This is a genomic window from Actinosynnema sp. NPDC049800, assembly GCF_040656635.1.
GTDB lineage: Bacteria > Actinomycetota > Actinomycetes > Mycobacteriales > Pseudonocardiaceae > Actinosynnema.
Window position 1 is genome coordinate 1 of sequence record NZ_JBFAMT010000068.1, and the last position, 41,936, is coordinate 41,936.

Consider the following 41,936-nt stretch of genomic DNA (forward strand, 5'->3'; position numbering starts at 1 on the left):
GCGGTTGGCTGCGGCTGGCCGCCGTGCCGCCGCACGTGGGGCGGGTGTTCGAGCGGACGGACCAGGATCGGCTGTTTCCCCGCTACCCGGACGCGGCGCGCGCGGCGGAGGCGGTGCTGGCGGCAGAGGACGCGGTGGGCCAGGCGCGGTGGACGGCGTTCCGGGTGCTGCGGGAGGTCGAGGACCGGGCGCGCGGCGAGCGGCGGTCCGCATTGCGGCGGATCGGCCGGTTGGTGCGCAAGGGGCGGTTCGCCGAGGCCCGCACGGCGCTGGCTGCAGCGCCGAACCCCGTGGTGGTCGCGCTGCCGATCGAGGAAGCGCCCGTAGCGCTGGTGGCGGGATCCGCGAGGACCGAGGCCGACGGCGGACCGGCCGCGGTGCTGGTCGTCGGCCCGGAGGCCGGCGAGGACGCGGGCCCGTCGACGGCATCGGACAACGCGGAGGTCGATGCGGCGTTGGCGGCCGCCGAGGACGCCGCGACCCGGCACGACGCGCTGCTCGTCGAGTACGCGGCCCGGTTCGAGGCGGGCCGGGAGGCCGCCGCCGAGGTGCTGCGGGCCGTCAGCGGGGACGCCAGGTTCCGCGAAGCCGTGGCCTGGCAGAACCCCCGTGCCCTCCAGACCGCCGTCGACGCGTTGCACCGGGCGTTGTCCGGCGAACGCTCCGCGTCCCGCAACGTCGACTACCGGCGCTGGGAGCACACCGTCGTCAGCTACCTGCAGCGCTACTGCGCCAAGAACGACACCATCGGGTTCTTCGGGCCGGTCGGGTGGGCGAGGATCGAGGACGGCGCGCCCGCCGCGATCACCGCGAGACCCGGGCCCGACCTGATCGCCTCGCGCACCACCTACCTGGAGAACTGGGCCGTCCAGCAGCTGGCCGAGGCGTTGACCACGGACGCCGTGCGGCCGTGGGCGGTGCCGAGGCGGATGCCCTTCGTGGACGTCGTGGGCGACACCATGCACGTCCCGATGACCGATCCGGTGCGGCTGCCCGCGGCGGACGCGGCCGTGCTCGCCGCCTGCGACGGCCTGCGCCGCGCACCCGAGATCGCGCTCGACCTCGACCTGCCGCTCGACGGGGTGCTCGCCACCCTCGAACGGCTGCGGCAGGCCAAGCGGATCGCGTGGACCCTGGAGGTGCCGCCGGAGGCGTTGGTGCCGGAAACCGCTCTGCGCGAGCAGATCGCGGCCATCGGCGACCCGGAGGTCCGCGCCGGGGCCGAGCGGGCGCTCGACCGGATCGAACGGGGACGCGACGCGGTCGCCGCCGCCGTCGGCGACCCGGACCGGCTGGTGCGCGCCATCGACGGGTTGCACGAGACGTTCACCGCCATCACCGGCACGGCGGCCGTGCGTCGACCGGGCCTCTTCTACGCCGGTCGCACGGTGGTGCACGAGGAGTGCCGGCGCGACCTCGACGTCACCCTCTCCCCCGCGCTGGTGGAAACGCTCTGGACGCCGCTGTCGCTGGTGTTGGAAGCGGCGCGGTGGTTCACCTCCGCGGGCTCCGCGCTGTACGGGCGGGCGTTGCGCGAGGTGTACCGGGAACGGGTCGCGGCCACCGGTTCGGACCGCGTGCGGCTGGCCGACTTCTGGCTGTGGGCCAACGACACGATCTTCCGCCTCGACGAACGGCTGATCGGCAGGCTCGTCCGGGCCCTGCAGGACCGCTGGGCCAAGGCCCTCGGGCAGGCGCCGGCCGGGCGCGAGGCCCACTACCGGGTGAGCGACGTGCGGGACGCCGTGCTCAAGGCGTTCGCCGCGCCCCGGCCGGGGTGGCGCGGCGCGGTCCAGCACAGCCCCGACGTGCTGATCGCCGCACGGGACGAGGACGCGATCCGGGCGGGCGACTACCGGTGGGTGCTCGGCGAGGTGCACCCCGGCGTGAACACCATGCGGTCGGCGTTGTTCGTGTCCCAGCACCCCGACCCGGCCCAGCTGCGCGCGGCGATGCGGCACGACATGGCCGGGCCGCGGATCGTGCTGGCCACGACGCGCGAGGAAGGCGGCACGCCGCAGCGGCTCGCCGACGCCCTCGTCTCGCCCGACGACCTGAAGATCGTGTTCGGGCACGACGCGTGCGGGCCGGGGCTGCGCGACGCGGTGCCGGTCGGCGCGTGCGAGGTGACCGAGAGCGGCGGGCGGCTGGTGGCGCGCAGCCGGGACGGTCGGGTGGACGTCGACCTGGTCGAGCTGCTCAACGAGCAGGTCATGGCGCAGTTGGTGCAGCACTTCCGGCTGCTGCCCGCGGGCGCGCACACGCCCCGGGTCAGCCTGGACCGGTTGGTCGTCGCCCGGGAGGGCTGGCGGCTGCCCGCCGCGAGGTCGGCGTTCGCGTTCGCCCCGGACGAGGCGACCCGCTTCCTGCGGGCGCAGGCCTGGCGACGGGAGCACGGCATGCCGAGGTTCGTGTTCGTGAAGAGCCCGGTGGAGCACAAGCCGTTCTACGTGGATCTGGAGAGCCAGCCGTCGGTCGAGCTGTTCGCGCACGCGGTGCGCGCGCTGGACCGCGAGAAGCCCGACGTCCCGATGGGCGTGGGCGAGATGCTGCCCGGTCCGGACCAGCTGTGGTTGACCGACGCCGCGGGCGCTCGGCACACGGCGGAGTTCCGGGTGGTGGCGGTCGACCGGAGGGGTTGGCCGGAAGGTGTCGGTCTGAGGGGGGAGGGACCGCGGTGAGCGCGGTGACGAGAGAGGACGAGGTGTTCCGGTTCCCGGCCTCGTCGGGGCAGCGCAGGTTGTGGTTGGTCGACCAACTGCTGCCCGCGAGCCCGGTCTACAACATCGGCTGGCGGGTCGGCATCGACGGTCCGCTGGACGCCGAGGCGTTGCGGGTGGCGTTGAACGCGCTGGTCGCCAGGCACGAGGCGTTGCGGACGCGGTTCGCGGCCGAGGACGGCGTGCCGGTGCAGGTGGTTTCGGCGGCGTTGACGGTGCCGCTGGCGCGGCTGTCGGGTGACGTGGACGCGGTGGTGCGCGAGGAGGTCGCCCGACCGTTCGCGCTGCACGGCGGGCCGCTGCTGCGCGCCGGTCTGGTGGAGGTCTCGCCCGACGAGCACGTGCTGGTCCTCGTGCTGCACCACGCGATCGCCGACGGCTGGTCGTGCGCGGTGCTGTTCGACGAGCTGGCCGGGCTGTACGCGGCCGAGGTCGCCGGCGTGCCGCACGACCTGCCGGAGCTGCCCGTGCAGTACCCGGACTACGCGGTGTGGCAACGGGAGCAGGCAGACGGCGGCGCGTTCGCCGCCGACGAGGAGTTCTGGCGCGAGGCGCTGCACGGCGTGCCGACCGTGCTCTCGTTGCCGACCGACAAGGCGCGGCCGGCGACGCCCACCGGGCGCGGCGCGGAGCTGCGGGCGGAGCTGACCGTGCCGGACGGGTCGTTCGCCCGGCTGCTCGCGGTGTTCCAGTGCGTGCTGCACCGGGTGACCGGGCAGGCGGACTTCCTGGTGGCCACGCCGGTCGCGGCGCGCACCAGGCCGGAGACCGAGGGCTTGGTCGGCTTCGTGGCCAACACCCTGCCGCTGCGGGCGCGGTTCACGCCGGAGACCACGTTCGGCGAGGTGGTCGGCGCGGCCGAGGACGCGACCGTGGCCGCGCTCGCCCACCAGGACCTGCCGTTCGAACGGCTCGTGGACATCGCCGCGCCGCAGCGGACGCTCGCGCACGCGCCGCTGGTGCAGGTGATGTTCGCGGTCGAGCCCGTGCCGCCCGCGCGTGACGCCGGCCCGATCACGATCAGGCCCGAGGCGGTCGCGAACGGCGGCGCGAAGTTCGACCTGTCGTTGACCGTCGAACGGGCCGGTGACCGGTGGTTCGCGCGCTGGCAGTACGACTCCGCGCTGTTCACGCCCGAGACGGTCGCCGCGCTGCACTCGGTGTTCGCCGCCGCCGTGCACGCCTCCCCCGCCGACCGGGTCGCCGAGCTGTGGCTCGGTGACGACGCGCCGCAGGAACCCGCCGTCGAGGTGCCCGCGGAGACCGCCGCCGACCTGGTGTTCGCCGCGCTGGCCGAGCACCCGGACGCGGTCGCGATCGAGGGCGCGTTCACGTGCGGCGAGCTGGACCGGGCGGCGAACCGCCTGGCGCACGTGCTGGTGGCCGCCGGTGTGCGGCCGGACCAGCCGGTGGCGCTGTGCCTCGACCGGGGCGCGCCGATGGTGGTCGGCCTCCTCGCCGCGTGGCGGGCGGGCGCGGGCTACCTGCCGCTGGACCCGTCGTGGCCGCCGGCCCGGCTGACCGCGATGGCCGCCGGGTCCGACGTGCCGGTGCTCGTCACGGACGGCGCGTCGCGCGCGGTCACCGGACCCCTGACCGGGCCGTGGACCGAGGTCGACCTGGACACCGCCGAGCTCGACGCACGACCGGACACGCCGCCACCCGCGGCGCGGCAGCACCCCGGCACGCTGGCCTACGTCATCCACACCTCCGGGTCCACCGGCAAGCCGAAGGGCGTGCGGTGCACCCAGGGCGGGCTGGCCGCGTTGCTGCGCGCCATGGGCGAGTTGATGCGGCTGACACCGGCCGACCGGCTCGCCTCGATCACCACGCCCGCGTTCGACGTGTCCACGGTGGAGATGCTCGCCCCGCTCATCAGCGGCGCGACGCTCGTGGTGGTCCCGGCCGACGACGTGGCCGACGGAGGGCTGCTGCGCGCGCGCATCGAGGAGACGAGGGCGACGGTCGTGCAGGGTGGTCCGGCGAGTTGGCGGATGATCGTCGCGGCCGGCGGTGTGCCCGCGCGCGTGCGGCTGCGGATCAGCGGCGGCGAGGCGATGACCCGCGACCTGGCCGACGACCTGCAGACCGACGGCGCGACCCTGATCGACGGTTACGGGCCCACCGAGACCACGGTGTACTCGGCCGCCGGTGTGGTCTCGCACGCGCCCGACCCCGTGCGGCTCGGGCCGGCGGTGAAGGGCACGTCGCTGCACGTGCTGGACCCGTTGCTGCGCCCGGTGCCGCCGGGCGTGATCGGCGAGCTGCACATCGGCGGCGCGGGCGTGGCCCGCGGCTACCACGGGCTGCCCGGCCTGACGGCGGAGAAGTTCCTACCCGACCCGTTCGGACCGCCCGGCGGGCGCCTCTACGCCTCCGGCGACCTGGTCCGCCGCCACGCCGACGGGAAGCTCGAGTTCCTCGGCCGCGCCGACCGGCAGCTCAAGGTGCGCGGCTACCGGATCGAGCCCGGTGAGATCGAGGCCGTGCTCCGCGCGCACCCGGACGTGGCGCAGGCCGTCGTCGTCGCCTGGTCCGCGCACGCCGCCGACGTGCGGCTGGTGGCGTACGCGGTGCCCGCCGACCCGGACGTCGGCGAGGAGGAGCTGCGCCGGCGGGTGCGCCCGCACCTGGCCGTGAGCCTGCCCGACTACATGCTCCCGGCGGCGGTCGTCGTGCTGCCGGAGCTGCCGCGCACCGGCACCGGCAAGATCGACCGCGACGCGCTGCCCGATCCGGTGTGGACGACCGACGACGTCGACCGGGTCGAGCCGCGTGACGAGGACGAACGGCGGCTGGCGCTGATCTGGCGCGAGGTGCTGAGCATGCCCGCGGACGCGCCGCTCGGCGTGCACGACAACTTCTTCGCCCTGGGCGGCCACTCGTTGACCGCGACCCAGATGCTGGCCCGGGTCCGGGTCGCGCTGGACGTGGACCTGCCGCTGGCGACGCTGTTCGCCGCGCCGACCATCGCCGAGCTGTGCGCGAACCTCGGTCGCGGCACGGGTCCGGTGGCCCGGGGGCCGGTGCCGCTGCTGGACCAGCTCGACGAGCTGTCCGACGAGGAGATCGACCGCCTGCTCGGCACGCTGGTCGACGAGGACGACGCATGAGCCGCGACGCGGTGGTGGTCGGCGCCGGGCTGGCCGGCTCGTTGACGGCCGTCTACCTGGCCCGACGGGGGTTCGGCGTGCGGGTGCTCGAACGGCGGGGCGACCCGCGGGCGCCGGGCGTGCGGGAGGAAGGCCGGTCGATCAACCTCGGCCTGTCCCAGCGCGGCATCGTGGCGCTGCGGGAAGTCGGCCTGCTGGAGCGGTTGGCGCCGCTGACCGTGCCCATGCGCGGCCGGGCGGTGCACCTGCCCGACGGCACGCTGCGCTTCCAGCCCTACGGCCTGGCCGAGGACCAGATCCTGCACTCCGTGCTGCGGCACGACCTGAACGTGGCGCTGGTGGACGAGGCCGAACGGCTCGGCGTCGGGTTCTCCTGGGGCTGCCGGGTGAGCGCCGTCGACCGCGCCAAGCCCGCCGTCACCACCGACGACGGGACCGTGCACACGGCGGACCTGATCATCGGCGCGGACGGGGCGTTCTCCGCCGTGCGCACCCACCTCGGCCGCGGCCTGCGGGTGGACCTGCACCAGGAGTTCCTGGAGTGGGGCTACAAGGAGCTGCTGATCCCGGTCGGGGACGACGGCGAGCCGCGCACCGAACTGCGGGCGTTGCACGTGTGGCCGGGTGACGACGGTCTGATCGTGGCGCACCCGAACGCGGACGGCTCGCTCACCGCGACGGTGTTCCTGCCGTTCGACGGCGAGCAGGGGTTCGCCGGGCTGACCGAACCCGAACGGGTGCGGTCGTTCTTCGCCCGCCGGTTCCCCGACACGCTCGTGCTCATCCCGGACGTGGTCGAGCAGTTCCTGGCGCACCCGCCCGCGAGCCTGGTCACCGTGCGCACCTCGCCCTGGCACGTCACCACCGACGAGGGACGCGGGGTGGTGTTGATCGGCGACGCCGCGCACGCCGTGTACCCGTTCTTCGGCCAGGGCATGAACGCGGCGTTCGAGGACTGCTCGGTGCTCGACCGGTGCCTGGCCGCGCACCCGCACGACCTGCCGCGGGCGTTGGCGGAGTTCGAGCGCTCACGTCGACCGCACACCGACGTGCTGGCGGAGCTGTCCAAGCGCAACTTCGTGGAGCTGCGGGACAAGCTGCGCTCACCGCTGTTCACCGCGCGCAAGAAGGTGGACCTCGCGTTGCACCGGATGTTCCCGAACGCGTGGGTGCCGCTCTACACCCTGATCTCGCACACCACGGTCCCCTACGGCGAGGCGTTGGCGCGGGCGCGGCGGCAGGACCGCGTGCTCGGCGGCGTCACGGCCGCGGTGACCGGTGCGGCGCTGGCGGCCCTGACCCGCCGGTCCCGGAACAAAGGCAGGTGGAGTTGATGCTGATCCATCCGACCCACCAGGCCCACCCCCTGGTCGAGCCGGCGGACTTCGCCGCGCCTCGGCTGCCCGACGCGGTCGCGGCGCACGAACCGGCGCTGCGGACGGTGTTCGAGTGGGCCGGTGAATACCTGTGCGGACCGCACCCGGACCTGGGGCGGAGGGGCGCGGTGTGCCCGTTCACCGACACGTCCCTGCAACGCGGGCTGTTCTACCTGTCCGTGCACACCGGCGTGCCGGAGCAGCCGGACGAGCTGGCCGCGTTGCTGCTGCACTACCGCGACTGGTTCGCCGAGCTGGAGCCGACGAAGGGTCCGGGCGCGCAGTTCAAGACCATCGTGGTGCTGTTCCCGGATCTGACCGAGTTCGGCGTGGTCGACCGGGCCCAGGAACTGCTGAAACCGGAGTACACCCGCGGCGGGCTGATGCTGGGCGAGTTCCACCCCGGCCCGCCGCAGAAGGCAGGTCTGTGGAACCCGGTCTTCCGGCCGCTGCACAGCCCCGTGCCGCTGCTGGCGATCCGGCACATGGTGCCCACCGACTTCCCGTTCCTGCGGGACGACGACACGACCGTGGCCGCCTACCTGGAGCGCTTCGGCGACCGCGTGCCCACGCACCTGCGTGACCACGTCCGCGCGGCGGCGGACCGGCTGACCAGGTCGGGGAGCACGTCATGACCGATCTGCGGGACACCGGCGCGGCGGCTGCGGCGTCGGCGCGCAAGCGGGAGCTGTTGGCACAACGGCTGCGGGCACGGGCCGCCGCGCCCACCGCCTACCCGTTGTCGTTCGGGCAGCAACGCCTGTGGTTCCTGGACAAGTTCTCCCCCGGCAGCGCCGTGTACAACGTGCCCCTCGCGCTGCGGCTGCGCGGCACGCTCGACCAGGTCGCGTTGCAGCGCGCGTTGGACACCCTGGTCACCCGGCACGTGTCGCTGCGCACCACGTTCCCCGACTCGGGCGGCGAGCCGGTGCAGCTGGTCGCGCCCACCGGCACGGCCACCCTCACCACCCACGACCTCCCCGACGGGGACCGTGACGCGGAGGCACAGCGGTTCGCCGACGAACGCGCCGGCATCGGGTTCGACCTGCACCGGGGCCCGCTGTTCGCGACGAGCCTGGGCCGGTTCGCCGACGACGACCACGTGCTGGTGCTCAACCTGCACCACATCATCGCCGACGCGTGGTCGCTGTCGGTGCTGCTCGGCGAGCTGGGTCAGGCCTACGACGCGGCGCTCGGCGGCCGCGACCCCGACCTGCCCGCGCTGACGCTGCACTACCCGGACTTCGCGGTCTGGCAGCGGGACCGGGTGACCGAGCTCGCCGCCGGGCACCTCGACTTCTGGACGCGCCACCTCGCGGGCGCGCCGGAGCTGCTGACCCTGCCGACCGACCGGCCACGGCCGCCGGTGGTCACCCACCGGGGCGCGCTGCGGTACGGCCACGTCCCGATCCGACCGCTGGAGGAGCTGGCCCGCGCGCACGGCGTCACCGTGTTCATGGTGCTGCTGGCCGCGTTCGCGGCCCGGCTCGGCCGGTTGGCCGGTCAGGACGACGTGGTGGTCGGCACCCCGGTCGCCGGGCGTTCCCACCCGGACCTGGAGGGCCTGATCGGGTTCTTCGTCAACACGCTCGCGCTGCGCACGCGGGTGGGCGGCGATCCGACGTTCACCGAGCTGCTGGCCCGGACCCGGCAGGTCGCCGCGGACGGTCTCGCGCACGCCGACCTGCCGTTCGAACGGCTGGTGGAGCACCTGAGCCCGCGGCGGAGCACCGGGCACGCGCCGGTCTACCAGGCCCAGCTGATCTTCACCAACACCCCGCCGCTGGACGTCGAGCTGACCGGGCTGGACGTCACGCCACTGGTGCCCGACCCGAAGGTGGCGAAGTTCGACCTCACGCTCGCCGCCGACCCGCAGGGCGACACGCTCGCCCTGGGCGTCGAGTACAACACCGACCTGTTCGACGCCTCGACCGTCGCCGAGTTCACCGATCGGCTGATCGCGCTGCTCACCGCCGCCGCCGAGCACCCGGAGAAGCGGATCAGCGAGCTGGACGGGCTGACCGGCGTGCGGCGGTGGGAGGTGCTGGAGGGCCTCAACGCCACCGACCTGCCGCTGCCGCCCGCGCGGACCGCGTTGGACCTTGTCACGGGGCACGGCACGGCGGTGTCCGGAGTGGACTCACGGCTGACGTACGCGGAACTGGACACCCGGGCCGAGCGGATCGCCGCCCTCCTCCGGGCACACGGCGTGGGCCTCGGGTCTGCGGTGGCGCTGTGCCTGCCGCGCACCCCGGACCTCGTAGCCGCCGTCCTGGGCGTGTGGAAGGCGGGCGCCGCGTACGTGCCGCTGGACCCGGGCTGGCCCGTCGACCGGTTGACGGCGATGCTGGCCGACTCGGGCGCGGCCGTGCTGGTCTCAGAGCACGAGCTGCTGTTCGGCGGCACGGTCTTGGGCCTCGCCGACGCGGACCGCTTCGAGCCGGCGCCCCAGCCGTGCCCCGCCTCCGGCGAGGACCTGGCGTACATCATCTACACGTCCGGTTCGACGGGCACGCCCAAGGGCGTCGAGGTGCCGCACCGGGCGGTGGTGAACCTGCTGGTGTCGTTCCAGCACCTCTTCACCCTCACCCACACGGACCGGCTGGCCGCCGTGACCACGCTGTCGTTCGACATCTCGGTGCTGGAACTGCTGCTGCCGCTGACCGCGGGCGCGGAGGTGCTGGTCGTGCCCGCCGACGTGAGCGCGGACGGTGCGGCGTTGCGGGACCTGCTGGTCGACCGCGAGGTCACCGCGCTGCAGGCGACCCCGGCGACGTGGCGGCTGCTGCACGCGGCCGGTGGCGTGCCCGCCGGGGTGGCGACCCGGATCTGCGGCGGCGAGGCGCTGCCGCGCGACCTGGCCGACGACCTGCTGACCGACGACGCGGTGCTGTGGAACGCGTACGGGCCGACCGAGACCACGGTCTGGTCGTCCGCGGGACTGGTCGAACCCTCGCCCGCGCCGGTGGTGCTGGGTCCGCCGATCGGCAACACCCGGCTGTACGTGCTGGGTCCGGGGTTGGAACCGGTGCCGCCGGGCGTGGTCGGCGAGCTGCACATCGGCGGCGCGGGGGTGGCGCGCGGCTACCACGACCGGCCGGAGCTGACCGCGAGCCGGTTCGTGCCGGACCCGTTCGCCGAGGAGCCCGGACGGCGGCTGTACGCGACGGGCGACCTGGTGCGGCAGCGGTCGGACGGCACGCTGGAGTTCCTGGGTCGGTCCGACCACCAGGTGAAGGTGCGCGGGTTCCGGATCGAGCTCGGCGAGGTCGAGGCCGCGTTGCTGGCGTCCGTCGAGGTGCGCGAGGCGGTCGTGCTGGCCGCCGACGAACGGCTCGTCGCCTACGTGGTGCCCGCGGACGTGCCCCGGGAGGGGTTGTGGTCGCGGCTGCGGGCCGGGTTGGCGCAACGGCTGCCGGACTACATGCTGCCCGCCACCGCGGTGGTGCTGGACGCGTTCCCGTTGACGCCCAACGGCAAGACCGACCGCAAGGCGCTGCCCGCGCCGGTGTGGGACGTCGACGGCGAACGGGTGCCGCCGCGCGACGCGGTGGAGGAAGTGCTGGCGGGCATCTGGGCCGAGGTGCTGGGCGTGCCGGGAGTGGGCGTGCACGACGACTTCTTCGCCTTGGGCGGCCACTCGCTGCTGGCGGCGAAGGCGCTGGCCAGGGTGCAGGCCGCGTTCGCCGTGACGGTGCCGATCGGCCGGATGTTCGCCGCGCCGACCGTCGCCGGTGTCGCCGTCGCGCTCGCCGCCCTGGACGACCCGGCCCGGGTCGCCGCGGTCGCCGAGCTGCGCCTGCAACTGGCCGGGATGTCGGCCGAGGAGGTCGAGTCGATGCTCGGTGAGGCTCGATGAGCGCGCGGGCCGGTGTGCGCCGGTTCGCCGTGGTGTGGGCCGGGCAGCTGGTGTCGGTGATCGGCTCCGCGCTGACCGCGTTCGTGCTCGGCGTGTGGGTCTACCTGGGCACGGGGTCGGTGACGACGTTCGTGCTGATCCAGTTCTGCGCGGTGGTGCCGGGCATCCTGCTCGCGCCGTACGCGGGCGCGCTGGCCGACCGCCACGACCGCAGGAAGATCATGCTGGTCGCGGACTCCGGCGCGGGCGTGGTGACGGCGCTGCTGCTGGTGGCCGTGGCGACGGACTCGCTGGCGGTGTGGCAGGTCTACGTGGCCACGGCGCTGACCGCGACGTTGAACTCGTTCCACATCATCGCCTACACGGCCCTGGTGCCCGCGTTGGTGCCCAAGGAGCACCTGGGGCGGATCAACGGGCTGATGCAGATCACGCAGGGCGTGCAGATCGCCGCGCCGCTGGTCGCCGGTGCGCTGCTCGGCGTGGTGGGGCTGCGGGGTGTGCTGCTGATCGACCTGGTGTCGATGGTGTTCGCGGTCGGCGCGTTGCTGCTGGTCCGGCTGCCCGACGAGGCCGTGCGGCCGGCCGGCGCCGGGGAGCCGGGGCGCGAGGGCATCGGCGCGGGCTTGAGGTGGCTGCGCGGCGCGCCCGGGTTGTTCGCCTTGTTCGCGGTGTTCGGGGTGTGGAACTTCCTGTTCGCCATCGCGGGCGGGTTGGTGCAACCGCTGATCCTGTCGTTCTCCGGTCCCGCGACGCTCGGCGTGCTGATGGCCGCGGGCGGCAGCGGGTTGTTCGTCGGCGGCCTGGTGATGGGCGTGTGGGGCGGCCCGGCCCGCCGGGTGCACGGCATCTGCCTCGGGATCGCGCTGGGCGGGGTGTTCCTGGTGCTGCACTCGCTGGCGCCGTCGCCGTGGCTGATCGGGATCGCCGCGCCCGCGTTCCTGTTCACCCTCCCGTTGATCAACACGTGTTGCGTGACGTTGTTGCAGACCAAGGTCGACCCGGCGGTGCTGGGCCGGGTGCTGGCCGTGGTGCGGGTGGTCGGCACCGCCGCGATGCCCGTCGCGTTCCTCCTGATCGGCCCGCTGACCGACGGCGTGGCCGAGCCCTTGATGGCGGCCGACGGCCCGCTCGCCGGTGGTGTCGGCGCGCTCATCGGCACCGGCGAGGGCCGCGGCATCGCCCTGATCTTCCTGGTCGTCGGCGTGCTGATGCTCGCCTTGGCGACCTTCGCCTGGACGCGGCCGCGCCTGCGGACCGTGGACGACCTGCCCGACGCGGTGGCCGACGAGACGCCGTCACCTGAAAGGACACTGGGATGACCGAGCTCTCCGACCACCGCGAACGCCTGCTGGCCAAGCTGCTCGCCGAACGCGGCCTGGCCGCCGCGCCCCGCCAGGCGGTGCCACGCCGCCCCGACGGCGCGGTCGTGCCGCTGTCGGGCAACCAGCGCGGCCTCTGGCTGACCGGGCGGCTGGGCCTGGACGCGGGCGCGTACGTCATGTTCGCCGCGCTCCGGGTCGCCGGCGAGGTGGACGAGGACCGGCTGCGCGCGGCCGTGCGGACCGTCATGGGACGGCACGAGGCGTTGCGCACCCGGATCGTGGACGTCGACGGCGTGCCCGAGCAGCAGGTGGTGGACGACGTGCCCGCCGACGTCGCGTTCTCGTCGGTCGACGGCGAGGACGAGCTGGACGCCTTCCTCGTGTCCGAAGTGGACACGCCGTTCGACCTGGCCGTCGCGCCGTTGCTGCGGGTGCGGGTGGTGCGGGTCGGTCCGGGCGACACGGCGGTCGTGTTCAGCGCGCACCACATCGTGTGCGACGACCTCTCCCTCGGCGTGGTCGCGGGCGAGGTCGGCGACGTCTACGCGGGCGTGACGCCCGAGCCCGTCGGGGCGCAGTTCCCCGACTACGTGCACTGGCAGGCCGACCGGCTCGCCGACGGCGAGCGGCAGCGGCAGCTGGACCACTGGCACGACCGCCTGTCCGGCGCGCCGGCCGTGCTCGACCTGGCGCTGGACCGGCCGCGGACGCCGAACCGCACCACCGCCGGCGGCAGCCACCGGTTCACCGTGCCCGCCGCGCTGGCGGGGAAGCTGGCCGAGGTGACCCGCGCGCACGGCTGCACCACGTTCGCCGGCCTGCTGGCCGCGTTCGGCGTGCTGCTGGCCCGCCGGTCGGGCGCGGACGACCTGGTGATCGGCTCGCCGACCACGCACCGGCCGTTCCCCGAGTTGGAGCGCTCGGTCGGCATGTTCGTCACCACCACCGCGCTGCGGCTGGACCTGTCCGGCGACCCGACCGTGGCCGACCTGCTCGGCCGGGCCCGCGCCACCGCGATCGACGCGCTCGACCACGCCGAGGTGAGCTTCGACGAGGTCGCCGCCCAGGTCGCGCCGCGCCGCGACCTCGCGCACCACCCGTTGTTCCAGGTGATGCTGGTGCTCAACCGGGGCGACGCCACCGGCTCGTGGGCCGGGATGGACGCCGCGGAGCTGCCGGTCGACCGCGAGACCAGCCGGTTCGACCTCACGCTGCACGTGCGGGAGACCGACGGCGACTGGGCCGCGAACCTCGACTACAGCACGGACGTGTTCGACGCGGACACCGTGGCCCGGCTGGCCGACCACCTGCTCGCGGTGCTCGCCGCGCTGGTGGCCGACCCGTCCGCCCGGCTGTCCGCGGTGGACACGACCACGGAGGCCGACCGCCTCGCCGCGGGCCGGCTCAACGGCGAGCCGCAGGACGCCCTGGACCCGGCGCTGTCGCTGCGCCACGCCACCGTGCTCACCCGGATCGCGGAGCAGGTCGCCGCGCACCCCGACCTCACCGCGGTGCTCGACCTGGCCGACGGCACGGAGGTGACGTTCGCGCAGCTCGACCGGCGGGCCAACCGGGTCGCCCACGTGCTGACCGGGTGGGGCGTCGGTCCCGAGACGCCGGTCGGCCTGGCGTTGAAGGCCGGGCCGGACGCGCTGGTGGCGCTGCTGGCCGTGCTCAAGGCCGGTGGCGCGTACGTGCCGCTCGACCCAGCGCACCCGCCCGCGCGGCTCGCCGGGCTGCTGGCCGACTGCGGCGCGCCCGTGGTGATCACCGCGCCGGGCTCCCGGGACCGGTTCGGCGAGTTCCACGGCGCGTTGCTGGACACCACCGACGACGCGTTCACCGGCGAGGCCGACGCGCCGCCGGCCGCGGACGTGCCCGACGACGGGTTGGCGTACATCGTCTACACGTCCGGGTCGACCGGTGTGCCCAAGGGCGTGCAGGTGCAGCACGACACGCTCGCGAACCTGACCGGCGCGTTCGTCGACCTGCACGGGTTCGCGCCCGGTCAGCGGATCCTGATGATCCCGCCGTTGAGCTTCGACGCGTCGGTGGGCGACGTGTTCCCGGCGTGGTGCGCGGGCGCGGCGGTCGTCGTGCACCCCGAACCGGCCGCGATCGGCGGCGCGGACCTGCTCAAGCTGTGCGCCGAGCACGCCATCACCGCCGTCGACTCACCGGCGGCGCTGTTCAAGCGCTGGGTGTCGGACCTGGCGGGCCTCGACGTCGACCCCGGTCCGCTGGCCGTGATGATGATCGGCGGCGAAGCGGTGCCGACGGCGACCGTCGCCGAGTGGGCAGCGCTGACCGGCGGGAAGGTCGCGCTGGTCAACCACTACGGCCCGACCGAGACCACGGTCTGCGCCACGGCCCACCGCACGGTCGACGCGTCGGAGGTCGACCCGCGGGCCGCCACGGTGCCGATCGGGCGACCGCTGCCCGGCGTGCGGGCGTACGTGCTCGACCCGGACCTGCGCACGGCTCCCGTCGGCGTGCCCGGCCAGTTGCACATCGGCGGCCTCGCACCCGCGCGCGGCTACCGCAACGACCCGGAGCGCACGGCGTCGGTGTACCTGCCCGACCCGACCGTCCTGGGCGGTCGGATGTACGCCACCGGCGACCTCGTGCGGCTGCTGCCCGATGGCACGCTGGAGTTCCTCGGCCGGGTGGACGACCAGGTCAAGCTGCGCGGTCACCGCATCGAGCCGGGCGAGGTGCGCTCCGCGCTGCTGGCGCACCCGGCGGTCGCCGAGGCCGCGGTGGCGGTGCGCGGCGACACCCTCGTCGCCTACGTCGTGCCCCGAGCGGAGGCGCCCGCGTTGGACGAGCTGCGGGCGTTCTGCGCCGGACGGCTGCCGGACGCGATGCTGCCCGGCGCGGTCGTGGTGCTGGACGGGCTGCCGCTCACCCGGCACGGCAAGGTCGACGTGGCGGCGCTGCCCGACCCCGACCCGGCGGCCCGGCTGACGCCGTACGAGCCGCCGCGCACCCCGGTCGAGCGGACGTTGGCCGAGGTCTGGTCGGAGGTGCTGGACGTGCCGCTGGTCGGTCGCCGGGACAGCTTCTTCGGCCTGGGCGGGCACTCCCTGATCGCCGCCGCCGTGCTCGCCAAGGTCCGCTCGCTGCTGGGCGTCACGGTGCCGTTGCGCGCCTTGTTCGCCACCGCCGACCTCGCCGAGCTGGCCGAGGTGGTGGAGCAGGCCGCCGCGTCGGACCACACGTTCGCCAAGCGCTACAAGTCCGGCCTGCCCTCCGTGCCGGAGATGCGGGTCGACGCGACCCCACCGGACGACATCGAGGTGCGGCACCCGGTGCGGACGGGGCCCGCGCAACGGGTGCTGCTGACCGGCGCCACCGGGTTCCTCGGCGCGCACCTGCTGGCCGAGCTGCTGGCCCGCACGGACGCCGAGGTGCACTGCCTGGTCCGGGCGGAGACGCCGGCCGTCGCCCTCGCGCGCGTCCGCGCCAACCTGCGTCGCGCGCACCTCGACGTGCCCGAGGAGCGGTTGGCCCGGGTGGTGCCGGTGGTCGGCGACATGTCGCAGCCGCTGCTGGGCCTGGCGGAGAAGGACTTCGACGCGCTGGCCGAGAGCATGGACGCGATCTACCACAACGGCGCGGTGATGAACTTCGTCCTCACCTACCAGTGGATGATGCCGCCGCACGTGGGCAGCACGGTGGACGTGCTGCGGCTGGCGACCCGGTACTCGACCAAGCCGCTGCACCTGATGTCGACGCTCGGCGTGTTCCTCGGCGCGAACTACGACAAGCAGCTGATCACCGAGGCCGACCGGCCGGAGGACCCGACCGGGCTGGACACCGGCTACCACACCACCAAGTGGGTGGCCGACATGATGGGCGTGCTCGCGCGGGACCGGGGCGTGCCGGTGTCGATCCACCGCATCGCCGCGATCGTGGGCGACGTGCGCACCGGCACGGCGAAGACCGAGTCGTACCTGAGCAGGCAGATCGCGACCTGCGCGCACGCGGGCGCGGTGCCGCGGACGCCGGACGTGATCGACATGCTGCCGGTCGACCGGCTCGCGGGCGCGATCGCGGGCATCTCGACCCGGCCGGCGCCGCACGGGCAGGACTTCCACTACTACCGGGCCGACGGGTTCACCTACGCCGACCTGGGCGAGGTGCTCACCGCGAAGGGCTACCCGACCCGCCTGCTGGAGTACGCCGACTGGCGGTCGTTGATGCTGGAGAGCCCGGACAGCGCGTTCGGCCCGCTGGCGTTCGGCCTGACCACCACGCACCGGGCGCACCCGGTGTTCGACTGCTCGACCACGTGGGCCGCCGCGGCGTCGTGCGGGGTCCAGTTCCCGCCCGCCGACGCGGAGATGATCGCCCGGCACGTGGACTTCCTCGCCGCCGCGGGCGTGCTGCCGGAAAGGGGCTGACCATGCCACTGCACCTGGGACCGGACGACGGTCCGCCGTCGTTCCACGACCTGCTCGCCACCGCGGGCTACCGGGCCGTCGCGGCGGGGCTGCGGCTCGGCGTGTTCGACGCGCTGGCCGACGGCCCCCGGCCGGTGGGTGCGCTGGCCTCCGCGCTCGGCGCCGACCCGCGCGGCACCGGGCTGCTGGCCGAGGCGCTGGTGTCGTTCGGGTACCTGACCCGCGGGCCCGACGGGTACGCCAACACCGCCGAGACCACGAAGTGGTTGGCGGGCGGCGGTTACTCCGAAGTGGACAAGTTCTGGTCGGTGGTGCTGTTCGAGTCGTGGGAGGGCTTGGAGGAGTCGGTGCGCACCGGCAAGCCCTCGATCGACTTCTACGCGTGGCTCGCCGAACGGCCGGAGGTGCTGCGCCGGTTCCAGGGCATGCTCTCCGGGCACGCCGACGCGATCGCGCCCGAGGTGGCCTCGATCGTGCCGGTCGGATCGACGGTGCTGGACGTCGGCGGCGGGCACGCCAAGCACGCGATCCGGCTGTGCTCGACGCACCCCTCGCTGCACGCGACGGTCGTCGACCTGCCCGACGCCTTGGCGGTAGGTGCGGCGGCGGTCACCGACGCGGGCCTGTCCCGGCGGATCACCTTGCGCGCCGGCGACTACGACACGCTCGACCTCGGCGAGGGCTACGACACCGCGCTGCTGTTCAACGTCGTCCACGGCCGACCGGCGGCGGCGAACGAGGAGCTGCTGGCGCGGGTCGCGGCGGCTCTCCGGCCCGGCGGCGCGGTCGTGCTGCTGGAGCACGACGAGCACTCCCCCGACCTCGCGTCCGACGCCTTCGCCCGCGTCTTCAGCCTCAACCTGTTCCACGGCCAGGGCGGTCAGGTCTACGGCACGGAGGAGATCACCGCCTGGCTCACCGCAGCAGGCTTCGGCGCCCCCGTCGCCCATCCCCTGACCACCTCACCCGGCCAGTCCCTCCTGGTGGCCCACAAACCCTGACCCGCGTGCCCTGCGGCTCAGGACGCGGGTCGACACCACGCCGAGCACGACGACCCACCCGGCGAGCAGCAGGGACGTCGTGCGCGGCGTGACCAGGTCGAGCAAGAGCCCCGCGGCGGCGGCGCCCACCGGCGTCGCCGCCCAGATCAGCAGGCCGAACGTGGCGCCGACGCGGCCGAGCAGGTGGTCGGGCGTGACCTCCAACTGGTAGCTGAGCGCGGCCACGCCGAAGCACGGCATCGACACCGTGAACAGGGCCAGCACGACACCCACCGCGACCAACCCGTCGGCGAACGCCAACGCCACCCAGAGCACGCCTTGCAGCCACACCACCGCGAGCAGCAGCCGGAACAACCCCATGCGCGCCTTGAGCTTCGGCGCGATCACCGCGCCCACGACCCCGCCGACGCCCAGGGCCGCGAACAACCCGCCGATCGCGGCCGGTGACGCGTCCCGCGCCGCCACGATCGCGACCAGCGCGACACCGGAGATCGCCACCTGCAACCCGGCCGCGGTCGTTGCGATCGAGCGCAGCGCCCGGTGGCCCCACAGCCACCGCACGCCCTCGCCGATCTCGGCGCGCAAGCCGTCGCGCGACCGCGCGGGTTCGCCCCGGAAGTCGGCCCTCACCAGGGAAAGGCACAGCGCCGACACCAGGAACGACACCGCGTCCACCAGGAACGGCAGCCCGCGGAACACCTGCAGCAACGCGCCGCCGACCGGCCCGGCGAGCACGCCCGTGGCCGCCTGCGCGGTCTCCGCAGCGGACACGGCGCCGGTCAGCTGGTCCTTGCCGACCACGTTGGGCAGCACGGCGTTCTCGGCGGCGGAGAAGAACACGTGCAGCACGCCACCGACGAACCCGGTGACGAACAGGTGCGCCGGGGTCAACGCGGACAACGCCAGCGCCACCGGCACGGTCGCCATGTTCACCGCACGGCCGAGGTCGCACAGCACCATCGTGCGCCGCCGGTCCCAGCGGTCCACCAGCGCGCCCGCGGGCAGTCCCAGCACCAGGTACGGCAGCGCGCGCACGGCCGCCAACGCCCCGGCCGCCGCCGCGGAGCCGGTCAGCGCGAGCGCCAGCAACGGGTACGCGAGCTGCGACACGCCGTTGCCGAACGACGACAACGCCTGCCCCGCCCACACCAGCCGGAAGTCGCGGACCCGCCACACGCTCACGAGAACCGCTCCCACGCCGACTGCCTGCTCATCCCGAGCGCGGCGCCGATCCGCGCCCACGTGACGCTCCGGCCGCGCAGTTCGGCGACCCGGTCCCTGAGCCCGGTCTCGACCTGGCTCGCGGTGGCCGCGATGCGCGGCAGGTGGGCCAGCAGCTCGTCGTCGGACATCACCGACCACTCCGGGACCGTCACGTCGGCCATCCCGTCGTCGGCCTCCAGGATCGCCACGCACGCCGACACGCACCCGTCGCAGATGTAGACGCCCGGCCCGCTGATGATCTTGCGCACGTCGGCGGCGGCCTTGCCGCAGAACGAACAGCCCGGCGGGTACGTCATCGGCCCTCCAGAGTTGTCAGGCATTGCCTGACAACTCTAGCCGTGATCACCGAATGCCATCGAACCGGCCTCGAACCTCCCGATTCGTCCCGTTCTGGGGGAGGATGCGCTCCTCCCGATCCGGGCTCGACGCAGAAACGCAGGTGATCACCGTGGATTCCGCCCTGACGAGCGTCGGCCTCCCGATCGCGCTGGCCGTGGTCATGTTCGGGCTCGGGCTGTCGCTGACGGTCGCCGACTTCGCCCGGATCGCGCGCGAGCCCCGCGCGGTGGCGGTCGCGCTGGCCACCCAGCTGGTCCTGCTGCCCCTGGTGTGCTTCGGGCTGGTGGTCGCCCTGGACCTCGACCCCGTGCTCGCGGTCGGCATGATGCTGCTGGCCGCGTCGCCCGGCGGCACCACGGCGAACCTGTTCAGCCACCTGTTCCGCGGCGACGTCGCGCTCAACATCACGCTGACGGCGGTGAACTCGGTGCTCGCCGTGGCCACGCTGCCGGTGGTGGTGAACCTGGCCCTCGACCACTTCGAGCCCGCCGCCGAGGGCGCGGTGGGGCTGGAGTTCGGCAAGGTCGCGCAGGTGTTCGCGATCGTGCTGGTGCCGGTGGTGCTCGGCATGGCGGTGCGCCGCCGGTCGGCCGCGTTCGCCGACCGCGCGGACAAGCCGGTGCGGATCTTCTCGGGCGTGGTGCTGGTGGCCGTGATCGTGGGCACGATCGTCGCCGAGCGGGAGAACGTCGGCGGGTACCTGGCCGACATCGGGCTGGTCACCGCGCTGTTCTGCGCGTGCAGCCTGGCCGCGGGCTACCTGTTCCCCCGGTTGGCGCGGGTCGGCAAGCGGCAGGCGATCGCGTCGGCGTTCGAGGTGGGCGTGCACAACAGCACGCTGGCGATCACGGTCGCGATCACCGTGCTGGGCAGCGAGCGGCTGGCGGTGCCGGCCGCCGTCTACGGCGTGGTGATGTTCCCGCTCGCCGCCGCGGCCGGGTTCCTGCTGTCCCGCACGAGGACCGAGCGCGACGCCGTGCTCGACTGAACGCCGAGCGCCGGTACGCCGGACGGACCAGGCCTGAGCCGATTTATCGGGGTGACCGATAGTCCGCTCGGATGAGACCGCACGCCGGCCCGACAAAGCAGTGCGTAACCGGCAACCCGCATGCCACCCTTCCGTGCTCACCCAAAAGTGTCACGAAGGGGCGAATCGGACCATGCGATTACTACGCCGCGCACAACTTTCACCGCGTTCGAGACGCGTGACCGCCGTGGCCGCCGCGACCATCGTGGTCGCCGCCACCACGGCGGCACTCCCGCCGACGGCCTCCGCCGCCGTGCCGACCGGCTTCACCGACACCCTCGCCATCGGTGGCCTCACCACGCCCACCGCCGTCTCGTTCGCACCGGACGGGCGGGTGTTCATCGCCGAGAAGAGCGGCCTGATCAAGGTCTTCGACTCGCTCGCCGACACCACCGCGACCGTGTTCGCCGACCTCCGACCGCAGACGCAGGACTTCTGGGACCGCGGCCTGCTCGGCCTGGCGGTGGACCCGCAGTTCCCGACCCGCCCGTACGTCTACGTCGCCTACACCTACGACGCCGCGCCCGGCGGCACGCACCCGCGCTGGGGCGACCAGTGCCCCACCCCGCCCGGCGCCACCGACCAGGGCTGCGTCGTGACCGGCCGGGTCTCCAAGCTCACCGCGGGCGCCGGCGGCACGATGACCGCCGAGCAGCCGCTGGTCACCGACTGGTGCCAGCAGTACCCGAGCCACTCCATCGGCACGGTCGCCTTCGGCCCCGACGGCGGCCTGTACGTCGGCGGCGGTGACGGCGCGAGCTTCAACTTCACCGACTACGGCCAGGTCGGCAACCCGTGCGCCGACCCGCCGTCGCCCGCGGGCACGAACCTCACCGCGCCGACCGCGCGCGGCGGCGCCCTGCGCGCCCAGTCGATCCGCCGCCCGGCGGGCGAGCCGGTGAGCCTCGACGGCACGATCGTCCGCATCGACCCCGACACGGGCGCGGGCCTGGCCGGCAACCCGTTCGCGGGCAACGCCGACGCCAACGCCAAGCGCGTCATCGCCCACGGCCTGCGCAACCAGTTCCGCTTCGCGTTCCGGCCCGGCACCGAGGAGCTCTGGGTGGGCGACGTCGGCTGGAACACCTGGGAGGAGGTCAACCGGATCGCCGACGTGAACGACGCGACGGCGGAGAACTTCGGCTGGCCGTGCTACGAGGGTTCCGGGCGCCAAGGCGGGTACGACGGCGCGAACCTGACCCTCTGCGAGTCGTTGTACACGGGCGCGGGCCAGACCACGCCCTACTACGCCTACAACCACTCGGCGAAGGTCGTCGCGACGGACCCGTGCCCCACGGGCGGGTCGTCGATCTCCGGCATCGCGTTCGAGTCCGGCAGCAACTACCCGCCCGCCTACGACGGCGCGCTGTTCTTCGCCGACAGCTCGCGCGGCTGCATCTGGGCAATGCAGACCACCGCGGGCCAGCCGGACCCGGCCAAGCTGGTGCCGTTCGTGACCGGGGTGAACGTGCCGGTGCAGATCACCACCGGCCCCGGCGGCGACCTGTTCTACCTCGCGCTGGGCGCGGGCCAGCTGCGCCGGGTCTCCTACCCGACCGGCAACCGCGCGCCGACCGCCGTCGCCACGGCCACCCCGCAGTCCGGGGCCGCGCCGCTGGCCGTGCAGTTCAGCGGGACCGGCTCGACCGACCCGGACCCCGGTGACACCCTCACCTACGCCTGGGACCTCGACGGCGACGGCCAGCACGACGACTCGACCTCCGCCACCCCGACGCGCACCTACACCACCCAGGGCACGGTCACGGTGGGGCTCAGGGTGACCGACCAGTCCGGCGCGTCGGGCACCACCTCGGTCACCGTCACGGTCGGCACACCGGTCGCGGAGGACCCCGTGCCGGTGATCGACACCCCGACCGCGCCGCTGAACTGGTCGGTGGGTCAGCAGGTGCCGTTCACCGGCCACGCGACCGACCCGCAGGACGGCGCGCTGCCCGCGTCCGCGTTGAGCTGGAAGCTGAGCATCCAGCACTGCGCGACCAGCGGCTCGTGCCACGAGCACGTGGTGCAGAACTGGACGGGCGTGGCGTCGGGCTCGTTCATCGCGCCCGACCACGAGTACCCGTCGTACCTGGACCTCACGCTGACCGCCACGGACTCGTCGGGGCGCACCAAGAGCACCACGACGAAGCTCGACCCGCGGACGGTGGCGCTGACGTTCACGTCGAACCCGAGCGGTTTGCAGCTCAGCGTCGGCGGCACGGCGCAGACCACGCCGTTCACCCGCACGGTGATCGTCGGGTCGAACAACTCGATCAGCGCGCCGAGCCCGCAAGGCGGCGCGCTGGTGTTCCGCTACCGGTACAGCAACTGGTCCGACGGCGGGGCGCAGACGCACAACGTGACCGCGCCCGCGACCGCGACGACGTACCAGGCGAACTACACGCTCTGCCTGTGCTGACATGGCCGACCGGCCGCGGACGGGCGTCCGCGGCCGGTCGTCGTCGGGTCAGGCGATGGTCGCCGGGAACCGGTCCCACACGCGGTGCGTGCCGAGCAGTTCCTGGACCTGCCCGAACACGGCCTCCGGGGTGTCCCCGGCCACGACGCCGAGGTCGTCGGCGCCGCACCCGGCCTCCAGCAGCGCCGCCTGGCCCGTGCCCCACGCGCCGATCGCCTTCGCGTGCCGGTAGCACTCCTGGACCATCAGCACCACGCGCGGGTCGACGGTGGCGGCGGGGGCGCCGGCCTTGTCGTCACGGGCGGGGATCGCGTCCGGGGCGGGCGGTGGCGCGGCGGCCAACAGCACCGCGTCGAACTCGACCGAGCGGGCGGTCAGGAACGTCCGCTGCGCCACCAGCCCGTCCGCCAGCTGCCCGCCGCGAGCGGCGATGACCAACGGCACCATGCCGCCCGCGCTGATCGACTGGCGCAGGGCGTTCAGGCCGTCGAGGCTCGCCGGGTCGTCGGCGTCCACCACGATGCCGATCATCCGGCCCTCCGTCGGCCACACCTGCCCGATCTGGGACACCGCCGGGCTGGGCGCGACCTCGGCCGCGGGCTCGGTCGCCGCCGGCGCGGGCAGCCCGAGACCGGCGGCCACCAGGGCGCACAGCTCGGCGTCCACGTTGGCGAGCACGCGCAGCTCGCGTTCCTTGATCGCCTGCTCGTAGCACTTGCCCAGCTCGAACGTGAACGCCCGCACCAGGTGCTCCTTCTCCACCGGGCTCAGGCTCCGGTAGAACAGCCGGGGCTGGGTGAAGTGGTCGGCGAACGACGCGGGCGCGCGGCGCTCCTTGACCCCCTCGGCCACCGGGGCCGGGAACTCGACGTACGCGCCGGTCTCCAGACCCGCCATGAACGGGCAGCCGCCGTCGAGGGTGTTCGGCTTGTACGGCGCCACGCCGCTGTGCACGGCGTGCTGGTGGAAGCCGTCGCGCAGCATGTCGTTGACCGGGGCGTGCGGGCGGTTGATCGGGATCTGGTTGAAGTTCGGCCCGCCGAGCCTGCTGAGCTGCGTGTCGATGTAGGAGAACAGGCGGGCGTGCAGCAGCGGGTCGTCGGTCACGTCGATGCCCGGCGGCAGGTGGCCGAGGTGGAAGGCGACCTGCTCGGTCTCGGCGAAGAAGTTGGTGGTGTTGCGGTTGAGCGTGAGCATGCCGATCGCATGGACCGGCGCCAGCTCCTCCGGCACGATCTTGGTCGAGTCGAGCAGGTCGATGCCCTCGAAGGTCTGCTCGGGGGTGTCCGGGAAGACCTGGATGCCCAGCTCCCACTGCGGGAACGCGCCGGACTCGATCGCGTCGAACAGGTCCCGCCGGTGGAAGTCGGGGTCGACGCCCGCGATCAACTGCGCCTCCTCCCACAGCAGGGAGTGCACGCCGAGCTTCGGCTTCCAGTGGAACTTGGCCAGCGACGTCGTGCCCTCGGCGTTGACCAGCCGGAACGTGTGGACGCCGAAGCCCTCCATCATCCGGAACGACCGCGGCACGGCCCGGTCGGACATCTGCCACATCACGTGGTGGGTGGCCTCGGTGTGGGTGGAGACGAAGTCCCAGAACGTGTCGTGCGCGCTCTGCGCCTGCGGGATCTCCCGGTCCGGGTGTGGCTTGGCGGCGTGGATGATGTCCGGGAACTTGATGCCGTCCTGGATGAAGAACACCGGGATGTTGTTGCCGACCAGGTCGAAGGTTCCCTCGGCGGTGTAGAACTTCGTGGCGAAGCCCCGGGTGTCACGCACGGTGTCGGCGGAACCGCGTGAACCCACGACCGTGGAGAACCGGGTGAACACCGGGGTGGTCACGCCTTCGGCCAGGAAACCGGCCTTGCACACGTTCGTGGCATTTCCGTAGCCCACGAACACGCCGTGGACGCCCGCGCCTCGCGCGTGGACCACCCGTTCCGGGATGCGTTCGTGGTCGAAGTGGGTGATCTTCTCGCGCAGGTGGTGGTCCTGCAGCAGTGTCGGTCCGCGCGCGCCCGCCTTGAGCGAGTGGTCGGTGTCGTACAGGCGAGCGCCCGTCGACGTGGTCAGGTACTCGCCCTGCTGCTCCCTGGTGTCCGCCGCGGCGCCGGTCTCCGCGCCGGTCGCGGTCCGCGTCTGGGGTGAGGCCTGGTCCGGTTTGCGCGGCAGCGGCCCCTGCGGCTCGTCCGGCGGGTCCAGCGGCGGCGGCGCGCTGCCCGGTGTGCCGGGGACGGGCGGCGTGACCAGGTCGGCGACCTTCTCCACGGCCCGGTCGAGCGCTTCCTTCACGACCTTGGCGGGCTTGAACGCGTCCACGTGCTCCTCCTCGTCGGCAGTCTCAAGCCGACTACCCGGGGTGGAGCGAACTACACGCGGCGTCCGCCGGTCGTTCAGAGGGAGATGAGGCCCGCTTTGGTGGGCCGGAAACCGCAGCTGTCGAAGTAGAACGGCTCGAGGTGGTCGTCGAAGTCGACGTGCAGCCACTCGCAGCCGGCGGCTCGCGCGCCGTCCACGGCCGTCGCGACGAGTTGTCGTCCGACGCCCTGACGGCGCGCGGTCGCGGTGACGAGGGTGTCGAGGACGAAGGCGTGGATCGCGCCGTCCCAGGCGACGTTGACGAAACCGACGAGGGCGTCGTCGCGGCGTGCGGTGACCCAGCCCAGGCTGTGCCGGGTGACCTGGCCCCACCAGTCGTCGTCCAGGGTGCGGTGGTCGAACCCTTCCGCGTGCAGTGCGTTGACCTCGGGGTTCTCGAACCGGCCGCGCCACTGGTAGTCGATCATCCGCGAAGCGTACGGAAGCAGGAGGTGGTGAGAGCTTTCGCAGCACGAAGGACGGACTTCGCGCGCCCCCGCCCACGACGGGTAATCGGTCGACGGATCGGCCCGGCGGGCCGCACCATGGGCGCACCATGACCGGTTCCCTGTTCGCGCCTCCCCTGGTGGTGCCCACCATCGGTCCGCTCGCCCGCGCGGCGGCCGATCGTGGGCTGGCCGTCGTGTCCTCGGTGTCGGTCGTTCCGGCGGGACCGGTGCACTACTACGGCGGGCCGTTGTTCGCCGACCGCGTCGCCGCGCGGCTGGGCCTCGGTCTGCTCGAACCGGCCGACGACTGGCTCCCCGGGCTGCCGCGGGAGCTGGTCGGCCGGCGGATCCGTGCGACGACCCTGGCCGAGGCCCGCGCCCGGTCCGGTCGGGCGTTCGTGAAGCCGCCGTCGAGCAAGAGCTTCCCGGCACGCGTGTACGAGCACGGTGGCGAGTTGCCCGCGGACCTGCCGGACGACACGGCCGTGCTGGTGAGCGAGGTGGTCGGGTTCGCCGCCGAGTTCCGGCTGTTTCTGCTGGACGGGAAGGTGCGCACGGGTTCTCGGTACGCGACTTGGGGCCGCTTGGACCCGGCGCCGCTCGACTCCTGCTCGGCGGCGGCCCGGGTGCGCGCGTTCGCGGCGGCGTTGCCCGGGTTGCCCGGCGCGGTCGTGGTGGACGTCGGGCTGACCGGTCCACCGGACGACCCCCGTGCGGCGGTGGTCGTGGTGGAGGCGAACATGGCGTGGTTCAGCCAGATCTACATGTCCGATCCGGCGCGGGCGCTCGACGTGGTGCTGCGCGCCGCAGGGCCGATCGGTGACGTGGCGGCGTCCGACCACCCGTTCGTGCGGCGGCATCCGACCGTGGTCTGACCTGGCACCCCGGACCCCGGGCCGATCCGCTCCGAGCCCTTCGTTGAGATCGTCTACCCCATGACCTCCCCCTTCCCCGGCCGGTGGCCGGGAGCCGTCGCGATGACCCTCGGTCCGGTGCTGCTGCTCGTGGGCACGCTGCTGCGGTGGCCGTTCCACTACTTCTTCCCCCAGCAGTTGGCCGCCGTGGCCGAGCAGCCGGGCCGGATGACCGCGGCGCACACCTTGGTGCTCGCCGGGACCGTGCTGCTCGCACCCGCGGTGATCGCCCTGGCGCACCGGATCGGGCGAGCGCGTCCCGTGTTGGCGGCGTGGGGTGCCGGGCTGGTCCTCGTGGGCCTGTTCGAACGCACGTTCCACGCGGGCATCGACCAAGCCGCGCACGGTCTGGTCCGACGGCAGGGCGCGGCCGTCGCGACCGACCTCGTCGGCCAGTCCTACCAGGACCTGCACCTGTTCAGCTTCCTGTCGTTCACCATCCTGCTCGGCTGGCCGGTGCTGGCCTTCGCCGCCTACCGCGGCGGCGTCTTCGGCCCGGTCCGCGCCACCGCCCTGGCCGCGACGTGCCTGCTGCCGTTGGGCGTGCTGAAGGGCACCGAGATCACGTCGGTGATCGCGGTCGTGGGCCTGTGCGCCGCGTTGCTGCCACTGGGCATCCGCCAGGCGCTCGACGGCCCCAGCCCAACCCGCAAGTCGCTCCTGCTGACCCTCGCCGCCGTTCCGACCCTCGGCGCCCTGGCCTACGTGAGCACCCTGGGCTGACTACCGGACCCCATCGCCCGACCACCGACCCCGCCGGGTCAGGTGACGGGCAGGGCGAAACGCCGGACACCCCTCGGGGTGCGGACCGCCAAGGCCTCGGCCAGCGTGGAGCACGGCGTGATCTCCTGGTCCAGGCCGCTGATCTCGAACGGTCGCAGGACGTGGCGGTGGCTGGCGACCACGCGCAGCGGCACGCCCGCCGCCTTGGCCGCCAGGTGGCCGCGGTGGAGCTCGTTCAAGCCCGCGGCGGCGAAGAAGTCCACTTCGGTGAGATCCACGACGACCGGTGCGGGCGGGGTCGCCAGGGCCAGGCTGATCGCGATCTCGTGTTTCAGCCCGCAGACGGTCATCGCGTCGACCTCGCCGGCGACGCGGACCACGACGGCATAGCCGTGGACTTGGCGGTCCACCCTGAACGAGTGGCTGGAAGGTTCGGTTATCACGGCCCGCAGCCTCCTCGGAGGTCGAAGAAGGCAGTGGCAGCTGACTCGATCCGCTGCGTCGTCCGACCGTACTCGCATCCACCCGAATCCGCAGCTCAACGGCACACCCACGGCCACCGCCGCGCCCCGGAGAAGTGCAGGCGGCCCACCGGGAGGGCCCGGTTTCGGACCACCTCGGGAACCCCTCGAACGGGTGACCACCGACGGGTCAGCGCACGGCGGCGGTGATCTTGGCGAACAGCGGGGCAGGCCACCACTTCGGGCGCACCGGAACCCGACGGACGTCGGCGAACCCGGCGAACGACCCGCGGTCGAACCGGGCGAAGCGGAAGTCGTACAGCAGCAGCACGCCGCCGGGCCGCAGCACGCGCCCCAACTCGGCCACCGCCCGACGCTGGTCCGGCCACTCGTGCAGGCTCAACGTCGACACGACCACGTCCACGCTGTCGTCCGGGTGCGGCAGCGACGCCACATCGGCGACCTGGAACGTGATGCGCGACGACGTAGCGCGCGCACGGGCGATGTCCACCATGTCAGCGGACAGGTCGACACCGCCCAGCACCAGGTCCGCCCGCCTGGCCGCCACGGCGTGCAGGAGACGTCCGGGACCGGTGCCGACGTCGAGCACCACCGCGGCGGGCGGGGCGAGCGCGGCCACGTCGGAGGCGACCAGCCGGTACAGGCCGCCCAGCAGGCGGGTCGCCCGCCGCTCGTAGGACGCACTGCGCTTCCGGTCGAAGTAGCTGGTCTGCGGGTGGTCGGACACGTGGGCTCCCGAAACGCGACAGTCGGCGGTGGTTGACAACACCACCGACTGTGCAACTTCATGTCGACATGAAGTCAAGCGAGGAGCTGTCGATCGGCACGCTGGCCGACCGGTTCGGGCTGGCGACGCACGTGCTGCGGCACTGGGAGGACGTGGGCCTGCTCGCGCCGCGCCGCCAGGCGAGCGGTCGGCGGCGGTACGGGCCAGCGGACGAGGCGCGGATCGCGATGATCCTGCTCGCCAAGGACGCCGGCCTCGGCCTGGACCAGATCAGGCTGCTGTTCGCCGCCACCGCCGACCGCTCGGCCCGCCGCGCGCTCTACCGCGAGCACCACGACCGGCTGGCCGAGCGGATCGCCTCGCTCCAGGCGTCGCTGTCGGTGCTGGAACACGCGATGGGGTGCGACGCCGAGGACATCACCACGTGCCCCGACTTCCAGGCCGAGGTCGCCGCCCGCATCCCCGACTGACCCGGTCCGTCACCGACGAGGCCGAACCGCGGGCCGCCCGCAGCCACGTCAGTCGGTGGTCAGGCCCTCGAAGTACTCCTTCTGGGACGGGTAGTAGTCGTCGAAGGCGGGCAGCGGCGCGCCGGCGCGGGAGGCCACCAGCATGTCCAGGTAGTACTCCCACCCCGGGCCGACCTCGCCGATGCCCTCCTCGGTCGACAGGTGGTGCACGAGGCTCAGCTCGGTCACACCGTCCACTTCGGACAGCAGCAGCTCCATCCGCCACGTGCCGGCCTCGTCCACCATCGACATCGCCAACCGCCGGGGCGGGTCGCACGCGTCGATGCGGACCTCCATCCACGGCTCCTGCTCCTCGAACACCATCTGGACCTTCACCGCGCGCCCCGGAGCGGCCTCGCCCTCCCACGGGCCGAACCACCGGGCCGTGCGCTCGGGCTCGGTCAGGCTCGCCCACACGTCGTCGGCGAGCGCGCGGAACGTGCGGGTGAGCACCAGGTCGCTGCCCGCGTCGGTGCGGAACAGCCGACCGGTGGGGGTGGGGGTCATGCGGTGTTCTCCTTCGATTCGTCGGCAGGGGATCCATCGGGGGACGACCGGTCGGCGAGCGGCCCGTCCACGCCGGGTCGGCCGGTGCGGCGTTCCCGCCGGGTGCGGTAGACCTCGGTCTCCAGCGCGTCGAGACGGTGCGCCCAACCAGAGGTCCGGTCGGGCACGCCGAAGTCGGCCAGCCAGCGCGCGAGCGGCGTCAGCCGGGAGGCGTCCAGCACGTAGAACCGCTGTCGGCCCACCAGCTCGTCGCGCACCAGCCCGCTCTCCCGCAGCACCCGCAGGTGCCTGCTCACCGCCGGGCGGCTGATCGCGAACCGCTCGGCGATCTGCCCGGCCGACAGCCGTGCGTCGACGCGCAGCATCTCCAGGATCTCCCGCCGCACGGGGTCGGCGATCGCACCCGCCACGTCGTCCACCGCTAAAGCGTAACCACTGGGTTACACGTTAGGCAATGCCCTCCAGGAACGCGATCAACGCCCGCCGGTACGGCTCGACCGTGGTCAGGTCGGCGTGCTCGTCCGGCCCGTGCTGCCCGTCGCCGCCGACCCCGAAGATCACCGCCTCGATGCCGCGCTGGAAGTAGAACCGGGAGTCGGCCGCGCCGTGCTTGCGCAGCAGGTCGCCCGAGTACCCCTGGGCACGGGCGGCGCGTTGCAGCGCCAGCAGGTCCGGCCCGTCCGGGTCGGCCCGGTGCGGCGGCTCGACGTGGTCGACCGCGGCCGTGACGCCGGGCGGGCACAACGAGGTGAGGTGCGCGGCGACCTCCTCGCGCGAGCGGCCGGTGAAGTCGACGTCCTCGGGCGGGAAGCGGACGTCCAGCCACGCGGTCGCGTCCGCGGGCACCTGGTTGAGCGCCTGGTTCCCGGACGAGATCCGGGCGACGTTCACCGTCGTCCGCCACTCCTCCTCCCCCGCCACCGGGTACGCGGCGAGCACGCCGTCCACCGCGCGCATCACCTTCAGCAACGCGTTGTCACCGAGCCACTGGTAAGCGCTGTGCGCCGCACGTCCCACCGCGTGCAGCCGCGCGGTGACGAGGCCCTTCGACTCGGCCACGACGCGCAGCGCGCTGTGCTCCCCGATCACCACGAACGACCCCGTGACGCCCTGCTCCAGCTGGTGCAGCGTGCCGTTGCGCCCACCGACCTCCTCGTCGGTCACGAGCTGGAGCCCGATCGGGTAAGGCAGCCGCCGGGCCACGTCCCGGAACACCGACGCCAGCACCAGCGCGGACAGCTTCATGTCCTGCGCGCCCCGGCCGATGAGCCGGTCGCCGTCCCGACGCGGCCGGAACTGCTCGTCCGCGCCCGGCACCACGTCCAGGTGGGCGTTGAAGATCACCCGGAAGTGTGGCCGGCGTTCACCCGAGTAGACGAGCGCACTGGGCTTGCCACCCGCCTCGAACCGCTCGACGGTGAAACCGGGCCCGACCGCGTCCAGCACGAAGTCCAACGCCCGGCGCAGGTCGTCGGGGCGGTCGGCGGTCGAGCGGATGCCGAGCAGCTGCTCGGTCAGCGGTAGCAGGTCCATCCCGCCATCGTGCCCCGACTACCGCGGCGGCACGGGTCACGGCGCGTCCGGGATCGCCTGCTCCGCACCCTCCACAGCGGACGGACAACGCGGTCGGGCGCGCAGCTCGACGATCGCCACCACCAGGGCCAGCGACACCGCCACCGTCGCACCGCCGATCGCGACCGACACCGCGACCGGGAAGTCCCGCCCGGACGAGGTCAGCACCAGGTAGAACACGCCGGTCAACGCCGCGGTGCCGATCGCGGCGCCGATGCGCTGCCCCGTCTGCAACGCCCCACCGGCCGCACCCGCCATCGACACCGGCACGTGCCGCAACGTCAGCGTCGTGTTCGGCGAGATCACCCACCCGCCGCCGATGCCCGCCACCAGCAACGCCGGCGTGACCGCCCACCCGGCCACGTGCGGCGGCGCGAACCGCAGCACCACGGCCGTCACCGCGAGACCGGCCACCACCAGGGTCAACCCGGTGACGGTCAGCTTGCGCCCCCACTTCTCCACCAACCGCCCGCCGACCACCGCGGACGCCGCCGACCCGACCGCGAACGGCGTCACGGCCAGCCCCGACTGCAACGGCGTGTAGCCGAGCCCGGTCTGGAAGTACAGCGCGAACACGAGCCAGATGCCGGCGAACCCGATGAAGTAGACCATCCCGAGCAACGCGCCCGTGCCGTAACCGGGCGTGCCGGTGAACAGGGCGATGTCGAGCATCGGGCCGCCGCCACGCGCGGCGACCTGCCGTTCCCACCGCACGAACAGCACCAGCAACGCCGCCCCGAGCCCGAACAGCCACCACAGCCGCGCCAGCCCGCCCGCCTCGGCCAGCACCAGCGGCAGCATCACGGCCAGCACCCCCGTGCCGAGCAGGGCCGCGCCGACCAGGTCGAGGTGGCCGCGCGGCCCACCGCGGGCGGGCGGCAGCAGCCGTGCCGCGAGCACCAGCGCGACCAGGCCGATCGGCACGTTGACGTAGAAGATCCACCGCCAGCCCTCGTCCTCGCCGGCCACGGCCAGGATGACGCCGCCGACCACCGGCCCGACGGCCGTGGAGACGCCGACCGTGGAGCCGAAGAACCCGAACGCCCGGCCGCGTTCCGCGCCCCGGAACAGCTGCTGGATCAACGCCGAGTTCTGCGGCGCCAGCGCGCCCGCCGAGATGCCCTGGGCGAGCCGTGCCACGACCAGCACCTCCGTGGTCGGCGCGAGCCCGGCCAACGCGCTGAACAGCACGAAGCCGCCCAACGCGGCCAGGAACATGGCCCGCCGCCCGATCGCGTCACCCAGGCGTCCGGCGGGCACGAGGGTCAGGCCGAACGCCAGCGCGTAGCCCGAGACGACCCACTGCACGCCCGCCGGCGTGGTGCCGAGGCCGTGCTGGATGGACGGCAGGGCGACGGACACGATGCTCACGTCGAGCAGGCTCATGAACCCGGCGACGAGCGTGACCGTGAGCGCCTTCCACCGCCGCGGGTCCGGCTCGTACGCCCTGGTCATCACTCATTCCTACCTCCCGGCACGATCACCCGCACGCCACCACGTGTGGCCCGGTCCGGAGTGGATACCCCCTGGGCATGGACGTGGAGCCGAACCGACTGTCGGACGTGGACCTGCGCCGGTTCGTGCTGGACCGGCTGGACGAGGACGCCGAGCGGCTGGCGCGCGAGGAGCTGCCGCTGCTCGACGAGGCCGAGCGCCGGGGGCGGCTGGCGATCCTGCGGTCCGACGACGGCCGCGAGCTGCTCATCGTGCCCGGCGAGGCGCGCACCGCCGACGAGCGCGTGCCGGTGCCGTTCGAGGAGAAGGCGCGGTGGCTGCGCGAGGAGGTCGAGGGCGGGTCCGACCGGTCGGTGCTCCTGCTGCTCGCGGGCGCCTACGACACGCACCACGGGTGGCAGGAGGAGTGGCGGACGTGACCGGACGCGGTCACCCGGACGACGACCTGCCGCCACCGGCGCCGCCGCGCAGCGCGTTGACCCTGCGGTTGTGGCTGGCCGGGTTCGGCGTCGTGTTCAACGGCGTGGCGGCCGTGCTGTGCGTGCGCGCCGGCCTGACGTGGCTGGCGGTGCTGCTCGCGGTGATCGTGGTGGGGCTGATCGTCGACTTCGGCTGGGTGGTGCACCGCAAGCGGCGCGGCGACCCGGGCTGACGTCGGCTCAGCGGGACATGGCCGGTCGGGACGCGCGCGGCGCGGGCACGTCGTGATGGCGGCTGATGTTGTGCTCCAGCAGGGCCTGCGACTCGGCGACGTCGATCGAGTCGTCCGGCAGCACGCCGTCGCGCTCCTTGAGCCCCACCATCGCGTCCTCGATGGCCGCGTGCGCGGCGAACAGGCACGGCGTGCTGTAGATCGCCACGTCGACGCCCAGGTCGGACAGCTCGCCGAGCGACAGCTTCGGCGACCGGCCGCCCGCGATCTGGTTGAACAGCAGCGCCTTGCCGCCCACCGCCCGCCGGACGCGGCGGATCACGTCGACCGACGGCATGCCCTCGACCAGGACCACCTCGGCGTCCGTCCCGGCGAACGCGGCGGCCCGGCGCAGCATCTCGTCCTCGTCGGTGGCGTCGGTCCGCGCCACCACGACCAGGTCGGTCCTGGTCCGCAGCACGAGGTCCAGCTTCTCCAGGTACTGCTCCAGCGGCAGCACCCGCTTGCCCTCGACGTGCCCGCACCGGCGTGGCCGCTGCTGGTCCTCCAGGATCACGCCGGACGCGCCGACCTGCTCCAGGGCGCGGACCACCTGGCAGGCGACCTCGGGATCGGTGTACCCGTCGTCGATGTCGACCAGCAGGTGCTTGTCCGGCAGCGCCAGGCGCAGCCGCTGCACGAACCCGACCACGTCCGGCCAGGCGATGAAGCCGACGTCGGGCAGGCCGTAGTGCGAGGCGGAGAAGCCGAAGCCGGAGACGAACAGCCCGTCGTAGTGCCGGGCCGCGATCGTGGCCGACAGCATGTCGAACACGCCGATCAGCGGCGTCGTCCCGGGAGCCGCGACGGCCTCGCGCAGTGCCTTGCCGTAAGCCATGCGACGAACCGTAGGCGGCCTCGCCGAACCTGGTCGAGATATCGGAAGGATGAGATCCACTCAGCCGCGGGTCCGCCCCTGCGCGCGGCTCGCCGCCAGGCCCCGGTAGCGGTGGGCGACCCCGCCGGGGAACAGGTACTCGGCCAGGACGTTGCCGGTGCGGCGGGACGGCAGGCCCATGTCGTGCATGAGCTCGTCGGCGGTGTGGATGTCGTAGGGGCCGAAGTCGTAGCCGCCGGTGCCCGGGAGCACCCGTTCGTGCCAGGCCAGGCGGGCGTCGACGGCCTCGTTCATGCCCCGCTCGTCCGGGGTGACGTGCAGCGTGCCCAGGAAGTGGCGGGCCAACCAGTGCGCGGTGAGCTCCACGCCCATGATGTTGTTGAAGACCTGCCGGAACCCGACGAACCCCAGCCGGTCGACGCCCGGCGGCACGATGCCCCGGTACAGCCGCAGCCGCCCGGCGTCGTCGTGCACCCGTAGGTCGAGGAACGGGAAGACCCGGCGGTGGCCGGTGGCGAACACGACGACGTCCGCCGCGACCTCGCGGCCGGTCGCCAGGCGCAGGCCCTGGTCGGTGTACGCCTCGACCGCGCCGACCTCGGCCGTGAGGCGACCTCGGCGGACGGCCCGCACGTAACCGCGCGGCATGACGCCCGCGTGGGCCAGGTGGTAGGGCAGCGGTCGGGTCGGTCGCAGCCGCTCCGGCAGGCGGGTGAACCCGGCGGAGATCAGCATGTCGCGGGTGATGAGCCGCCACAGGACCCGCTTGACCCGGTCGTCGAGGCGGTCGATCGGGCGGACGCAGGCCGGGTCGTGGTAGCGGGGCAGGAGCGCCTCGCCGAGCCGGGTGAACAGGATCCACCGGTAGCCGACCGTGCCGAGCAGGAGCCGTTCGGGGATCATCCAGTTGACCTTGCGCTGCACGAGCGTGGCCGAGGTCGCCTCGCGTGCCGCGCGGGTGGCCAGGTCCAACGCGGACTTGCCGCCGCCCACGACGACCACGCGCCTGCCGGTGAACGTCCCGGACCGCACGTCGTTGGCGTGCAGCACGGTCCCGGGGAACGACTCGCGCCCGGGCAGGTCGGGCACGTGGACGTGGTCGTGCGCTCCGCTGGCGACGACGACGTGGTCGAACGTCTCGCGACCGACCGGCGCGCCCTCGTCCCCGACCGGGCGGTGCTCGACCAGCCAACCGGAGGCCCCGACCGGCCCCGGCCCGTCGACCGGCCGGATCGAGGTCACCTCGGTGCCCGGTCGGAGGTGGTCGAGCACGCCGAACGTCCTCGCGTAGTCCTCCAGGTAGCGCTGGCTGTCCACGGAACTGGCGAAGCTCAGCCGGTTGGGCAGGTCCGCGAACTCGAAGAGGCGGAGCGCCGACTGGTTGGACAGGCCGTCGTAGCTGCCGCCCGGCGACCAGATCCCCCCGACCCGCTCGTACTTGTCGAAGACGGTGACGTCGAAGCCGTGCTCCAGCAACACCTTGGCCGTGACGATGCCCGCGGGCCCCGCTCCGACGACACACGCCCTCATCGCCGCCACTCCCCCGCGATCGGCACACCCGGCCCGTCCATCATCCCGACCGGGGCGGCGTCAGGACAGTGCGGCGATCACGTCGTCGGCCGTGACCGGCAGGGAGAACATCGGGAAGTCGAAGCGCAACGCGTTGTCGTGCTCCTCCTGGGACGTGGCGGCCACGCAGTCGGTCAACGTGATGACCTTGTACCCGTTCTCGTAGCCGGTGCGCATGGTCGACTCGACGCAGCAGTTCGTCAGGAACCCGCCCAGCACGATGGTCGTGATGCCCTTGCTGCGCAGGATGAAGTCGAGGTTCGTGCTGGCGAACGTGTCGAGCCCGCGCTTGCCCTCGATCACGATGTCGCCGTCGCGGGGCGCGAGGTCGTCCACGATCGCCGCGCCCCAGCTGCCCTTGACGAACGCCTTGCCGTCCACCACGCCCTTGAGGATGCCGTACGGGTGGGAGGAGATCTCGTGGTAGCCCTCGGCAAACGTGATGGGCGCGTGCATCACCGTCACCCCGGCCGCCCGTGCCGCCTCCACCAGGGCCACGGTCTTGGGCAGCATCTCGGTCCTGCCCATCACCTCACTGACCGCACCGTTGAGCACACCACCCTCGCTGGTGAAGTCGTTCTGGTACTCGATCAGCACCAACGCGGTCGTCTTCGGGTCCAGCACCAGCTCGGTCATCGCAGGCTCCACTCCTCGGCGGCGGTCGCGGACCTGATTCAACGGCCCCGACCCCCCGCCCGCAATGCGACGTCCGGGTTCACTCCCCTCGTGAACCGAACACATCGTGCCGAACCTCGCGTCCAGCAGTCGCCCCGACGCGCCACCACCGGAGCCCTCCGACCCGCATGGCGACACCAGACCCTCCCGCACGACGGCCGTACGCCGCCAAGGCGGACGCTGGACCTGTTAGCAGTGTTCGAGCCCTCGTCACAGCCGCTGAGGAAAGGCTGGTCAGTCGCTCGGGCGGGACAACCGCAGCATCGCCTGGCAGGCGTGCTTGAGCTCCTCGGAGCGGTCGAACAACTCCAGCAGGGTCGCGTCCCCTGCCAACGTGTCGAGGAACCGACCTAGCAACGTCTCCACGGCGGACGGGAGTTTCACCGTCTCCGCCACGCCTCTAAGCGTGATCTGCGCCGCGTACACCGAAGCGGACAGGTCCCGAGGCTCGGAGCCGTCCGGGTTGGCAGCGAACTGGTGGTCCAGGACGCGGTAGGTGCGGATCTCCACCACAAGCCGCCCCAGTAGGAACCACGCCAGCTCGTCCCGGTTTGCCTGCTGCTCAACCCGCCGCTGGAGGTCGTCAAGTGCCCCGGTGTACGCCCTGATCGCCAGGTCCTTGCCGTGTGGATCCGGAGGAGGCGGGTCCACCAGCTGGTGGCCGGTGGCCAGAACGGGGACGAATTCCTCCCACGTCAGCCCGATGCCGGCCAGCGCTTCGACCAGCTCGTCCCGAGCCGTTCGACCTTCCTTGGACAATGGCAGCAACGACAACCGATTGCCCATGTTCCAGCCGATGATGAAGTACCAAGGGCTGTTTGCCGACCCGGTCAACGGCTGAGTTGACGAGGGCGGCGAAGGCGGTAGGTGGATATTCAGGTTCCCGCTGATGTAGCCCGCTTGGACGAGGGCACCGAGTACCTCGCCGCTAGCCATGTTGTGCAACTGTCCTGTCATGGAGCTCCCACCACTGTACGGGCATGCGAAGAGGCGACGACCTCGCATCATCGAGGCAGCAGAACGCTATGGCGTTCCTGCGGATCCACGTCCGCACTTTTCGGTGTTTACTGATTCGTGATCTGCACCCACTTCGAGTTATGGACGCGGTGCTGCGGCATCCAGAGCAGCGACCGGACCCGCGCTCTTTATGGGACCAATCCCAGAGATGGCGTGGGCGTGGCCAGTCGGTCACGATTCGCACCTTCACACCAGGAGGCTGGTCATGGGCGACCAGACGCTCACCACGATCCCGGCGGAGGTGGATATCGCGTAGACCGGCCCCGTCGCCCCGATTCAGCCCAGGTCGGTGAGGAATTCGGTCAACACGGCGGCGAACTGTTCCGACGCCTCCAAGTGCGGCGCGTGCCCGATGGCCGGCAGGATGCGCACCTGCCCGCGCCAGAGCGTCGGCATCGGGACCGAATTGAGGTAGTCGAGGTTGACGAGCTGCTCGTCCTCGCCGTGCAGGACTGCCAGGGGTTGCGTGAGCCCGGCGACGATCGCCACCTCGTCCGCGAACCGGCCCGCGCCCAGGCTCGCCAGCAGACCGGCACGGGCGGAGCCGTCGGTGGCCAGGATGTCGGCGACGAGTTCGGCGACCGGGTACGCAGAGCCTGGGGCGAGGAAGCTGGCCGCGTAGGCGCGCGCGGCCTCGTCGTCCACCTCGGCGCTGAAGCCGATGTTCACGGCCGGGTTGAGGAGGAAGGCCTCCGCGAGTTGGGCAGGTGAGCTGACGGGCGGTGTGCCGAAGATCAGGAACCCGGCCGCGTGCGGCAGGCGCGGGGCTGCCTCGATCGCGATGTGCCCGCCGAGGCTCCAGCCGACGACGACAGCGTCCTCTGTGTCGGTGGCCGCCATGAAGCCGACCAGGTTGTCGGCGTAGCCCGGCAGCGAGTAAGCCTCCTCTGCCGCAGGGGGCGGCGAGCCGCCGTGTCCGGGCAGGTCCGGCGCCAGGCATCGGAACCGCTCGCCGAAGGGGCCGTCCACCAGCGCGCGCCAGGTGCGAGCGGCGGACGAGTTGCCGTGCACGAGGACGATGGGCCGCCCGGAACCGGGCGACTCGAGGTAGGCCAGTTCCTGCCCGTCGACGGTGATGCTCTTCTCGGCCAACGGACGAAGTCCCCTCACTCGGGCGGTGTTCGGCACCGACAGCGTCTCACCTCTACCGAGGTGAACTGAAGACCGTCGCCTGGTATGGGTCCCGCTAACCGTGGCGTCGGACGTTGCCGGCACGACGGGGTCGCGGGTTCGTCGGGTCGTCCGTCGACCGGATGCGGCGGCCGTGCTGTCGAGTCGCGGTGCACCGCAACGCGGTCAGGAATACGTCGCGACATCGCCTTGCGGCGACGTGAATGCCACGGGGTGGGCTGGGGTCGGGACCGCGCGTTCGCACGGGCGCGCGTGCCGCCGACGGCGGGGAGCGGCCGGCACCGCGATGATGGCGGGATGAGCTCAGCGGTGAACGCAGCGCTGCCGGAGTTGGACGTCGTGATGCCCGTCGCACCCAAGGACGCTTCCGACGCGGCGTTGGCGTTGCGGTCGTTGCTGCGGCACTGCCGCAACCCGATCCGCGCGGTGCACGTCGTGTCGGCGTCGCCACCGCAGTTCGTCGACCAGCGCGTGCGGTGGCTCGACGAATCGCTGGTCGAGCCGAGCCTGGCGGAGGTCGAGGCGGTGTTGCGCGCCACGGGCTCGCCGCACGGCAACGCGACGTGGTACTTCCAGCAGCTGCTCAAGCTCGGCTGCTTCGCGCTGCCCGGCGTCACCGCCGACCACGTGCTGGTCACCGACGCGGACCTGGCGTTCGTCGCGGACGTGACGTTCGTCGACCCGTTCGGCCGGGCGCTGATGCCGTGGGGTTACCCGCTGCGCTGGGGCTCGGGTCAAGGCGCGTCCGGCGCGGTCCGGCACTCGGCCCTGCGCGCGGCCTCGCGGGTGGTGCCCGGGTGGTGCGCGGTCGACCGCTTCAGCGGGATGCACCACCACATGGTGCTGGAGCGCCGGGTGGCGGCCGAGTTGGTGCGGCTGGTCGAACGGGCGCACGGTGTGCCGTTCTGGCGCGCGTTCCTGGTCGCCCGTGACCGGTCCCGGTGGACCGGGGCTTCGGAGTACGTGTTGTACCGGCACTTCGCGTCGCGGTCGTTCCCGGAGCGGGTCGTCATGCGGCACCTGTCCAGCGCCGAGGTCATCCAAAGCGCCGGCGCCGGTGGTTTCACCCTGGCCGACGTGCTGGCCGCACCGCGTCCCGGTGACGTGCGCGCCGTGGGTTGCCACCGGTTCCTCGACTACGCCGACCGCATCGCCACGATGGACTACCTCTCCGACCCGCTGCGCCGCGAACTACCCGTGAACGCACCGTTGGCCCTGCGGCTGAGGCGGGGGGAGGTCACCGTCACGCCGACGACCACCCCGTTGTCGTTCCAGGACATCCCGTAGACGTGCAACGCCGACCCGGAGGGCGGCGGTGCGCACGGACGGAGCTGGGCGGCACTTCGCCGTCCACGTACCCCGGCGTCGTCACCCGGCAGGGCAGCGCCCCAGGCACGGGTTTGACCTAGGCTTCAGGCCATGGCCGAGATCAAGTACTCGACTCCGCAGGAAGCCTTCGAACTGCTGCTGTCCGGTAACCAGCGCTTCGTCGCCGGCACGCCGGAGCACCCGAATCAGGACGCGGCCCGTCGCGCCGAGGTCGCACCCGCTCAGCGCCCGTTCGCCGTGCTGTTCGGGTGTTCCGACTCCCGGCTGGCCGCCGAGATCGTCTTCGACCGCGGCCTGGGCGACCTGTTCGTGGTGCGCACCGCGGGCCACGTGGTCGGCGCGGAGGTGCTGGGCAGCGTCGAGTACGGGGTCGGCGTGCTGGGCAGCCCGCTGGTGGTGGTCCTCGGGCACGACGCGTGCGGCGCGGTCGCTGCCGCGTGCGCCGCGCTCGACGAGGGCGCGGTCCCGGACGGGTACATCCGCGACGTGGTCGAGCGCGTCACCCCCAGCGTCATCGCGGCGCGGGCCGCCGGACGCCTGCAGGCCGACGAGATCCTCGCCGAGCACGTCAGCCGCACTGTGGACCTGCTGCTCGACCGCTCCCGGCTGCTCGCCGAGCGGGTGGACTCCGGTCAGGCCGCGGTGGTCGGCCTGTGCTACCGCCTGGCCGACGGCAACACCCGACTCGTCGCGGCCCGCGGCCTCGACGTCCCCGTCCCCACGAACTGAGCACCCCGGCAGGAGCGCTGAACGACACCGGTGCAGGTCACTCGAGGGGCCGGGGCCCGGCAGCGCGGCGAAGCCGGTTGGCGATCGCCAAGCCCAGCCCCTCCTCCACCGGCAAGGACGCGACGATGAGATCACACCCCTGCTGATCGAGCTCGCGCAGGAACCCGTACAGCCCTCGCGCGTAGTCGGACGTCGAACCGGGGACCGCCACCACGGCGTGCGCCGTCACCAGGGCGCCGGCGAACGCGGGAGGAAGAAGTACGCCCACCCTGTGCCCCAGTTCCTGCGCGAGCTCCGCTTCGGCGACGATCTTCTCGGGCTCGACGAGGACGACCCGCGCCCGCGGCGCGTAGTGCGACGGGTGCTGCCCCGGCACCCGGACGCGGCTCGTCGAATGGACCGCGAGCGAGCACCCCAGCACCGCTTCGAGGTCCTCGCGCGTCACCCCGCCAGGCCGGAGGACGCTCGGGACGTCGCCCGTGGCGTCGACGATGGTCGACTCGACGCCGACCTCGCACGGGCCACCGTCGAGCACGAAGTCCACGGCATCACCGAGCTCCGCGCGAACGTGGTCCGCCGTCGTGGGGCTCACCGAACCGAAGCGGTTGGCCGACGGAGCCGCCACACCACCCCCGAAGGCCCGCAGCAGCGCGAGCGCGACGGGGTGTGCGGGCACCCGCACGGCCACCGTCTCCAGGCCACCGGTCGCTTCGAGCGGCACCCGGCGACCGCGCCGCAGGACCAACGTCAGCGGCCCCGGCCAGAAGCGCTCGGCCAGCAGACGCGCCGTCGCGGGGACGTCCTCGACCCAGTCACCCAACTGGTCCGCATCGCCGAGGTGCACGATCAGCGGGTGGTCGGGCGGACGCCCCTTGACCTGGAAGACGCGCGCGACCGCGGCGGGATCCTCGGCATCGGCGCCCAGGCCGTAGACGGTCTCGGTCGGGAGGGCCACCAGACCCCCCGCTCGCAGCACACCGGCCGCCTTCTCGAGATCACTGCTCGTTGCCAACGGACTCGCAATCCTCTCCACCACCCGCGACAACGTACTGGGGGCATCGACGTCGCGGCCGACCAGGTGGGCTGAGAACACCCTGGACAACGACCTGGGACCAGTCGCGCTGCTCGACGAGGTCGCCCACGAGGCCGTGGCGGCGCCGCACACCGGTGCGACTACCTGGTCCACGCGGTGATCAGGCCGTACGGCACGCACGACCTGATCACTTTTCGTCCCACGTCCGCCGGCTCGGCACGGTCCTGTTCGCCGTGCACCTGATCGGGTCCGCGCAGGCGCTACCGGCCTCTACCGCAACGTGCGGATGGCCTGGCCCGGGGGGGGCGGGCGCGGGGCCGGACGCCCCCCCGGGGCGGGCGGGGCAACGAGGCGGGGGTGGGCGGGGGGTCCGGGAGCCCCCACGCCCCCGGTGTCCGCGAGGGGGGGGACGGGGACCCCCC

Annotated in this window: 33 protein-coding genes; 17 read left to right on the forward strand and 16 right to left on the reverse strand. The window is 73.1% G+C overall.

What is annotated here, in order from left to right:
• The 8 genes from AB0I91_RS39650 to AB0I91_RS39685 form a co-directional block, all read left to right on the forward strand.
• Nucleotides 1-2,681, forward strand: a 2,681-nt coding sequence (locus AB0I91_RS39650) for a lantibiotic dehydratase (RefSeq protein WP_499641482.1), incomplete at its 5' end; no start/stop codon positions are given.
• 5 nt (nucleotides 2,682-2,686) lie between these two features.
• Complete coding sequence (locus AB0I91_RS39655; protein WP_499641484.1) at nucleotides 2,687-5,833, forward strand: amino acid adenylation domain-containing protein; 3,147 nt, start codon at nucleotides 2,687-2,689, stop codon at nucleotides 5,831-5,833.
• Nucleotides 5,830-7,167 (forward strand): FAD-dependent oxidoreductase, encoded by a 1,338-nt coding sequence (locus tag AB0I91_RS39660; RefSeq protein WP_498779053.1) that lies wholly within the window; start codon nucleotides 5,830-5,832, stop codon nucleotides 7,165-7,167. Before AB0I91_RS39655 ends, AB0I91_RS39660 begins: the two co-directional genes overlap by 4 nt.
• Complete coding sequence (locus AB0I91_RS39665; protein ID WP_499641486.1) at nucleotides 7,167-7,844, forward strand: DUF6875 domain-containing protein; 678 nt, start codon at nucleotides 7,167-7,169, stop codon at nucleotides 7,842-7,844. The genes AB0I91_RS39660 and AB0I91_RS39665 overlap by 1 nt, the downstream gene beginning before the upstream one ends.
• Nucleotides 7,841-11,068: an amino acid adenylation domain-containing protein gene (locus tag AB0I91_RS39670; protein WP_499641488.1), complete on the forward strand. Its 3,228-nt coding sequence runs from the start codon at nucleotides 7,841-7,843 to the stop codon at nucleotides 11,066-11,068. The genes AB0I91_RS39665 and AB0I91_RS39670 overlap by 4 nt, the downstream gene beginning before the upstream one ends.
• The gene (locus AB0I91_RS39675) at nucleotides 11,065-12,387 is read left to right on the forward strand and encodes an MFS transporter (protein WP_499641490.1); all 1,323 of its coding nucleotides are present in this window, start codon (nucleotides 11,065-11,067) and stop codon (nucleotides 12,385-12,387) included. Before AB0I91_RS39670 ends, AB0I91_RS39675 begins: the two co-directional genes overlap by 4 nt.
• Nucleotides 12,384-16,796: a non-ribosomal peptide synthetase family protein gene (locus tag AB0I91_RS39680; RefSeq protein WP_499641492.1), complete on the forward strand. Its 4,413-nt coding sequence runs from the start codon at nucleotides 12,384-12,386 to the stop codon at nucleotides 16,794-16,796. The genes AB0I91_RS39675 and AB0I91_RS39680 overlap by 4 nt, the downstream gene beginning before the upstream one ends.
• A 2-nt stretch (nucleotides 16,797-16,798) precedes the next feature.
• Nucleotides 16,799-17,797, forward strand: coding sequence for a class I SAM-dependent methyltransferase (locus tag AB0I91_RS39685; protein WP_499641494.1), 999 nt, complete (start codon nucleotides 16,799-16,801; stop codon nucleotides 17,795-17,797).
• Here AB0I91_RS39685 and AB0I91_RS39690 read toward each other — a convergent pair.
• Nucleotides 17,759-18,994 carry an MFS transporter gene (locus AB0I91_RS39690; RefSeq protein ID WP_499641496.1) on the reverse strand — a complete coding sequence of 412 codons (1,236 nt, stop codon included), beginning with the start codon at nucleotides 18,992-18,994 and terminating at the stop codon, nucleotides 17,759-17,761. The genes AB0I91_RS39685 and AB0I91_RS39690 overlap by 39 nt on opposite strands.
• Nucleotides 18,976-19,317: a ClpX C4-type zinc finger protein gene (locus tag AB0I91_RS39695; RefSeq protein WP_499641498.1), complete on the reverse strand. Its 342-nt coding sequence runs from the start codon at nucleotides 19,315-19,317 to the stop codon at nucleotides 18,976-18,978. Before AB0I91_RS39695 ends, AB0I91_RS39690 begins: the two co-directional genes overlap by 19 nt.
• A 152-nt stretch (nucleotides 19,318-19,469) precedes the next feature.
• Between AB0I91_RS39695 and AB0I91_RS39700 the strand changes: the two genes are divergently transcribed.
• Nucleotides 19,470-20,348: a bile acid:sodium symporter family protein gene (locus AB0I91_RS39700; protein WP_499641500.1), complete on the forward strand. Its 879-nt coding sequence runs from the start codon at nucleotides 19,470-19,472 to the stop codon at nucleotides 20,346-20,348.
• Nucleotides 20,349-20,520: 172 nt separating this feature from the next.
• Nucleotides 20,521-22,806: a PQQ-dependent sugar dehydrogenase gene (locus tag AB0I91_RS39705; RefSeq protein WP_499641502.1), complete on the forward strand. Its 2,286-nt coding sequence runs from the start codon at nucleotides 20,521-20,523 to the stop codon at nucleotides 22,804-22,806.
• Nucleotides 22,807-22,854: 48 nt separating this feature from the next.
• Here AB0I91_RS39705 and AB0I91_RS39710 read toward each other — a convergent pair whose 3' ends face one another.
• Together AB0I91_RS39710 and AB0I91_RS39715 are read right to left on the reverse strand one after the other, a co-directional pair.
• On the reverse strand, nucleotides 22,855-25,125 hold the full coding sequence (locus tag AB0I91_RS39710) for a catalase (protein ID WP_499641504.1): 2,271 nt from the start codon (nucleotides 25,123-25,125) through the stop codon (nucleotides 22,855-22,857).
• A gap of 74 nt (nucleotides 25,126-25,199) precedes the next feature.
• The gene (locus AB0I91_RS39715; RefSeq protein ID WP_499617651.1) at nucleotides 25,200-25,592 is read right to left on the reverse strand and encodes a GNAT family N-acetyltransferase; all 393 of its coding nucleotides are present in this window, start codon (nucleotides 25,590-25,592) and stop codon (nucleotides 25,200-25,202) included.
• A 128-nt stretch (nucleotides 25,593-25,720) separates the two neighbouring features.
• Between AB0I91_RS39715 and AB0I91_RS39720 the strand changes: the two genes are divergently transcribed.
• Both AB0I91_RS39720 and AB0I91_RS39725 read left to right on the forward strand, forming a co-directional pair.
• The gene (locus AB0I91_RS39720) at nucleotides 25,721-26,488 is read left to right on the forward strand and encodes an ATP-grasp domain-containing protein (RefSeq protein ID WP_499641506.1); all 768 of its coding nucleotides are present in this window, start codon (nucleotides 25,721-25,723) and stop codon (nucleotides 26,486-26,488) included.
• 60 nt (nucleotides 26,489-26,548) lie between these two features.
• Complete coding sequence (locus AB0I91_RS39725; protein WP_499641508.1) at nucleotides 26,549-27,250, forward strand: hypothetical protein; 702 nt, start codon at nucleotides 26,549-26,551, stop codon at nucleotides 27,248-27,250.
• Between the two features lie 38 nt (nucleotides 27,251-27,288).
• Here AB0I91_RS39725 and AB0I91_RS39730 read toward each other — a convergent pair whose 3' ends face one another.
• Nucleotides 27,289-27,660 carry an STAS domain-containing protein gene (locus tag AB0I91_RS39730; RefSeq protein WP_499641510.1) on the reverse strand — a complete coding sequence of 124 codons (372 nt, stop codon included), beginning with the start codon at nucleotides 27,658-27,660 and terminating at the stop codon, nucleotides 27,289-27,291.
• Between the two features lie 241 nt (nucleotides 27,661-27,901).
• Nucleotides 27,902-28,459 (reverse strand): class I SAM-dependent methyltransferase, encoded by a 558-nt coding sequence (locus AB0I91_RS39735; RefSeq protein ID WP_498779082.1) that lies wholly within the window; start codon nucleotides 28,457-28,459, stop codon nucleotides 27,902-27,904.
• 68 nt (nucleotides 28,460-28,527) lie between these two features.
• Here AB0I91_RS39735 and AB0I91_RS39740 point away from each other — a divergent pair, with 68 nt between their 5' ends.
• The gene (locus AB0I91_RS39740; protein ID WP_498779084.1) at nucleotides 28,528-28,929 is read left to right on the forward strand and encodes a MerR family transcriptional regulator; all 402 of its coding nucleotides are present in this window, start codon (nucleotides 28,528-28,530) and stop codon (nucleotides 28,927-28,929) included.
• Between the two features lie 48 nt (nucleotides 28,930-28,977).
• Here AB0I91_RS39740 and AB0I91_RS39745 read toward each other — a convergent pair whose 3' ends face one another.
• The 4 genes from AB0I91_RS39745 to AB0I91_RS39760 are packed head-to-tail and all read right to left on the reverse strand — an operon-like array spanning nucleotide 28,978 to nucleotide 32,502.
• Nucleotides 28,978-29,475 carry an SRPBCC family protein gene (locus AB0I91_RS39745; protein WP_498779086.1) on the reverse strand — a complete coding sequence of 166 codons (498 nt, stop codon included), beginning with the start codon at nucleotides 29,473-29,475 and terminating at the stop codon, nucleotides 28,978-28,980.
• On the reverse strand, nucleotides 29,472-29,894 hold the full coding sequence (locus AB0I91_RS39750; protein ID WP_499617654.1) for a metalloregulator ArsR/SmtB family transcription factor: 423 nt from the start codon (nucleotides 29,892-29,894) through the stop codon (nucleotides 29,472-29,474). Before AB0I91_RS39750 ends, AB0I91_RS39745 begins: the two co-directional genes overlap by 4 nt.
• 28 nt (nucleotides 29,895-29,922) lie before the next feature.
• Nucleotides 29,923-31,008 (reverse strand): M20 family metallopeptidase, encoded by a 1,086-nt coding sequence (locus tag AB0I91_RS39755; RefSeq protein ID WP_498779090.1) that lies wholly within the window; start codon nucleotides 31,006-31,008, stop codon nucleotides 29,923-29,925.
• Nucleotides 31,009-31,044: 36 nt separating this feature from the next.
• Nucleotides 31,045-32,502 carry an MFS transporter gene (locus AB0I91_RS39760; protein WP_499641512.1) on the reverse strand — a complete coding sequence of 486 codons (1,458 nt, stop codon included), beginning with the start codon at nucleotides 32,500-32,502 and terminating at the stop codon, nucleotides 31,045-31,047.
• Between the two features lie 77 nt (nucleotides 32,503-32,579).
• Here AB0I91_RS39760 and AB0I91_RS39765 point away from each other — a divergent pair, with 77 nt between their 5' ends.
• Both AB0I91_RS39765 and AB0I91_RS39770 read left to right on the forward strand, forming a co-directional pair.
• A complete protein-coding gene (locus AB0I91_RS39765; RefSeq protein WP_498779094.1) occupies nucleotides 32,580-32,921 on the forward strand; it encodes a hypothetical protein in 342 nt (113 codons plus the stop codon).
• On the forward strand, nucleotides 32,918-33,154 hold the full coding sequence (locus AB0I91_RS39770) for a DUF6343 family protein (protein ID WP_230568422.1): 237 nt from the start codon (nucleotides 32,918-32,920) through the stop codon (nucleotides 33,152-33,154). Before AB0I91_RS39765 ends, AB0I91_RS39770 begins: the two co-directional genes overlap by 4 nt.
• A gap of 7 nt (nucleotides 33,155-33,161) precedes the next feature.
• Here the strand turns inward: AB0I91_RS39770 and AB0I91_RS39775 are convergent, their stop codons facing one another.
• The 5 genes from AB0I91_RS39775 to AB0I91_RS39795 form a co-directional block, all read right to left on the reverse strand.
• Nucleotides 33,162-34,031: an isocitrate lyase/PEP mutase family protein gene (locus AB0I91_RS39775; protein ID WP_498779098.1), complete on the reverse strand. Its 870-nt coding sequence runs from the start codon at nucleotides 34,029-34,031 to the stop codon at nucleotides 33,162-33,164.
• A gap of 60 nt (nucleotides 34,032-34,091) precedes the next feature.
• Nucleotides 34,092-35,561 (reverse strand): flavin-containing monooxygenase, encoded by a 1,470-nt coding sequence (locus AB0I91_RS39780; protein ID WP_499641515.1) that lies wholly within the window; start codon nucleotides 35,559-35,561, stop codon nucleotides 34,092-34,094.
• A 60-nt stretch (nucleotides 35,562-35,621) separates the two neighbouring features.
• A complete protein-coding gene (locus AB0I91_RS39785) occupies nucleotides 35,622-36,236 on the reverse strand; it encodes a cysteine hydrolase family protein (protein ID WP_498779103.1) in 615 nt (204 codons plus the stop codon).
• Between the two features lie 273 nt (nucleotides 36,237-36,509).
• Nucleotides 36,510-37,109: a hypothetical protein gene (locus AB0I91_RS39790; protein WP_499617660.1), complete on the reverse strand. Its 600-nt coding sequence runs from the start codon at nucleotides 37,107-37,109 to the stop codon at nucleotides 36,510-36,512.
• Nucleotides 37,110-37,568: 459 nt separating this feature from the next.
• Nucleotides 37,569-38,384, reverse strand: coding sequence for an alpha/beta fold hydrolase (locus tag AB0I91_RS39795; protein WP_499641516.1), 816 nt, complete (start codon nucleotides 38,382-38,384; stop codon nucleotides 37,569-37,571).
• A 336-nt stretch (nucleotides 38,385-38,720) separates the two neighbouring features.
• On the opposite strand from AB0I91_RS39795, the gene AB0I91_RS39800 reads away from it, so the two are divergent.
• Entirely contained in the window at nucleotides 38,721-39,710 is a 990-nt protein-coding gene (locus tag AB0I91_RS39800; protein WP_499641518.1) for a hypothetical protein, read from the forward strand.
• Between the two features lie 132 nt (nucleotides 39,711-39,842).
• A complete protein-coding gene (locus AB0I91_RS39805) occupies nucleotides 39,843-40,481 on the forward strand; it encodes a carbonic anhydrase (protein WP_499617663.1) in 639 nt (212 codons plus the stop codon).
• 37 nt (nucleotides 40,482-40,518) lie between these two features.
• On the opposite strand, the gene AB0I91_RS39810 is transcribed toward AB0I91_RS39805, so the two are convergent.
• Nucleotides 40,519-41,517, reverse strand: a complete 999-nt coding sequence (locus AB0I91_RS39810) for an L-threonylcarbamoyladenylate synthase (RefSeq protein WP_499641520.1) — start codon at nucleotides 41,515-41,517, stop codon at nucleotides 40,519-40,521.
• Between the last annotated feature and the right edge of the window lie 419 nt (nucleotides 41,518-41,936).

What these genes read in the sequence shown, in the direction of transcription:
- AB0I91_RS39660 (WP_498779053.1), top strand. Translation starts at nt 5,830, where the DNA reads ATGAGCCGCGACGCGGTGGTGGTCGGCGCCGGGCTGGCCGGCTCGTTG.
- AB0I91_RS39665 (WP_499641486.1), top strand. Translation starts at nt 7,167, where the DNA reads ATGCTGATCCATCCGACCCACCAGGCCCACCCCCTGGTCGAGCCGGCG.
- AB0I91_RS39670 (WP_499641488.1), top strand. Translation starts at nt 7,841, where the DNA reads ATGACCGATCTGCGGGACACCGGCGCGGCGGCTGCGGCGTCGGCGCGC.
- AB0I91_RS39675 (WP_499641490.1), top strand. Translation starts at nt 11,065, where the DNA reads ATGAGCGCGCGGGCCGGTGTGCGCCGGTTCGCCGTGGTGTGGGCCGGG.
- AB0I91_RS39680 (WP_499641492.1), top strand. Translation starts at nt 12,384, where the DNA reads ATGACCGAGCTCTCCGACCACCGCGAACGCCTGCTGGCCAAGCTGCTC.
- AB0I91_RS39685 (WP_499641494.1), top strand. Translation starts at nt 16,799, where the DNA reads ATGCCACTGCACCTGGGACCGGACGACGGTCCGCCGTCGTTCCACGAC.
- AB0I91_RS39695 (WP_499641498.1), bottom strand. Translation starts at nt 19,317, where the DNA reads ATGACGTACCCGCCGGGCTGTTCGTTCTGCGGCAAGGCCGCCGCCGAC.
- AB0I91_RS39705 (WP_499641502.1), top strand. Translation starts at nt 20,521, where the DNA reads ATGCGATTACTACGCCGCGCACAACTTTCACCGCGTTCGAGACGCGTG.
- AB0I91_RS39715 (WP_499617651.1), bottom strand. Translation starts at nt 25,592, where the DNA reads ATGATCGACTACCAGTGGCGCGGCCGGTTCGAGAACCCCGAGGTCAAC.
- AB0I91_RS39720 (WP_499641506.1), top strand. Translation starts at nt 25,721, where the DNA reads ATGACCGGTTCCCTGTTCGCGCCTCCCCTGGTGGTGCCCACCATCGGT.
- AB0I91_RS39725 (WP_499641508.1), top strand. Translation starts at nt 26,549, where the DNA reads ATGACCTCCCCCTTCCCCGGCCGGTGGCCGGGAGCCGTCGCGATGACC.
- AB0I91_RS39740 (WP_498779084.1), top strand. Translation starts at nt 28,528, where the DNA reads ATGAAGTCAAGCGAGGAGCTGTCGATCGGCACGCTGGCCGACCGGTTC.
- AB0I91_RS39745 (WP_498779086.1), bottom strand. Translation starts at nt 29,475, where the DNA reads ATGACCCCCACCCCCACCGGTCGGCTGTTCCGCACCGACGCGGGCAGC.
- AB0I91_RS39755 (WP_498779090.1), bottom strand. Translation starts at nt 31,008, where the DNA reads ATGGACCTGCTACCGCTGACCGAGCAGCTGCTCGGCATCCGCTCGACC.
- AB0I91_RS39760 (WP_499641512.1), bottom strand. Translation starts at nt 32,502, where the DNA reads ATGACCAGGGCGTACGAGCCGGACCCGCGGCGGTGGAAGGCGCTCACG.
- AB0I91_RS39765 (WP_498779094.1), top strand. Translation starts at nt 32,580, where the DNA reads ATGGACGTGGAGCCGAACCGACTGTCGGACGTGGACCTGCGCCGGTTC.
- AB0I91_RS39775 (WP_498779098.1), bottom strand. Translation starts at nt 34,031, where the DNA reads ATGGCTTACGGCAAGGCACTGCGCGAGGCCGTCGCGGCTCCCGGGACG.
- AB0I91_RS39780 (WP_499641515.1), bottom strand. Translation starts at nt 35,561, where the DNA reads ATGAGGGCGTGTGTCGTCGGAGCGGGGCCCGCGGGCATCGTCACGGCC.
- AB0I91_RS39785 (WP_498779103.1), bottom strand. Translation starts at nt 36,236, where the DNA reads ATGACCGAGCTGGTGCTGGACCCGAAGACGACCGCGTTGGTGCTGATC.
- AB0I91_RS39800 (WP_499641518.1), top strand. Translation starts at nt 38,721, where the DNA reads ATGAGCTCAGCGGTGAACGCAGCGCTGCCGGAGTTGGACGTCGTGATG.
- AB0I91_RS39805 (WP_499617663.1), top strand. Translation starts at nt 39,843, where the DNA reads ATGGCCGAGATCAAGTACTCGACTCCGCAGGAAGCCTTCGAACTGCTG.